Origin of the sequence: Pseudarthrobacter naphthalenicus (genome assembly GCF_029076445.1) — a bacterium.
Classification (GTDB): Bacteria; Actinomycetota; Actinomycetes; order Actinomycetales; family Micrococcaceae; genus Arthrobacter; species Arthrobacter naphthalenicus.
Window position 1 is genome coordinate 110,621 of the sequence record NZ_JARESG010000012.1, and the last position, 41,674, is coordinate 152,294.

The window sequence follows — 41,674 nt, forward strand, 5'->3', positions numbered from 1 at the left end:
CGTCAGCCTGGCTGAACTGGTGCAGCACGCTCCGGACTGGGCGAAACGGGTGCACCGCGCCTTGGCTTCGATCGACCACGAGCTTGTCGACTACAAGGGCTTCCACCGCTACCACGACGTTGCCGTCGAATGGCTCTCACACCACGACGACGGTGCACCCTTGGCCACGGGCTACCCCTGGATCGAGGGCGGGATCCAGCCCGGCGACAGCTAAGCCGGACTAAGGGAAGACCGCGGGGCGGCATCATCTAGCTGATAGGGATGATGCCGCCCTTGGGCGTTCTCGGCAGTTCTCCATGCCGCTGGCGCAGCTGGGGTCCATGGCCAGCCTGCTGCAGTCAGGGGTGGCGTCCGCGGAGCCGGATCGCTTCGTTGTCCTGATGGCGGAACCGGGGCAGACGGTGGCGATTGTGGGCCCATCGGGGCCGGGAAGACCACGCTTGTGAACCTATGATGCGGTTCTACGAGCTGAATTCCGGGCGGATAACGATCGACGACGTGAACATCACCTGGGTGCCGCGGCGCGCCCGATATTCCGACGGAAGCCCAAGACCTCCTCGCAAAACTCCGCCGCGAAGTCACTAAGCCACTTGGCACGAGTCAGGTCTGAATCCCCCCATCCGGTGACGCCGTGATCTGATATGTAGGGGTTTCTTGTCAAGAGGGCAAGGGTGAGCGGTCCGCGGCTGGCTTGTCGTGGACCGCTCGTTTGTGTCCGTTCGGGGTCCGTTGGGGGTGGCTGGCGCGTCTTGATCGACGGGGGCGCTGTCAGACTGATATGCGCGGGTTGGTTACCGCAGGACGAGGTGTTCGGCTGGAGGGGTGCCGCTGGTCTAGAAATGTCGGGCGTCGCCGGCTATGGCCGGTTGTCCATAGGTCAATCGCGGGTCTCCTCCACGCTGCCGAGCCATCGGGTCGGGGCCGGGAACGGCACACGTCTATTCATCCGTCCATGGCTGTTCCTGTTGGACCGCGGAGGCGAGGGACCAGCACCAGCCGGCCAGTTCACGGGCAATGGCGACGTTCGCGATGACCCTGCGCTTGTGGCGCGCTTCGAACTGGTCCCACTTGTGATGCAAGCGGTGATTACCTTGGTGACCGCGGACCCGAGAGTGCTCATCGGCTGCATCCCAGCGGGCACGCATCTCACGGCTGACGTTGCTGTAGGGCCGGCGGTGGTGCCAAGCGGCCTCGACCAACAGTCGGCGGGCGTGGGTGTTGCCTGTTTTGGTGATACCGCCCAAGGACCTTGAAGCTCCGGAGGAATGCTCCGAAGGCACCAGGCCCAGGTACGCGCCAATGGTGCTGCCAGTGAAACGGGTCCAGTCACCGATCTCCACTGCCAAGCCGAAAGCGGTGAGCACGGAGATTCCACGTAAACACATCAACGCCCGGACCACCGGGGCGTATCGGTCAGTCGCGGCCAGAGCGGTGATCTTAGCGTCCAGACGGTTCCTGCGGTCCAGGGTCAATTGCGCTGCTTCGAGGCTGGCCTCGAAGGCTGCCTGCAAGGCTGGGTTCTCGAAATGTTGCCGGTGCAGCCAGGTGTGGTGGGCTTCGGTCCATGCCTTGCCTCCGGAGTAGACCAGACCGTGGCGCAGCAGGAGCTTGGAGATCCTGTTTCTGGCCCGCATGAGATCCGCGCGGATGTCCTCTCGGGCGCGCACGAGGTCCCGGGCGGCTTCGTCCGCGCTGCCGGGGACCCGCACGGGTGTTATTTGTCCCAGCAGGGCCAACCGGGCCAGGTGCTCGGCATCGCGTGCATCGGTCTTCACCCTGTCCCCGGACGGCCGCTGAAGTTTCGAGGGTGCCGCGACCAGGCACTCGATGCCTGCACCGGTCAGTAGCCGGGCCAAGCCGAATCCCGTGGGACCGGCCTCATAAACAACCAGAACGGGGCCCGGCAGCCCGGTCACCCACTCGGCGATCCCGGCATCGTTGGCGGCCAGGCTTTGCCGAAAAATTTCGCCGGTTTCCCGGTCTATCGCGCAGCCTTTCACACTGCGTGCGTGGACATCCAAACCGACGTAAGTACGCTTATTCATGGCTGGAACCTCCAGACGTTCAAATGTGGCTCTGCCAGTCCACACCCCCCGCAGCTAAATGCGGAAAGACCCGGAGTTGGTAACCCACGAACCTCTTTGAACCCGAGGTTCCAGTCCTACGCCAGCGGCAAGCCCACGCTCATATCGTCTAGAAGCTTTCCACGGTTGATCCCTACCCGACCCGAGATGCCGCGTACGAACCCGTCTCCACTGGAACTGCTGCATTTTGAGACTGATTGGAGACCTCACGGTTACCGGGTTGTGGCCTGCGCGGATAGTCCAACCAATATTTCCGGTATTCCGACTCAAAACCCTCCAAGAAGCGAAGCATTTCATTCCGTGGAGCGAACACAGCCCCCTGCATCAAATAAACCGGACGGTCGAGACTTGGCAGTTGGTCCAGGCGAAGGCTGAGGGCGTTGAGAAACTTATGCTTCGCCCGTTAGACGTAAGCGTTGTTGTCGCACCGCCCCAAGCGTTGATGTGTGTGGAGGCGATGGAGTAGGTTCCTCTGACGCAACCCACCGATTCAAGCCGGTCCAATGCCGCCCTTGCCTTCTGTAACGCTTCTTCAACCTCCGCGACCGTGGGGACTCGAGTTTTTGCATGATGGAGCCCGTTTCGGGCAGTCATTATGCCCGAATTCTTGAGCTCACTCCCAATTTCAGCTAACGCATCCTTGAGCTTCACTTGCGACTCAGGCAAGAGGTCCAAGAATGGGTGTACGTGTGCAAAAGGAAACTGCTGCAAAGATGTGAGTTTTGCGAATTGAGGGAATCCGTCGCTATCGCGTCGATGGAGTTCGCTGCGCTCGCGGAGATTTCCTAACAGCTTCGAAAGTCGAATGTAGCCCTCAACAATTGAGCTGAGAACGGGTTCATCCGAAAGACCATATTTATCTTCGCTTTCATCGACGGTGGCATTTAGCGTGGATATGGTAAACGCCCGTGCTTGGGTCTCAAAGAACACAAACGGATCATTGCTCGAATAGTGGTCCTCCAACAAAGCCCAGGTCGCGAAGGACAATGAGTCAAAAAGAAATCGCTCTAGACAGACAAAGTAGTCTGAGGAAGCCGCACGGAGGCCTTCCGCCGTGCGGGTCAGCTCGACCGACGCCGTCTTGGCGAGACTCTCCAATCCGTGGTGGAGGCGCCAGTACTCATCACGCAGATCGCTAGAGCGGGGCAGCGGAAAGCCTAGTTTCCACAAAATGGAATCCCGAAGCGATCGATTATCTTGGTTTATAGGTATGCCCAGCGCAGTACAGACTTTGTTCGCATTGGCTCGGCGGGCGAGCACCAGTGTTTCGATCACCTGGATGGGCTCGGATGTGCGTAGAAACTCCTCCAATCGTTCGCGAGGGGTATTGCCGACTGTGCCTCGGAGTATCCAAGCCAGCTCCTCGATTTCATCTGGCGAATCTACGTCAAAAAGCGAACGTGCAAGTGAGGAGAGCCGAAGTAAGGGGAGGCTGCTGTCGACACTCACTGCGCGCGTACCGAGCCTACTGATTTGTGACCGGAGGTTCCAAGCGCCCGATCGTAGGCTGGCATTGGTTCTGGGTCTACGCACTTCGTCGCCCGGAATGGAGATGACAGAGTCCTGTACTGAAGAATCAAGGATTTCGACGAGCGATGCATCTGGCAGCATAAAGAGGAGTTGCAACAGTTGCGGACGATTCATTAATTCAAGATCTTGATCTTGACCCCCTAATCCGAGGCTAATCTTTGCTTCGTGCAACTCCGCACCGCGGATTTTTGTGGCTTGAATTACCAGGTTCCTGAGTTCATGATCACTGAAAGCGTCCCCAATGAGGTAGCAGATTGTCGAGTGACCTTCGACCGAATAGCCATTTATCCTCGATTCGGTGAAATCTGCAACAAAGGCATTCCACTCAGAGGGATCATCGCTAATTTGATCCAATAACTTGTTGAGGGACGGACGGCTCTTGTTCACGCCGGCTTCAATGCTCGTCGTTAGTTGCACTCTATGAACAAGCCCGCAGGCGTAGTCGGCGCAGTGCTGAAGGGGTACAGATGTTGTTGGGTTTAGGTGTCGTTCAAAGTCGCGTTTGCGTAATCCGTAAGGGCCGATCAGGTATCTACCCGCTTGAAATACGCCTTGGGGCATACCTTCCAGGAGCCGCAAGGTGTCCTCATGGTTGAGATAGTCGCGTTCTTCATTGAACAGCTCTGCGGCCCGGTCGTAAAGTGACCGGCCAAACACCAAGGGGAAGCGAAGTTCTCCGGCCACGATCTCGCCAGAAATGGCAGCGGCGAGCTGGTCAAGGTCGATGCGCTCGACGTCAACGAGTGGTTCAACGTGAACCAATCCCAATAGAGCCAGGACGTTGGCGTCCTTGGCGTTGACTTTCTCTTTGGTTGTTAGTTGGCTTCGGATACGTGTTCCAACGTCGCTTAGAAGTATTGCTGCATTGAGTTCTTCGGATGGCCTATATGAGTTATCAATAACGCAGCCGCGAAGGATAGCAACCAACGAGAGAAGATCGAGCAGTTTCTGGCGCCACTGCTCGTCGGGATATTTTGTAGCAAGTTCGGTACGATTGAGCCTCTTTACGGGCGTCATTGCTCCCCCAAGTCATAAATTCAATGGCTTACACCACGATAGCCAGTATTTGTGGAATATTCTGAATTCTGAGGGTGATTCTTCTAGATGTCAGTCGCGGCCGAGCAGCTGTGTGCAGATTGAAGGCAAGAGAGGTCCTGAGGATGCCCATCAATGCGCGCGGTTCTCCTTGCTCAACACGTAAGTGGGCGTCCTGTCAGTGACTGCTGCTACGGTTCGAGCATCGTTACTCGACTATTGGGGGAATCATGTCAGACGTGTCATCCGGGCCTGCGCCGGAGCCGGAGAAACCAAATAAGGCGCCCGCTCCATTTGCTAAGCACATCGCATGGGCCTGCGTAGCCCTTCTACTTACCGCGTTGCTTGCGGCTGCATTCTTTCCATTGAGACTCATACCGGCGTGCGGTGTGCTCTGGATTCTGCTCGACGTCCTGAAACAGTACAAGAAGGCCTTTGGTGCACCTGCCGAAGGCTTCGGGATCAGCGCTGAGAACACCTACCGAACTAGCCTCGGCGCTCCGCCACTCCCGGCCTTCGGGCTGAAGCAGTATGCAGATGAGGTGTACAAGGCGAACGCCCAAATGCTTGCTGACCTGCAGAGGCTCGGCGCACTGGACACTCTGGCCAAGGAACGCCACAACGCCGATCTGATGGCCAGCATCGCTTCCGCGCAGCGGGACTTGGCGGCGATCAACGCAGAGCTGGCCACCGTCCGTGGGGAGGTGCTGGACGTCCGGCAGGTCGCAGATCGCCACAATGTTGGATTCTACGACTACGAGCATCCGGCCGAGACATCAGTAAAGCTGGCCGATGAACTGGGCGCCGTGCGAGCACGCATCAAAGACAAGTTGCGGGAGAAGACTGCAGTGACTACTGTCTCCGGTTTCACCTTCAACGGCTCAACGAAGGAGGGCGCCAAGTTCGTCCGTGACCTCTCCGCGCTGCTTCTCCGCGCCTACAACGCCGAGGCCGAGAACTGCGTGAAAACGGTGAAAGCCGGGAACCTTCACACTGCGGCCGCCCGACTTGAGAAGGCCCGGGAGCAGATCGCGAAGCGAGGCACCATGATTGGACTCCAAATCACCAACGCATTCCACTCTTTGCGTGAGAAAGAACTCGAATTGGCTGCCCGGCACCTAGAAGCCGTAGCCATCCAAAAGCAAATGGAGGCCGAGGCCCGGGCCGAAGCCCGCGAGGCGGCCAAAGCGCAGCGCGAGTGGGAGGCGCTGAAAGCCAAACAGCAGAAGGAAGTGGACCACTACGCCACTGTGCTCGTTCAACTGCAGGCTGCGGGCGACCTGGAAGGTGTCCAGCGTATCCAGGAGCAGCTCGAGGAGGCAGAAGCAAAGCTGGCCGATGCCGAAGACAACGCGCTGAACATCCGCGCCGGCTACGTGTACGTTATCTCCAACCTCGGCGCATTCGGTGAGGGCGTTGTGAAGATCGGCATGACCCGTCGCCTCAATCCAATGGAACGCGTCCGCGAACTTGGCGATGCGTCGGTTCCGTTCCTTTTTGACGTCCACGCCCTGTTCTTTTCGAAGGATGCAGTCGGTATTGAGACCATGCTCCACCAGCATTTTGCTGGCCAGCGTGTGAATCTCGTGAACTTGCGGCGGGAGTACTTCTACGCGTCCCCTTCGGACGTGAAGAACGCTCTAGTGGAGCACCATGTGGAACTGGTCGAGTACAAGGAGAACGCGCCCGCAGAGGAATTCGCCGCATCCAAGGACCTGCGCGAGGCAATGTTGGTACCGGCCGCCGTTTAGCTTCACCTGACTGAAGCAGAGCGGGCGGCGGTGGGCACTCCGCCGTCGTCCGCTCTTTTGAATCGGATCACCCCCCGTAGTACACAGACACACAGCGCAACGTTCCGGCCCCCACACGTAACCTGTTTAGATGCCTCGTTTTGCGCTTGATATTGAGTCCGTGCCCCGCCCTGCCCGTTCGCAGGAGCTCCTGGACGCCGTGAACCACTCCGTGGTCATTGCCGACGGCGCAATGGGCACGATGCTGCAGGGCCGGGACCTCTCACTTGAGAAGGATTTCCTGGGCCTCGAAGGCTGCAACGAGATCCTCAACGACACCCGCCCCGACGTCCTTGCCGACATCCACGACGCCTACTTCGCCACCGGCATCGACGCAGTGGAAACCAACACCTTCGGCGCCAACTGGTCCAACCTCTCGGACTACGGCATCGACGACCGCATCGCGGAGCTCGCCCTCAAGGGCGCAAAGATCGCCCGCGAACGCGCCGAGGCTGCGGAAGAAACAGACGGCCGCATGCGCTGGGTCCTCGGCTCCATGGGCCCGGGCACCAAGCTCCCCAGCCTCGGCCACACCAGCTACGACTACCTCAAACAGACCTTCGCCCTCCAGGCCGAGGGCCTCATCGACGGCGGCGCGGACGCCTTCCTCATCGAAACCAGCCAGGACCTCCTGCAGACCAAAGCCGCTGTCAACGGCTGCAAGCAGGCCATCGTCACCCGCGGCATCCGCCTCCCCATCTTCGTCGAGGTCACCGTCGAAACCACCGGAACCATGCTCATGGGCTCCGAAATCGGCGCCGCGCTCACCGCCCTCGAGCCGCTCGGCGTCGACGCCATCGGCCTGAACTGCGCCACCGGCCCTGACGAGATGAGCGAGCACCTGCGCCACCTCTCCAAGCAGTCCTCCGTGGCCATCGCCTGCATGCCCAACGCCGGCCTGCCCATCCTCGGCGCCAACGGCGCCCACTACCCGCTCACCCCCACCGAACTCGCCACCGCGCACGAACAGTTCGTGCGCGAATTCGGCCTGGGCCTGGTGGGCGGCTGCTGCGGTACGACGCCGGAGCACATAGCCGCCGTCGTCGAACGTCTTGCGCCCTTCCGCACCCGCGAGACGAAAGCGAGCAGCGGCCCCGCCCGCGTCCCCACCGAGCGCGAGGCCGGCGTCGCCTCCCTCTACCAGCACGTGAACTTCGACCAGGACGCCTCCTACCTCGCCATCGGTGAGCGCACCAACGCCAACGGCTCCAAGGCGTTCCGCCAGGCGATGCTCGAAGAGCGCTGGGACGACTGCGTCGACATCGCCCGCGAGCAGATCCGCGTCGGCGCCCACCTGCTCGACGTCTGCATCGACTACGTGGGGCGCGACGGCGTCGCCGACATGAAGGAGATCGTCTCGCGTTTCGCGTCGGCCTCCACGCTCCCTCTGGTCATGGACTCCACCGAACCGGCCGTACTTCAGGCCGGGCTCGAACACATCGGCGGCCGCCCGGTGGTCAACTCCGTCAACTACGAGGACGGCGACGGCCCGGACAGCCGCTTCGCGCGCATCATGCCGCTGGTGAAGGAACACGGCACCGCCGTGATCGCCCTGACCATCGACGAACAGGGCCAGGCCCGCACCACCGAAGGCAAGGTGGCCATCGCCTCCCGCCTCGTCGGCGCCCTGGTGGGCGAATGGGGGATGCGCGTCGAGGACATCATCGTCGACGCCCTGACCTTCCCCGTCGCCACCGGCCAGGAAGAAACCCGCCGGGACGGCATCGAAACCATCGAGGCCATCCGCCAGATCACCGCGAAGTACCCCGGCATCAACACCACGCTGGGCGTCTCCAACGTGTCCTTCGGACTGAACCCGGCTGCGCGCGTCGTCCTGAACTCCGTGTTCCTGCACGAGGCCGTGCAGGCGGGCCTCACCAGCGGCATCATCGACGCCGCCAAGATCGTGCCGCTCGCCTCCCTCCCGGAGGAGCAGCGCAAGGTGGCCCTGGACCTCGTCTGGGACAAGCGCGAGTACGACGCCGAGGGCAACACCACCTACGACCCCCTGGCCATCATGCTGGACATGTTCGCCGGCGTCGACACCGCGGCGCTCAAGGACCAGCGCGCGGCCGAACTCGCCGCGCTGCCCACGGGCGCGCGCCTGGAACGGCGCATCATCGACGGCGAAGGCAAGGGCCTCGAAGAGGACCTCGACCTGGCGCGGAGTGAGGGCATGACCCCGCTCGGCATCATCAACGACCACCTGCTCGAGGGCATGAAGGTGGTGGGCGAGCGCTTCGGCGCCGGCGAAATGCAGCTGCCGTTCGTGCTGCAGTCCGCCGAGGTGATGAAGAACGCCGTCGCCCTGCTCGAGCCGCACATGGAGAAGTCCGATTCCTCCGGCAAGGGCACCATGGTGATCGCCACCGTGCGCGGGGACGTGCACGACATCGGCAAGAACCTGGTGGACATCATCCTCACCAACAATGGCTACAAAGTGGTCAACATCGGCATCAAGCAGGGCATCGCCGAGATCATGGCCGCCGCGGAGGAACACAACGCGGACGTAATCGGCATGTCCGGGCTGCTGGTGAAGTCCACCGTGGTGATGAAGGAGAACCTCGCCGAGCTGCAGTCCCGAGGCCTGGCGAAGAAGTGGCCCATCATCCTCGGCGGCGCAGCCCTCACCCGCGCCTACGTGGAGCAGGACCTGGCCGAGCAGTTCGACGGCGTGGTCCGGTACGCCAAGGACGCCTTCGAAGGCCTTTCCCTCATGGAGCCGCTGGTCCGCGTGGCCCGCGGCGAGTCGCCGGACGACGTCGGCCTTCCGCCGCTGAAGAAGCGCATCCACAAGGGCGGCGCTAAGTTCACGGTGACCGAGCCCGAGGCCATGCCCGGCCGGTCCGACGTCGCCGCCGACAACCCCGTGCCCGCCCCGCCGTTCTGGGGCACGCGCATTGTGCGCGGCGTCTCGCTTCACGACTACTCGGCGTTCCTCGACGAGCGCGCCACCTTCATGGGCCAGTGGGGGCTCAAGCCCGGCCGCGGCGAGGACGGCGCCTCCTACGAGGAACTGGTGGAACGCGAGGGCCGGCCGCGCCTGCGCTACTGGCTGGACCGCATCCTCGGCGAGGGCATGCTGGACGCGTCCGTCGCCTACGGCTACTTCCCCGTCGTCTCCGAGGGGGAGCAGGTGGTGGTGCTGCACCACGGGGAGGATCGCGACGGCGTCCTGGGCACCGCGGGGCTCCTCGCCCCGGACGGTGGTTCAGGCGGTCCGATCGGTACCGACCGGCTGAGCTTCAACTTCCCGCGCCAGCGCCGCGACCGGCACCTGTGCCTGGCGGACTTCGTGAAGTCCCGCGAATCCGGCCAGATCGACGTGCTGCCCGTCCAGCTGGTCACCGCCGGCTCGAAGATCGAGGAGTTCACCTCCAAGATGTTCGCCGCCAACCAATACCGCGACTACTACGAGCTCAACGGCCTGGTCATGCAGCTCACCGAGGCGCTGGCTGAGTTCTGGCACGCCCGCATCCGCAAGGAACTGGGCTTCGCCTCCGAGGAGCCGAAGGACACGGCAGGGTATTTCAAGCTCGACTACCGCGGTGCCCGGTTCTCACTCGGCTACCCCGCGTGCCCGGACATGGAGGACCGCCGCAAGGTGACGGAGCTGCTCAAGCCCGAGCGGATGGGCGTGGTCCTGAGCGACGAGCTGATGCTGCACCCCGAGCAGTCCACCGACGCGTTCGTGTTCCACCACCCGGAGGCCAAGTACTTCAAGGTGTGAGTGCCGTGCCGCTGTGAAAGGCTGCAGTTATGGACACCTCATCTCGGGAACATGACCTCGTTCTTTATGGAGCGACGGGTTTCGTTGGCAGGCTGATCGCCGCCTACCTCGCCGAGCATGCACCGGCCGGGATGCGGGTCGGGCTCGCGGGCCGGTCCACGTCCAGGCTCGAGGCGGTCCGGTCGGAGTTGCCGGCCGCGGCGCACGGGTGGGCCCTCATCGAAGCCGACTCGGGGGATGCGGACTCAATCGCCGCCCTGGCTGCGAGCACACGCGTGCTCTTCACCACCGTCGGTCCCTACGCGAAGCACGGACTGCCCGTCGTCGAGGCCTGCGCCCGGGCCGGTACCCACTACGCCGACCTCGCCGGTGAGGTGTCCTTCATCCGGGAGGCGATCGATCGCTGCGACACTCTGGCCAGGACGACCGGGGCCAGGATCGTTCACTCCTGCGGCTACGACTCTGTGCCGTCCGATCTCGCCGTACTGCTGCTGCATCAGGCCGCAGAAGCCGATGGCGCTGGCGGTCTGGCCGAGGTGCAACTCGTTGCGAGGGCCAAGGCCGGCATCAGCGGAGGCACGCTCGAATCGATGCGCGGGCAGCTCGATGCGATGCGATCGAGCACCGCCCTGCGGTCATTAGTCGCTGACCCCTACGCTTTGAGCCCCGACCGCACACGGGAGCCGACGACACCACAGCCTCCTGACGCCGGTCCTGTGCGCCGTTCCGCTGACGGCACCTGGACCGCGCCGTTCATCATGGCCCCGTTCAACACCCGGATAGTGCGCCGCAGCAACGCACTGCAGGGCTGGGCCTACGGCCGCTCCCTTCAGTACGGCGAGGTGATGGGGGTGGCCCCCGGACCGGCGGGAGCGGTCCTCGCCAGGGCGTTGACCCTGGGGCTCCGGGCATTCACGGGCGCGATGGCATTTCCACTGACCCGGAAGGTGCTCGACCGCTTTCTTCCGGTACCGGGTACGGGTCCGAGCACCAGCATGCAGCGCGCGGGCTGGTTCCACTCCCAGGTGACCGCCCGCACCGAGGACGGCCAGCGTTACCAGGCGATTGCTGCTGGCCCCGGTGATCCCGGCTATGCCGCCACCGCCGTGATGGCAGGGGAGACAGCACTCGCTCTTGCCCTCGACGGTGACCGGCTGCCGCCCGCGAAAGGGTCGCTGACACCGGCCACGGCACTCGGCAGCGTGCTCATAGAGCGACTCCGCGCGGCCGGCCACACGTACGCGGTAAGTAAACTCGCCTGAACCCGGATCTGCAGGTCACCTGTCAGGAGCGGGTGTCGAGGTAGTGCAGAATCGCCCGGGCTGTTTCCTCCGGGGCACTGACGTGGGGGCAGTGCCCGGTGGCCTGGAGCTGCACCAGGGTGCTGTGTTCCAGATTCTTGTGCAGGTAGGCACCCACTTCCGGCGGGGCAAGCCGATCGTTGGAGCACTGCAGTATCAGGCAGCTGGTGCGTACCTTTTTCAGTTCAGGGCGGGTGTCGGAGAAGAAAGTTACCCCCGCGAAGTGCCGTGCGATGGTCGGATTTGTCCGGCAGAAGCTAACGCGCAAGTCCTCCGCTAATTCGGGCTCCTGCGGGTTGCCCATCACCACGGGGGCCAAGGCCGCGGCCCAGGCGAAGTAGTCGCTGTCCAGGGATGCCAGCAGGCCCTCGATGTCTTCCCGCGAAAAGCCGCCCACGTAGCCGTCGTACGGGTCATCCGTATGACGGGGCGAAGGAGCAAGCAGGACCAGGTGGGAGAAGCGGCTGGGGTCCTGCACGGCGGCGATCACGGCGATCATGGTGCTGACACTGTGGCCCACCAGGATGACATCCTCAAGGTCAAGGGCGGCGCAAATCTCCAGCAGGTCCGCCGCGTACCCGTTCAGGGACCCGTACTTCTCCCAGTCGTAGGCGCTGGTGTCGGAGTGTCCCGCACCAACATGATCAAAGAGCACCAGCCGGTAATCGTCAGCGAAATAGGGCAGCAGCTTCCGCCACATGGCCTGGTCGCAGCCGAAGCCGTGGGCAAACATCATGACAGGCCCATCATCCCGGCCGGATATGGTGACGTTGTTCCGGCCGATGACGGCGGCAACTGCTTCCATCACGTTCTCACTGACCCTCCGTCGGGTGGCGTCCTGTCCCAGACTATCGACGGGAAATAGCGAATCCTAGCGATCCTCCCACTATGACCTTCAAGGCGACGTCCGTTCAGCCCCTTGCATGCGCCGCGGCTTACGCGGCTCCCCGACTCATCCGGCGCATGAGTACTTGGGATATAGCCTCGCTCGTTACTCGGCTACCAGGTCGGACGGCAACTGGGCTTCAGGTCCGGCCTCGCCACCCATTGCAGCGACCAGCCGTTCACGGGCGCGCCCCAAATGGACGTCGAGCAGGCCGGCGGCCTCGTCGCCCCGGCCTTCCTCAATCAGTTCCAGCAGCCTCTGGTGCTCCGCCTGGATCAGGGCGGTGTCGAGGAGGTGCAGCGACTGTACACGGGACATGCACAGGCGGACTTCCCCAACGAGCGACCGGTACATCTTGCTGATGCGCGTATTGCCCACAGCATCGATCAGGCTGGTGTGGAACCTCATGTCCGGTTCCACCACGTCCAGCGGCGCTCCGCTCTTCACTGCGGCAATGTCCTTGTTCGCCTGCACGGCTCCGGTCGGAACGGTCCGGCGGGAGGCAAGCCGGCGGAGCACTTCGCTTTCCAGGTAGGCCCTGGCCAGGTAGATGTCCCGGACCGACTCCGGTCCCAGATCCACCACGCGTGCCGTCTTGTGCGTTCCCCTGTCCAGCAGCCCTTCGGCCACGAGCTTTTCAATGGAGGCTTTGGCGGTGGGGCGGGCCACCTCGTAGGTGGAAGCGACGTCCGTCTCGGTGAGCGCCTCCCCGGAACCGAGCTCACCGGAGAAGACGCGGCTCCGCAGATCTGCGGCGATCGCCTCCACGATGGAGACTGCTGCAATGCGACCGGGCACGTGCGTTCCCTCCCAAGGTTCTTTCCGACGTACTTCATCTTGCCAGACAGAACAACATCGATACTTGACCAACATGTGTACTTGTTAGACAATCAAAGGGCGCCACGGTGTTGTGACGCCTAACACAATCTGGAGACACATGTTTCAGCAGATCCTCGACCCCCTCGCCGGGTCCCTCGTGATTTCAGCCCTTTGCGCGGCACTTCCCCTCGTCCTGCTTTTCGTCCTCCTTGGCGTCTTCAAGGTCAAAGCACCTTTCGCCGCCCTGGCCGGCCTGGCCCTGTCACTGGTGCTGGCTGTCGTCGGCTGGCAGATGCCGGTCAACCAGGCCCTGAGCGCCACGGCGGCCGGCATCTTCTACGGGCTGTTCCCCATCCTGTGGATCCTGGTGAACGCGCTCTGGATCTACCGGCTCACCGTGGCCACGCCGTGGTTCGAGGTTCTGGGGCGCACCATCCGTTCCATCTCCAACGACCTCCGGATCCTGGCCATCCTCATCGCCTTCTGCTTCGGTGCGCTGCTTGAGTCGCTGGCCGGCTTCGGCGCACCCGTGGCAATTTCCGCCGCCATGCTGATGGCCGCCGGCATGAAACCCCTGAAGTCCGCAATTGTCTCGCTGCTGGCCAACACCGCTCCCGTGGCGTTCGGCGCCATGGCCGCACCCATCATTGCCCTCAACGGCGTCACCGGCCTGCCCCTGAATGAGCTGTCCGCCATGGCCGGACGCCAGACGCCGTTCATCGCCCTGATCGTCCCGCTGCTGCTGGTGTTCATCGTGGACGGCCGCCGCGGCGTCAAGCAGACCTGGCCCGTGGCACTGGTGGCAGGCGCCGCCTTCGGCCTGGCCCAGTTCGTCACCTCCAACTACTTCGCCGTGGAACTCACAGACGTCGTCGCCGCCGTCGTCACCGTGGCCGCGGTCCTGCTCATGCTGAAGGTCTGGCAGCCGAAGGAAACCGTGGGCATGGGCGGTGCCGTGGAGGCTGCTGCGGTCCCCGCCGTCGTCAGCGCCGGCGGAACGGGCGGCTCCGCGGCACCGGAAGGTACGACGGCGGCACGCGGCAGCGGCGGCAGCGCCCTGTCTGCAGACCCCGCCATCCCCACGGACAACTCCCGTCCCGGGCCGCGCCAGATCTGGATGGCGATCGCGCCCTACCTGATCATCATTGCGGTGTTCTCCGTGGCCCAGATCCCTGCCGTCAAGGCCTGGCTGACCCAGGTTGGCAGCGTCACGTTCGCCTGGCCCGGCCTGGACATCACGGATTCGGCCGGCAAGCCGGTGGCGGCCACCAAGTTCAAGCTTGACCACCTCAAGGCCACCGGCACCCTGCTGCTGTTCTCCGGCCTGCTTACCATGCTGCTCTACAAAATCAGTGCATCCCAGGGCCTGCGCATCTACCGCGACACCGTGGTGCAGCTGCGCTGGACCATCGTCACCGTCACCGCCGTGCTGGGCCTCTCCTTCGTGATGAACCTGTCCGGCCAGACCACCACCCTGGGCTTCGCCCTGGCCTCCGCCGGCGGCTTCTTCGCCCTGCTCTCACCGCTGATCGGCTGGATCGGCGTGGCACTCACCGGCTCGGACACCTCCTCCAACTCCCTGTTCGGGCAGATGCAGGCCACCGCAGCGGAGCAGACCGGACTTTCACCCGTGCTGATGGCTGCGTCCAACTCCTCCGCCGGCGTGATGGGCAAGATGTTGTCCCTGCAGAACCTGGCCGTGGCCTCGGCTGCGGTGGGTCTTGACGGTGCCGAGGGAACCCTGTTCCGCAAGCTCATCGGCTGGAGCCTGGGCCTCCTGGCGCTCATCACCGTGCTGATCTTCCTGCAGTCAACCCCCGTCCTCGGCTGGATGGTTCCCTGATATGGCACCGCTGGACCTCGCAGCCCTCCGCTCCGCCGTCGCCGATCCCGCCCACGTCAAAACCCGAGCCATCGACCTGCACGCAAACGCCCACGACGCCTCCCACTTCCTGCTGATCCCGCAGGCCGTGGTCACCGCCGGAAGCGCAGCCGACGTGGGCGGGCTGCTCCGCGCGAGCGCCGCCCAGGGCGTCCCGCTCACGTTCCGCTCCGGCGGAACCAGCCTCAGCGGACAGGCCGTCACCGACGGCGTGCTGGTGGACGTGCGGCGCAATTTCCGGGACGTTGAAGTGCTCGACGGCGGTGCGCGCGTCCGGGTGCAGCCCGGCGTCACGGTGCGGGCGCTGAATGCCCGGCTGGCACCCTACGGCCGGAAGTTTGGGCCCGATCCGGCCAGCGAGGCCGCGTGCACCATCGGTGGTGTGGTGGCGAACAACTCGTCCGGCATGAACTGCGGCACCGTGGACAACGCCTACCGTACGCTCGAGTCCCTCACCGTAGTGCTCCCGTCCGGGACAGTCATCGACACCGGCGCCCCGGACGCGGACACCAAGCTGCGCGCGCTGGAGCCTGAGCTTTACCAGGGTTTGGCCCAACTGGCGGAGCGGGTGCGCGGAAACAGCGAGTCCGTGCGCAGGATCCGGCAGCAGTTCGCCATGAAGAACACCATGGGCTACGGCCTCAACACGCTGCTGGACTTCAGCAGCCCGGTGGACATCATGGCCCACCTGATCGTCGGCAGCGAGGGAACCCTGGGCTTCGTGGCCGAGGCCGTCTTCCGCACCATCCCGCGGCTGCAGCACGCCGCCACCGGGCTGCTCGTCTTCCCGAACCTGCGGGCGGCCAACGCCGCCCTGCCCGCGCTGGTGGAAACCGGCGCAGCCACGGTGGAGCTCATGGACGCGCTGTCCCTCAAGGTGGGCCAGACGCTGAAGGGGACTCCCGCCGTCGTGCGTGACCTGGTGGTGCGGGACCACGCTGCCCTGCTGGTTGAATACTCGGCCGAAGGGCAGGACCGTCTCGCGGAACTGCAGCAGGGCGGTGAAAGCATCCTCAAGGAGCTGAGCCTCTCCGCCGAAGCCCACTTCACGGGTGACGCCAAAGCACGTGCGGGGCTCTGGCACCTGCGCAAGGGCCTGTACGCCTCGGTGGCGGGAGCCCGGCCGCCGGGGACCACCGCTCTGCTGGAGGACATCGTGGTCCCGGTTCCCGTGCTCGGCCGCACCTGCCAGGAACTCATCGGGCTGTTCGACAAGTACAGCTACAGCAACAGCGTGATCTTCGGCCACGCCAAAGACGGGAACGTCCACTTCATGCTCACGGACGGGTTCAGCACCGCGGAGGAGCTGGACAGGTACAGCTCGTTCACCGAGGACATGGTGGACCTGGTGCTGGGGGAGGGCGGCTCACTCAAAGCCGAGCACGGCACCGGACGGGTGATGGCGCCCTATGTGCGGCGGCAGTACGGGAATGAGCTGTATGGCGTGATGCTCAGGATCAAGGAGCTATTCGATCCGCGCGGGATCCTCAACCCCGGCGTCATCCTGGACGACGATCCCGAGGCGCACCTCCGGCACATCAAAACGGCGCCACCCGTGGCCGAAGAGGTGGACCGTTGTGTCTCCTGCGGCTACTGCGAGCCGGTGTGCCCCAGCAAGGACCTCACCCTTACGCCGCGGCAGCGCATCGTCACCCTGCGTGCCATCGAGGCCGCGCGTCTGGCCGGGGACACGGCACTCGTGGAACAGCTGGAGAAGGACTACGACTACGAGTCCGTGCAGACCTGCGCGGTGGATGGCATGTGCCAGACGGCCTGTCCTGTGGACATCAACACGGGGCTCCTGGTCAAGCGGATCAGGCGATCCGACGCCGGGTCCGTGGCCAACGGCGCCTGGAACGCGGCTGCCAAGCACTGGGAAGGGGTGACCCGCGGCGCTTCGCTCGCGCTCACCGTGGTCAACAAGCTGCCGGCCGCCGCGCTGGTCCCGCCAAACAAGGCAGCCAGGGCGGTCCTGGGCACCGACACCGTCCCGCTGTACTCGGCCGACCTGCCGGGCGGCGGTTCCGCGCGGAAACGTCCGACGCCGGACCGGGCACCGGACGCCGTCTACTTCCCCGCGTGCGTGGGGACCATGTTCGGGCCCGCCGGTGCGGATCAGTCCGGCACGCCCGGTCCGGGAGTCCAGTACAGCTTCGAGCAGCTGTGCGAACGGGCCGGGATCACCCTGCTGGTGCCGCAGGGCATCGATGGCCTGTGCTGCGGCACGCCCTGGTCCTCGAAGGGCATGGTGGCCGGCCAGGCGACCATGCAGGAGAAGACCCTGGCCGCGCTGCGGGAAGCCACCCGGGACGGCGAACTGGCCATCATCTGCGACGCGTCGTCCTGCACGGAAGGCCTTCGCCAGGCCGTGGAATCGGATGTTCCCCTGGTGGGGCAGCGTCCGCTGCGGATTGTGGATGCGGTGGACTTCGCGGCCGAACGCATCCTGCCCATGCTCCCCGACCACAAGAAGCTGGATTCGCTGGCACTGCACCCCACCTGCTCGTCCACGCGTCTGGGGATCAACAGTTCCCTGGATGCTGTGGCCGGTGCTGTGGCCGAGAAGGTGGATGTCCCTGTGAACTGGGGCTGCTGTGCCTTCGCGGGGGACCGCGGCATGCTCCACCCCGAGCTCACCGAGTCCGCCACCCGGAAGCAGGGGGAGGAGGTCGCGGAGCTGGGCGCGTCAGCCCATGCGTCCTGCAACCGCACCTGTGAGCTGGGGATGACCAGGGCAACCGGGGCTGAGTACCGGCACGTGCTGGAGCTGCTGGAGCAAGTGACGCGGCCCGGGGAAGGCGTCGTAACGACCCCTGAATTTCGCAGCTCGACGGGTGCATAGGATGGCTTTCCTGGGCAGGAGAAACCGCCCCGACCTTGAGGTCCGCGAACAGCGCCCTGAGTTTCCCGCAGCGCGAGTGTGGGGCCCAGGCGGTGTGCTCAGACCCGAAGGTGCAGCCGGTCCCCGGCCGGGGTGGATGAAGCCTGCGCGGCGTGCCCGCCGGCGCCTCCACCCGCGCTGGAGACCGGCTTCACCCGCCGGAGCGCGGCGAGGATGGCCCGCCCCACCACGGCGATGCCGATGATGGTGGTGACGGCGCGCAGGGTGTCCCAGCCCGCCGTCGACGTCACCAGCGAATACAGCAGGAAGCTGCTCAGGTTAGTGCCCAGCGGCGCGCCGGGCACATAGGAGATGCCGGTTCCGGCGCCCACGGCGAACGGCCAGAACCAGAGGTTGGTCAGCAGGCCGAACAGGTAGGACGCCACAATGCCGTAGCCGCACAGCATCCAGAGTTCCGCCTTGCCGCGGATCCGGCGGGGGAGCAAACCGGCGCCGGCGCCCACCCACGCGCAGGCGAAGATCTGGAACGGGGTCCACGGCCCGATCCCGCCCCACAAGGCACTTGAAAGGGCGATGGTGGCGGCGCCGAGCAGCATGCCGAACCGGGCACCGAACGCCCGGCCGGCCAGGATCAGCAGGACAAACACAGCCTCCACGCCCCCGACGCCGGTGCTTGCCACCCGCACCGCCGATCCCACCGCTGCCAGGACGCCGAGGAGCGCCACGGTGTGCGCCGAGCGGACCGAGCCGTCCAGGGACACAATGATGGCGACGACGGCGAGCGGCGCGATGGCCAGCGCCGCGTAGGGGAGGGCGGCGGCTGCGTCCTGGGGAAGTGCCGCGGCGAGCAGCGGCCAGCAGAAGGCAGCAAGGGCCAGGAGGTTCGCTGCTGCGAGGACGGCGAGTTCGACGCCGCGCGGCATGCGGAGGCGGCGCTTTCGTTCCGCTGCGGGGGATCCTGGTTCGATGGTCTTCGGTTCCGGCCCGGTTGCTGCGTGCCGGGGGAGCGCGAGGAGCGGTTCGGGTTCTTCGGCCGGTGCCGCTTCGGAGGAGGGCGCGACGCCGTCACGCATCGGCAGGATCTGGGCGCCGAGGCTGTGGGCGAAGTCGTGGTCGTGGGTGGCGACCAGGACCGCCGCGCCGGAGTCCGCCGCGGCTGTCAAAGCCGCCGCGACGGCCGTCCGCGCCGCAGGGTCGAGTCCGCGGGTGGGCTCATCGATCAGGAGGACCTGGGGATCGTCCATGGTCTGCAGCGCGATGGCAAGGATCCGGCGCTCGCCGGCAGAGAGGTCCCGGGGGTGCTCATGTCCGATGGGGACCGTGGCGCTGCCCCACAGCCGGGCCAGGCGCGACGCCGCAAAGCCGGGCGCGGGCTGTCCGCTGTTCTTTCGGCGCGCAAGGCGACGTTCGGCCGCGCGTAGCTCGCCCGCCACCGTATCCCTGGTGAAGAGGTCGTCCGAGGCGTCCGGCACCAGGGCGACCCGGCCGCCGTCGAGCGTTGCCACCACGCCTCCGCTTTCGCCACCAGCCCGTAGACCGCCGCTGCCCTCACGCAGGGCCAGCGCCACCAGGAGGGATGACTTTCCGGCACCGTTCGGGCCCACCAGCGCCACCACCTCACCGCGGTGCAGGGTCAGGGATGCGTCACGCACCAGCATCGCGCCCTTGCGGTGCACCCCGAGGTTGGTCGCCGTCAGCACGGGCGTAGGATCTGCCAGCGCCGGCGTCGAATGCGCAACAGCCAGGGATGACGGGGCGGAGGGCGCGGCACCCGGTATCAGGGCGCCGTCGTCGATGGTCCACCACGAATCGGCCACGGGAACGAGCGCTTCGGCGCGGTGCTCCGCCACAATGACGCAGACGCCGGCGTCGCGGGCCAGAGCGTGGAGCACGGCGATGACGCGGGTACGTGCTGCGATATCAAGGTCGGCGAGGGGTTCATCCACCAGGAGCAGGGCCGGATGATCCACCACCGCGGCGGCGATGGCCACGAGCGTCGCCTCACCGGCCGAGAGGGTGCTGGTATTTCGGTCCAGCAGCGGCGAGACCCCGACGCGGTCCGCGACCTCGAGCACCCGTGCCTTCGCAGCAGCGGATGGCATGCCGCGCAGTTCAAGGGCAAGGCAGATTTCGTCCCGGACCCGGGTGCTGGCGAACGCGGCGCGGGGATTCTGCAGGACGACGCCGACATGGCGGGCGGTATCGCGCGGCGGCGTGGTGGCACGGGCCGCTCCGGCGACGCGGATGGTGCCGGATATTTCGCCGCCGTCAACGTGGGAGAGCAGGCCGGCGATGCCCCGCAGGACGGTGGACTTGCCGGAACCCGTCGGCCCGGTGACGACCGTGATGGACCCGATTGAGGGCTCGAATCCTGAAACGCGCACCGTCGCGTCGCCGATGCGGAACTGTGCGTCGCGCACCAGAAGCGGGCCGCCGTCATCGTTCCCGGGTTGGTGGGATGCCCGGCTCCCGAAGCCGCGCAGCTCCAGGGCCGCGGCAACCCGGCTCGCGTGTTCCAGGGTGCGTTCGAGCACGGGCACCAGGGCGCGCGGGCCGAAGCGTTCGCCCCGCAACCGGAACGCCAGGCGGACGGAGGTTACGGCGTCGGACAGCGCCGGAAGCGCCGCCCACGCCACCACCACGGTCCGGGCCACGCCCTGCATGGGACCGCGGCGGGCCAAAACCACAAAGCCGCGGGCCACATCCACCCAGGCGTTGAGCAGGCCGAAGGCGAGGAACATCCCGGCAATCGGCAGGGCGGACAGGACCGCCTGCCACAGGCCTTGCCCCGTGACCGGACCAAGAAATACCACATGGGCGTACGGGGCAGGCAGCCGCAGCGCCGGCAGGTCGAGCAGTACCGGCCCGCCAATGCCCGTCCCGTTGAAAAGGATGCGGTAAATGACCCGCGCCGCGACGAAGACGACGGCGAGAGCCGCCGCTGCACGTAACGGCGCGGGTCGGAAGGTCATGCTGCGGGGGCGGCCGGTTCGCCGTCGACCGTAAAGAGCAGTTCCAGGCTCTGGCCCGGGCTGACCTGCAGGGTGGTGAGGCCTTCCTGCGCGTAGGCCCAGTCACCGGAGACAGGTCTGACCCAGAGACCCCAGTAGGCGAAGGCTGCGGGCATCTTGCTGCAGTCCTCGCGGTAGGTGCCGTCCTTGTGCTTGATGTCGAAGTCCGCGGCAGGCACACCGTTCACACGGCAGACGACTTCCGTGGGGTATTGGGTGGTACCCTCGGTCTTCACCTTGGCTTGGTCGAGCACCTTCGACGCGGGAGTCGGCGCGTCCACGGGAACGCATACGGACCGGTCAGCAGCGGACTGCTTGATGGAGCCCGAATCGACGATGACCTTCACACCGGCGCAGGGCTCGGAGGCGCTGGCTGAAGCAGTTGCCGGAGAAGGCGCAGCCGTGGACGCCGGGGCAGAGGCACCTGGCTGGGTGGCCGGCGCGGAACAGCCGGCGAGGGCAAACAGGAGGCCGGCGGCGGCGAGGGAGCTCGCGGCGGTGCGGATCGTAGGCAAAGTCACCTGTCAAGGGTAGGGCGTGGGTGATCCGGATGCGGAGGAGGTCACGTTGTGTGACGTGAACGTTCCAGGCGATGACGACGCTGACATCCCTGGGGGATTTCCGAAGGTCTGGACACGGGCAGCCGCCGGACTTATCGTGCAGAGGTGGCGGCTGCCTGACTGGCAGGATGGCACACTCTGCCAGCCCGTTGTTGCGGCCGCCCGTCATGACAGGAGGAAGCAGATGGAACACGTTGAAGAGACCGTTGAGGTCGCAGTTCCGGTCCGGACCGCGTACAACCAGTGGACTCAGTTCGAATCATTTCCGCAGTTCATGTCCGGTGTGGAATCCGTAACCCAGCTGACTGACACCACCAATCACTGGGTGACCAAGGTGGGCGGCGTCCAGCGGGAATTCGACACCGAGATCGTTGACCAGGAGCCTGATGACCGGATCGCGTGGCGCAGCACTGACGGCAAATCCCATGCAGGCATCATCAGGTTCACCCCGTTGGATGCCAATCACACGAAGGTCAGAGTCCATTTCGAATGGGCGCCCGAAACCGCCACGGAAAAGGCGGGCGCGGCACTGAAGATTGACGAGATGCAGGTCAAGGCTGACATGCGGAAGTTCAAGGACTTCATCGAATCGCGCGGCGGCGAAACGGGCGGCTGGCGCGGTGAGGTCAAGGACAAAGGCCCCACCGGGCAGTTCTAAAACTGCAACGGACGGGGAACTGACCGAAGCCAAACGGCCGACGGCGGCACTCAAGGTGAGTGCCGCCGTCGGACTTTCCGCTGGGCGGCTAAGGCGAGGGTCAGGACGCCGACCGGGTGTCGAACCCGGCCGCTGCTTCCCGCAGGAGGCGCGCGACGGTGTCCACGGGCGTGCTGGCTGTCCGCCGCCGGTCGAACCGCCGCAGGACGATGCGCCGCGTGCCCAGTCCCGGGACGTCCAGGACATCCACCCCGTCGTGGCGGACGCCGCTCAACGCCAGAGTGGGCACGATCGCAACGCCCTCGCCCGCCGCAACGAGCGCCAGCGCGGTCAGCGTGTCATGGTACTGGTGCACCGTTTCCAGCCGGGCGCCCGTTGACTGACGGAGCCGGCCGAGCACGGATGCGTTGGCGGCCGAGGAGTCGACGCCGAGCCACGGAAGCGGCAGGTGGCCCAGATCAATGTTCTCCGTGGTGAGCAGGGCACCGGATGGCACCACCAGTTTCCACGGCTCGTCCAGCAGGGGCTCCTCGATCATTCCGGCGGACAGGGAGCCTTGGCCCGGCGTCGTCGAATCGAGCTCCACCACCACGGCGTCGAGCGCCCGCTGCCGGAGCAGCCGCAGCAGGGCCGGGAAATCGCCTTCAACCATCCGGATCTGCACTTGCGGGTACCGGAGGCGCCACTCGGGCAGGCGGGGGATCACCACGGTGCGGAGGAAACTGGTGAATCCGCCCACCCGCACCACGCCGGCCACTTGGGCGCCGCCCTGTATCCGGGCGCGGGCCACACTCAGTGCGCGCTCGATCTCCTCGCCGGCTTCAGCAACGGCCAGGCCGGCTGGTGTCAGGACTGAACCTTTGGGCGTGCGCAGCACCAGCGCATGCCCGGTTTCGTCCTCCAGTTTGTTGAGCTGCTGGGACACCGCCGAGGGCGTGATCCCCAGTTCGTCAGCCGCGGCGAGCACGCCGCCGGTGCGGGCAACGGCAAGGAGAACGCGCAGCCGGCGCGGGTCAATATCCATGTTAAGTATTTCTAAACCACATCTTCAGAAGAATGCAATTGATCTACAGTCCCGGCGTCCCCATAATTGCTGTTGAAAGCCAAATCCAGGGTGCCTGACTCACTCCGCAGCAGCCCCAGACACAAGACTCTTAGCCCGCCGTTCTGCGCGCCCCGCCGGGCGACGGCAACCGGGCATCACCCCCCGAAAGGACACCATGGAACTGCTCTGGGAAATCGCCGGGTGGACCGGCGCGGCCCTGATTCTGAGTGCGTACCTGTCGGTGTCCATGGGGTGGCAGGCCGCCGGCAAGGGCTTCCAGGCGGCGAACCTCATCGGTGCCTGCGCCTTTATTATCAATGGTGCGGTTCACGAGGCGTGGCCGTCCGTGGTCACGAACATCGCCTGGTTCCTCATCTCCGCAGTGGCACTTCTTCGCATGCGGTCCACACAGGCTTCGCCTGCGGCCGCTGCCGAAGCTCCCCAGGTCCAGTTTCCGGGAGTCCCTGACACCACCGGCCAACTGGCCATCGTGGACGCGTCCCGGGCACCCGCCTTTAGTTAGGCTGACGATTAGTTAAGCCGACGACGGCGGGACGTCCCGCCGTCGCGCGCTATCCGAACCGCACGGCATTCCACTCCAGGATTCTTGGCTCGGCGAGTCCCTCGATGACGAACGGGTCGTCGGCGATGAAACGCTCGGCGTCCTCGTGCGAAGTGAAGATCACGCCCGCGGTGCCACGCGTTGATGTGTCGGGATTTTCCGACATATACTGTTTCCGTGCTTCCTGATGTCTTCGGTGCCCTCTCCAACCCGGCCCGGCGCGTCATCCTCGATGAGCTCTGCCACGGGCCGAGGACGGCGGGCCAGCTAACCGGGCTGCTGGACCTGAGCCGCTCGGCGGCGTCCGAACATCTGGGCATTCTTCGCGAGGCCGGCCTGGTCCGGGAGGAGCGGCACGGCCGCAACCGGCTGTACCATCTCCAGCCTGCAGGGCTCGCCGAGGTCAGCGGCTGGGTCAAGCACATTGAGCAGTACTGGAACCGGCGCCTGGAGGCGCTGGGAGAACTTTTGGACGAGGAGAAACCTTCATGACCGAGAACGCCATCCGGCTTGAGCGCCGCTTCCCGCACCCGAGTGCCGCCGTCTGGGACGCGCTGACTACACCCGAACTGCTGGCCCGGTGGTGGGCCCCGGGCGACATCGCTCCGGTTGTCGGGCACCGCTTCACCATGGACATGGGATCCTGGGGCCAGCAGCAGTGCGAAGTGCTCACCGTGGACCCCGGCACATCGATCAGCTTCCTGTTCTCCGAGGGCATGCTGGACACCACCATCACCTGGCGGCTCGAATCCGACGGGGACGGCACCGTCCTTCACCACGAACACGCAGGTTTCCGCCTCGACACCCCCATGGGCAAGCAGGCCCTGGAAGGCATGGGCAACGGCTGGCCGGGCCTGCTGACGCGGATCGACGGCGTCCTCGCCGGGGCCTCCTGACACGTAGGTCAGCGGACGCGCAGATCAGCTCGGGGATCTAAATGGCGGACATGCCCCCAGCCACGGTGGACGTGAACGACGCCCTCGTGGGGCGGCTCCTCCGGAGTCAGCGGCCCGACCTTGCGGGCCATCCTTTGGTGCGGGTGGCGAACGGCTGGGACAACGCCACCTTCCGGCTCGGCGACGCCCTGGCCGTCCGGCTGCCGCGCCGCGCGGAAGCCGTCCCGCTGATTTTGCATGAGCAAGCGTACCTTCCCGCCCTGGCCCGCCGGTCCCCGGTGGCGGTTCCCGTCCCCGTCCACGCCGGCCGGCCGACGCCGGAGTTTCCGTGGCCGTGGAGCGTCGTGCGGTGGGTCCCCGGAACTGCTGCGGCCGACGTCGACCCCGCCCGCCGCGGCCCTGCCGCTGAAGCGCTGGCCGGCTTCCTCCGCGCCCTTCACGTGCCAGCCGAATTCGGCGTCCCGGTGAATCCGTTCCGCGGGGTGCCGCTGGCGGACCGCGACGCGGCGGTGGTGGCACGCCTCGGGGACCGCGGACGCTACCCGCAGACGGCAGCCCTGAAGGCAGCTTGGGTGGAGGCCCTAGCCGCCGAAGCCTGGGATGGTCCGCCGATGATGCTTCACGGTGACTTGCATCCCGGCAACATTCTGCTGGCCGACGACGGCGGGCTGGCCGGTGTGATCGATTTCGGCGACGTCGGGGCCGGGGACCCCGCCGTCGATCTTGCGCTGGGGTGGCTGATGTTCGACGCCGGGGGCCGCCGGCGCTTCAGGGGCGCCTTTGGCGGCGTGGTGGATGACGACACGTGGGCGAGGGCCCGCGGGTGGGCCCTCAACCTGTCCACCGCCAGGCTGAGCAACTCCGATGACAACCCGTGGATGTTCGCCGTCGGCGAGTTCGGGGTCCGGCAGGTCCTGGACGGCTGACTGTTGGGCTGCCGGTTATGGCTCCACAAGCGTCAGGACTGTGTCCGGACGGACGCCGTCGGATTTCATCGCCTCGGCTGCCGTTTCGGACTCCATGAATCGCTGGAATGTTTCCATGTCGGGGACCTCGGCGATCAGGCCTACCCGCTGGCTCTTTGCAGGGTCCACGAACGTTCGGACCGTGATGCCCAGAGGCCCGAAGACTTCTTCTCGCTTTGGTGAGTTGAGCCAGTGCTCAACGTCGTCGACCTCGTGGAAAATCAATAGAGTTGGCATCGTTGCCTTCCCTTTCAGGGGTTTGCGCCAGGAGCCGGGCTGGATTGGGGGGCCGTATGGGACATCCTGATCAGGCTGAAAGTACCACGGCGTTGCAGGCAGCGGTAGCAGGACCGGGTGACTGTTCCGCCGTCGCGATTTTCCCGCTCATGGTGTCGCGACTATTGAAGTCTTGGGAACGATTCGCAAGCATGAGTTATGGGATGGGCGGCCTCGCCAAGTCGATGGGGAAGGGGCGCGTCCACCCGGCTGAGGGCGGGCGTGAAACGGCGGATAACGACCTGGATTAGTGCGCTGGCCGTGTTGGGCGCATGGCTCCCCGGAGCAATACCAGTGATCCAGGTGGCTCGCCCTTGGCTGCTCCGTGTCTCCGGTGTCCGTGCTCAACTCCGCTGCAGGTACCTGGCTACGCCGTCGGGGTTTGCCAGCGCGAGGAGGTGACCGCCCGGCAGTACGTCAGGCTCGATGCCGAGGCGTTCACGCGCAATCCGTCGCTGGAAGTCCAGGGGAAAGAACCGGTCTCCCTCGCCGGAGAGTACGCGCGTCGGGATCCTGGGCCACGCGGCGAAGTTGCACACCGATTCGAAGGCTGCGTTTGCTTCAGGCCGCTGATGCGGCTCGCCTTCGGCGGCGATTTCCGGGGGAACGTCGTGCAGGAAGTAGGTTTCTGTGTCGAACTCCGTGCTGTAGCCGTGCGCCTTCGCGGCAGTTTGCTGGGCCGCACTCCATCCCGTGTTGTCCCACCACGCGCCCGGGGTCTCGCCCGGCACGGGGATCATCGCGTTCACCAGCACCAGTTCGCCGACGGAAGCTTTTTCACACACCAACGGCGCCGTGAAGCCGCCCAGCGACTGGGCCACCAGCACCACGCCCTCATGCTCGCCGATGGCGTCCATTACGAGGTCCGCATAGTCGGCGAGCCCGGCGCTTTCGTCGTCTCCGGGCAGATCGACGGCGATGGCGTGGTGGCCGGCCTCCTGCAGCAGCGGAACGACGCGGCTCCAGTACCAGGCGGTGCCGCCTGCTCCCGGGATCAGGACGAACGTGCTCACCGCAGCACCCGCTGCACGACCAGCCGCACGCCCGCGCCGCGGCTCCGGCCTCGGAGGGGTGGGCTTCCGGAACGGTTTCGAGTCGACGCTGAGCTCATGCCACCATTGTCGCCCCGATTGCCTACCAATGAATCTCCCTTGTCAGTTTTCGAAGTCGGCTGCCGTCTGCACAGCCCGCCCATTGAGTACGTGAGCCGTCTTGCATCGCTAGCGTTTCGAGGCACGGAGGTTTCGAGACACCGAAGTGGATTAGCAGAAGTGGGTGGCTGCCCTCGGACGGAACCCTAACCCTCTCCGGGAAGTGGTCGCCTACAGCATGGCCCCGTCATTGAGGCGACGCCTTGCGGAGCGGCGGGGGATGCCCCTGGCCCAGAAGGCGATCATCAGTCCGGCGGCAGCGGCGCCGCCGGCATGGGTGAGCGGTGAGGTCCACGACCCTTCCGGCGTAGGCAGCAGGAGGGCCAACACGACGGCGGCCACTGACAGAAGGACTTCCACACCCGTCTGCAGGCGATGAGCACGGAAGTCGGGGTGGGCAAGGCGTATCGGTACGAACGGAAGCAGGAATACCGCGAGGCTGAAAAAGCCGAGGATGAACCCGGTAAACGTGAAGATCACCAGGCCCAGAACCAGCATCGCCAGGAACTTCAGGACTTGGACGACTAGAAGCTTATTCTCCGGAGCCCATCGGCTGAGCAGGAGCCCCCAGGCAGGGAGTCCAAGGAGCCATGCTCCGCACCAGAAGCCGAGGTCCAGGAGGGCCAGCACTACGAGCAGGACACCGGGCAGCAGGAACGCCAGGGACTGGCGAAGCGACGGCATTCTCCCGATGGGGCCGAAGATGCAGACACCGATCAGGAGGTAGGCGGCAACGTAACCGGGCAGCAGCTGAATCGCCGGCATCTGGGTCAGGCCAGGGACAAGGAGCGTCGCAGTGATGACCATGACGCACACCGCAGCGAACGTCCAGGGATGACGGGTATCGGCAGGATTCACAGGTCAACCCTACTCACGGAACGTATCTTCCCAGCCGAACGGGGACCCCAACCGCAGCCGCTGACGGGCCGGACTCGTTTCGATGCCCCAAGGTGGTGGCGTCGTTGAACGTTGAGTACAAGATGCCTGTCAACTACGGGGATGAGCTCACGCTGGTGCTCGACATTTCCAGGGTGGGCAACGGGTCCTTCACCGTCCGGCATATGGGGAATCGGCAAGGCGCCACCGTCTTCACCGGCACCACGGTGGTGGTCCCGCTGGACCCTGAATCGAACCACCCGCGGAAGCTCACCGCAGAGGAAAGGGCCTACCTCTCGCGGTTCGCCGGGTAGGCGTCAGCTGCTGAGGTTCCAGTGCACCATGATTGCGTCGGCAATGGGACCGGTGGCGACGTCGACCCGGAAGGCGACGGGCGCGGTCCCCGTCTCTTCGATGACCGCGTCACGGTACACCCGTCCACACGCGGGGCACAGGGTGTAGAGGTCCTCATCCGCGGGCCATTCCGCCAGCTCCGGCGGGACCGGGGTGTCCTCGTCACTGTGAACGGGGATGCCTTCTGAGTTGGCCTGGATCAGCCCGTCCTTGCTCACGGTGTTCCCGCACACGCAGGTGATGGTGGTGACATCGTGACCGATCACGTCGGCAGTTTCAGCGTCCATGATGACCTCCCCGGCGCTGGCAGAGATGTGCTGGTATCAGCTTAGGCCTGCTGCTCCACCACGTCCCACCCTTTGTTAAATCTGCCGATTTCCCCTCATCCCAGCAGGTCATCCTCGTAGCACCAGCGCCAGTCCTCACCCGGCTCGATGCTCCGCATGACAGGGTGCCCGGTGGCGACAAAGTGCTTGGAAGCATGGGTGCCGGGCGAGGAATCGCAGCACCCCACTTTGCCGCAGCGCAGGCACATCCTCAGGTGCACCGACGTCGTACCCTCCCGGAGGCAGTCCGCGCAGTACGCATCGAGGGGCACCTCGGGGGAGCGGGCGGATTCAAGGTGACTGCACACCCCGCCCGGCCTGGCGATTCCTTCTCCGCCGCCTTCGCCGCTGGTGTCCACCTCGTCCAGCGAGACGTCCAGCATGGATTCCTCCACGTCCAAACGCTCCAGGACTTCGCTGAGAACCTCCTGCGCGTACTCCCCGCCGCGCCGCAACTCCAGCACCTTGGCGCGTTCCGCTTCCAGCATGGCAAGCCGCAGCCGGGCGTAGCGCTCGCTGGGCGTCGCCGTCTCCGCGGACGGCCGGCCCAACCGCTCCCAGGCGGCCAGCCCGCGCTCCTGGGTGCGCCGTTTCAGCATGGCCACCACCTCGGGCGGATCGTCATCCGTGCGCAGTTCCTGCAGCCGGGCCACGCCGGCTGCAGTGGCCTGCTGCATGAGCGCGGCCTGGTTCAGTGCGTCCTCGCGCTGGTCCGGGCCCGGGATGCGCAGGACCCTGACCAGGGCCGGAAGCGTGAATCCCTGGAGGGTGAGCGTGCCGCCCACCACCACCAGGGCAGCGAGAATCAGCACGGAACGGTGCTCCAGATCGGCGGGCAGGACCAGGACCGCGGCCAGGGTGACCACCCCTCGCATCCCGGCCCAGGAGACAATCGCCGGGAACTGCCACTGCGGGGCCGGATCGTTCCTCCGCACGGCCGGTATCAGCCGGGGCAGGTACGTCGCCGGGAACACCCACACCGGGCGGAGCACCAGCACCGCCAGCAGGATAATGGCGCAACCGGCCCAGATCCGGCCGGCACCGAGGGAATCGTCCTGGACGCCCTCGATGATGGACCGCACCTGCAGCCCGATCAGGAGAAACACGGAATTTTCCAGCAGGAACTGCACCGTGTTCCAGTTGCTGCGCTGGCTGAGCCGGGCAGCGCCGTTGGGCATGGACGGCGCCTTGGTGCCCATCACCAGCCCGGTAACGACGACGGCGAGGACTCCGGACGCGTGGATCGCCTCCGCGGGGAGGTACGCAACGAGCGGCGCTACCAGTGAGGTTGAGGTGTTGATGGCGACGTTCCGGATCCGCTTGCGGAGTTCGGTCAGGACATACGCGGCGGCCAGGCCCACCACCACCCCGCCCCCGGCAGCGAGCACGAAGTCCCCGGCGATCCCGGCGACGGAAACCGAGCCCGAGATGGCGGCGATGGCTGCGCGGAGGCAGATCAGGGCCGTGGCATCGTTCACCAGGGACTCGCCCTCCAGGATGGTGACGATCCGGCGCGGCATCCGCACCTTCCGGGCGATGGCCGTTGCCGCCACGGCGTCCGGCGGCGCCACCACCGCCCCGAGGGCGATCGCGGCGGCCAGTGGGATCTCCGGGAACAGCCACCACACCACCAGGCCCACCGTGATGGTCCCGAAAATGACGTAGCCCACCGAGAGCAGGGCTATGGCGCGGCGGTTGGAGCGGAAATCGAAGAGGGAAGTCCGCAGCGCAGCGGCGTACAGCAGCGGCGGCAACAGGCCCACCAGGACCACTTCCGGGTTCAGTTCAATGTGCGGGACGAAGGGGAGGAAAGAACCGGCAACGCCGGCCAGCACCAGCAGCAGCGGAACCGAAATGTTGAGTTTCCGGCCCAGGGCGCTGCCCGCGCAGACCACCGCGACGAGAACCAGAAGTCCCAGTGCGATTTCCATTGGGCCATTGTCTCAGGCCCGAAAGCCCGGCCGCAGCGTGGAATTCGAACGACGGCGGGTGGTCACGCCGTCGGGCGCTATTCCCGGTTCTGGAAGTACCGGACTTCGAACATTTTGGCACCGTGCTCGGAGACCCAGGGGCCGTGTTCCATGCCCGGGGGCCGCACTGCCCAATCGCCCGCGCTGAAGGTTCGGTTCAGCCGCTGATCGGTCACGGAACCCTCAATGATGAAGATTTCCTCCCAGAAATCATGTGTGAGCACACCGGCAGGGGAAGTGTCGGTCCCGGGTGCGAACTTCAGGATGCGCGTGACGGCGCCGTTCTCATCATCGCGTGCCAGGATTGCTTCCGAGAGCCCATCGACCGGCGGGATGCAGGGGCTGAACTCCACAGAGGAAGTGGCGGTGAATTCGATCTCCGGCTTTGCCATGGCAGGCTCCTGGTTTCATTCTTTCGGCGTACTTCTCCGCAGGATACGCCATGGCGCAGCGACGGCGGCCTCGAGCATCCCGTGACCCGTTCGGTGACCTCCAGCGCACGCCAGGGTGGCATCGGGCCGGACCTCACGGCACCTGAAGCACGCCTACTGCCGCCACCAGATACGGCGCCGGATCCGGATCGGTTCCGGCAGCCCACTGCATCCAGGCCTCAAAGGTCGCCCCGAGGTAGGCGGCGCAGAGATAGCCGGCAACGTCCTCGTCCACCCCGGCCGAAAGAAGGTATGCCCGGGCCCGCTCGCGCTGCGGCGCCAGGGATTCGTAGCTCCGGCCCGCAAGTTCGGGGTGCTCGGCAATCAGCCGCAGGCGCCCGCGGGTCACGGACAGATCCGGGATGGCGGACGCCCCCGCAACCGCCGCCGCCCGCAGACCGGCCAGCACGCCGGCGTCGTGCGTTCCGGCAGTGGGGGAGGCGTCCGGAGTGCGGGCGGAATCCAAAACCCGGCCGGAAGCCTGGACCGCCGGCTCCATGCCGCCCCAGATGAGTTCGGCTTTGCTGGAGAAGTACCGGTACAGGCTCTTTCGGCTGATTCCCGCCTCCCGCGCAATGTCCTCCATGGAGGTCTGCTCGTAGCCGTGCTCAGCAAACAGCCGCAGCCCGACGGCGGCCGCGGCGTCGGGATCGATTGTTGGCGGACGGCCGGGAGGGCGCGGAATCTCACTACTCACAGCGTCAGACGGCGTCTCAACAGAACTCACCCTTACATAATGACACAGCGTGTCATAAGGTGTAGTCCACCACACCAAGCAACGTCTGGAAGGACATCATGGGCAACGAAGCTTCATGGCAGGAAGTCACCACCAGCGGCCGGTTTGCCGGCAAAACGGTCATTGTCACCGGCGCGGGCTCGGGCATCGGCCAGGCAACCGCGCTGCGCATTGCAAAGGAAGGCGGCCGGGTCATCGCCGCGGACATCAGCAAGGAACGCCTCGACGCCCTTGTGGAAGAAAACGCCGGCCTGGATCTCGTTCCGGTAGCCGGCGACATCTCCACCGAGGAGACGGTGGCCGCTGTTGTCACTGCCGCCGGCGGGCGCGTGGATGCCCTGGCGAACGTGGCGGGCATCATGGACAGGTTTGCCCCGGTTCACGACGTGGACGACGAGACCTGGGACCGGGTCTTCCGGATCAATGTCACGGCCCTCATGCGCCTCACCCGCGCCGTGGTGCCGCTGATGCTCGACGCCGGCAGGGGCTCCGTGGTCAACGTCGCCTCCGAGGCGGGCCTGCGCGGATCCGCCGCCGGCGCCGCCTACACCGCGTCCAAGCATGCCGTGATTGGCCTGACGAAGAACTCGGCCGTGATGTACGGGCCGAAGGGCCTGCGGTTCAATGCCGTGGCTCCGGGCGCCACCATCACGAACATTGTGGCCGACTGGGGATCGCAGCTGGCCGCCGAACGCCTCGGCCCGCTGATGCAGGCCAACATCCCCGCACCCGCAACGGCCGCGCAGCTCGCCGCATCCATCACGTTCCTGCTCAGCGACGATGGCACCAACCTCAACGGCGCCGTCCTGGCCTCCGACGGCGGCTGGTCCGCCCTGTAAATCTGCCGTCTGGGAGCCTCTACTGCCGTCGCCTGATCCCCTCTATCATGAGGCACACGAGAGGGGGTGGCCGGCATGCGAATGCTCGTCGGATACGCCAGCGCACACGGATCTACGGCCGAGATCGCCCACCGGATCGCCGTTGCTTTGCAGCGGGCGGGCTGGACGGTCGACGTCAAGGCAGTGCGGGAGATTGCCGATCCCGGTGCCTATGATGCGGTGGTGTTGGGCAGCGCGATCCATAACCAAGCGTGGTTGCCCGAAGCCACGGAGTTTGTCCGCCGCCACCAAGACGTGCTGCGCGAGCGGCCGGTGTGGTTCTTCAGCGTGGGAATGTCCGGCGGCCTGCCCCGGCCCCTTCGTAAACCGGCGCGTGCGGCGCAGGACCGCACGCTGGCTGAAGCGTTGCGGGACGTGGTCCGGCCGCGGGGCCGCCGCGTGTTTTCCGGGGCTGCCTGGCAGGACCAGTTCCCGCGCTCGTCCCGGATGCTGGTCCGGGCGATGGGCATCCGCTTCGGTGACTACCGGGACTGGTCCGAAATCGACGCGTGGGCCGTGGACATCGCGGAGCAGTTGGCGCGGGGCACCAGCGAGGCCACCGGCCGCTCGTGACCCGGAAGCACTGAGGCGGGAGCGAAGGCAGGGGAGCGGCGCCAACGGTAGGCGGACGACGGCGGGGAGTCCCGCCGTCGTCCGCTTGCTCGTTTCGCTGCCGTGACCAGGCGGTCAGGGCTGCGTCACAGCCACTGAGATGCTGTGCGGGGGCAGACTGAAGGTGGCGGCATCATCCGCGTGGATGACCGTTGAGGACGGGGGTTGGCTGGGATTGGGATGACCGCCGTTCGCTTGGCCCGGGGACGGGTGCCAGGCGTACTGCTCGGACGAGTACTGGTTGAGTTTAAGGTGTCCGTCAACCACTTCATGGGCGCCGCTGGTTTTGTGCATCAGACGGACTTTGAAGGTCCGGTTCGGATCCTTATTGAACAAAAGCACGCCGAGGGTTCCGTCAGGCCGCCGCAGCGCGTAGGCCGTGACCAGCTGCTCGCCCTTGGCGTTGTGGATATCGCTGGTGGCGGTGTGGACAGTGTGGTTGCCCTCCCCTTCGAGCACCCAGTGTTCATTCACCAGCCTGGCGGCGTAGAAGGCGGCCAGCGGCCGGATCTTCCAGTTGTCATAGAACTGCAGCATCATCAGGTTGCCCCACGAATTGCACTTCTGGCCCTCTTTTTCCTGGAAGACCCAGTTAGGTTCCAGCCCGTAGTAGTAACTGGTCTCACCGCCGAGGGCCAGGAACATGGCCGCTGTTTCGGCGTTGATCATGGCTCCGGGCAGTTCCAGTTCCACCTGGCCCGCGAAGGAGGAATACCCGTATTCGGTGATTACTTTGGGGATGTCGGGTGGAAGGCCGGCCTGCTCCTCGCGGGCGAGAAGCTCCTTCAGGAGCTTGGGATGTTCCGCCAGCGGTGCGCTCGGATCCGCGCACACGTCGTCGAAGGGGTACCACTCGAAGGAGTAGAAGTCGAAGTCCTCCATTGCGTTGCGCGCCCGCAGATAGGACACAAAGCGGCCGGTCCAGGACCTCACGCCGTTGTCGTTGGGCCAGTGCACCCACGCGGGCAGGGTGGTCTGGTAGCCCGGACCGCCGAACTCCAGGGTGGGGTCGACCTTTTTCATGGCGCTGGCCATTTGCACGTAGAGTGCGCCGTAGTGTTCGGGCTGGGCGAGCTGGCCGTCCGGTTCTTCACCGATCTCCACGCGCTTCACGGGATAGCCGCGCTTCTTGAGGTAGCTCACCAGGGCTGCTGCATCCTCCGGCACGCCGTACAGGGCAGGTGCGGGGACCATCATGGGCTGGCCGTTGGTGATGCCGCTGCCGAAGAGCCGCTCGAAGCTTGCATGTTCGTAGTGCTTGTCGATGTCGGCCACACTGTGCCAGGGGTCGGTGGAGGAGGTCCACATTTCCGTCTGCCCCTGCGATGCCTCATGGATAATGTGATCAACAAACCCGTCGGCGGTGCTCTGGCCAATGGCCAGCTCGTTGAGGGCGAACCCCAGTTTGTCGCGTACATCGGTGGAGCCCGCCGGAGCCGTGTCCGAGTCCCGGGTGAGGACAATACGCACATACTGCACAGGCAGGGGTTCCGGGGCGATCCGCACGGTCTGGGAACCGCCGGCGCCCTCATGGGCGCTCTGCGGAAAGTCCACCCATTTTCCGTCGTCCACCGGGAAATGCGCGTCCTTGCCGGACCAGTACTGCACCTTGAACGCGGCGGCGTAGGGGGTGCCCCAGTCGAACTGGACGGTGTCTATGGGAACTGCCTGACGGAAGACCGCCATAATCCATTGCGGATTCCGGTCGTCAGCTTCCCCGGTGAAGTGCGAGTCCAGATACGGGTTGCTTTTCCAAAAGGTGGCGGGGTTCCCGTCGGTAAGCCGGGAGTAGCCATCGTTTTTGGCCTGATCAATGGTGTTTCCGCGGCGGGGAAGCCGGTAGCCCTGCGACGCCCGGTAATCGTCGAGTGGTTCATCTGATGACACCCAGTACCCCTGCTGGGCAGCTGCGTCACTCCATGTTCCGCGGGGATTCCAGTGCCAGGCCTTGACGCCGAGTTCCGTGCGGAGGCGGTAGCTGATCGGTCCGAAACCGGCCGTTTTCATCGCTTGAACGTTTTTGGGGGTCCAGACCCTGTCGATCTCGCCTTCCTCCAGGCCGTCCACGCCGGCGCCGAGGGCCAACGTTCCCGGGAACTGGTTGACCGCCGTGTCCAGGTCGATGCTGATGGTCGCGTCCACGGGCGGCAGGGGTTCGGGTTCGGCTACACCGGGTACCACGATGCCCAAAACCACTCCCGTGGTGATGACCCCCGCCAGGGCTACGAGGGCGATTTTCCCCCGGCGTTTCTTGGGTTGCGGCTCAGGCGCCGGGGCTGGGGGCGGATGTTCCGGAATCTGGTGATTCATTGGTTCTCCTCGCGATAGGCGGGAGGCGAGAACCAGCAGTCCCCGAAGCCCCCCTCGTCTCCTTTGACGCCCCAGACGCACTGTGATGCTACGGAAGGACGGTGGGCGGGCGCACGAGTAATCACTACCCAATTGATCTGCAGGGGGCTACTTGCGGGGGCGGCACCACGGAAAGCGGACGACGGCGGGACCTCCCGCCGTCGGCCGTTCAAGATTCCATTGTGGTCACCCACGAACAGGGCCACCATGATCCTATGAATGCTGAACCAGCTCAGACGACCGAACTCAACCTGCCCCAGGCCTTCCTCCTGCTTGCAACGAATGACACCACCGGCAAACCTGAAGTGCCGGTGTATGCCCTCAGAACCACTCTGGCTGGGGCCATCCTGGCCGAGCTGGACCTGATCGGTGCAGTCGAGCTGCAGGGGAAGCACGTCGTGGCGACCGACACCTCCCCGGCAACGTCCCTCCGGCGTGAGCTGGACATTATCCGGGGAAAGTCCCGGCCGCACAGTCCCAAGCGCTGGGTCTCCATGCTGGAGGGCCGTGCCGAGGTGCAGCGCGTCTATGAGGGTCTGGAATCACTGGGCATCGTGGAACAGGTAGGTGAAAAGCACCTCGGCGCGTTCCGGACCGTGCGGTACCCCGAGAAGGACCATGCGCCGGAGGCGGCGCTCCGGAAAAGGATCGAGGCCGCCCTCAGCGGCCCGCACTCCGATCTCGAGTTGCCGGACACCACGGTTCCGATCGACGCTTCCGTTACGGGAGCGCCCCAGCCAGGTACCCCCGTTGCTGCGGCCGGTCCGGGCGCCCCCGATGCCAGGACCATCGTGCTCATCGCGCTGCTTCAGGCGGCCGGACTGCTCGGAAAGCTTTTCCCCGCAGCAGATCTCACCAAGGCAGACGAGCTGGCCAAGGATTATTGGCCGGCCCGCGCCGTGGAGGACGAACTTAGGATGATCAGGCTGGCAGAACAGGAAGCAGCCACGTTGTGACGGCGCCGTCATGACACGGGGTGCGGTGGTGGATTACAGGTAGCCCTTGACGCTCGCGCGCAGGGCTTCGGTGTGCTCGTAGATTTCTTCCAGCGAGCTGATCGGCACGCGCGTTTCTTCCTTGTTGTCATCGAAAAGTCCGATGTACTTCTGGGTGCGGTTGAAATGCAGGCGAGCAATGGGTTTGCGGTTGTTGTCGTCCAGGAGCACCGCGAAGTAGGACTTGGCATCCCGCTGCGAGACGCGGGCCGGCTTGACCTCACTGCAGACGATGGCCCGGACGATCTGGTAGCCCTCGATTTCCTCCAGCGTTGTTTCCAGGCCGTCCGCCTCAGCGAGGTCGGCTTCGGCAACAGGTGCACTGGTGACAAGGGCGGCCACTGCTGCATCGTCATTTTGCGGAAAGCCGGGGGCACCCAGGGCCTTCTTCAGCCGTTCGTTCACCTGGTCGTTCAGGAACTGCTTTGACGCTTTGCCTACAAGGGCGGTGAACTGTTCCCTCACTTTCTGGGTATAGGGGCCCTGATAGACCCGTCCAGTCAGGAACTTGATCCATTCATCCTCCGGCTCCTTGAACTGCGCCGCCAGGCTCCTTTTGAGTTCCCCGATGTATTTCAGTTCACCGGCGGCACTGATGATGGAATCAAGGTCGAAGACGTCTTTGGATAGCTTCTGTAATTCCGGAATGAGTGACTCATCAATATCACTCAGATCAAGCACCAGGAACGGTTTGTCATCCATACGATTCGGTGCATTGAGGTCAGTGAAAAACTGGTATACCTCACCATTGGTGAGGATTGCGATCCTGGCGTTGGTGACGGCAAAGTACCGAAACAGCTGGGAAGCATGCTCGATCTTGACGGGCTCGGTGGATTTCTTGCACTCGATCAGGATCTGCACTTCGCCATCCTTGACGATTGCGTAGTCGATCTTCTCGCCCTTCTTCAGCCCCACGTCCGCGATGAACTCCGGAACGACTTCCAGCGGATTGAAGACGTCGTATCCGAGGATTGTGGAAATGAAGGGCATAACAAAGGCATTCTTTGTCGCTTCTTCGGTTTGGATCACATCCCGCTGTTGGCGCACCTTTGCTGCCAATGCCGAAAGTTTCTCTGAAAACTCCATTTATCCCCCTTGAAAAATGTTGGTGCTGCCAACGGTAGCGCAGGGCAATGACATCTTGACGTGCAGAGAGCATCGAATTCCTTGGTGATGCATGTTTTCCAACGCGCCGGCCGTCAGGATGACCGCGCGAAGGGGTCAAAAGACTCGGCTCCATGGGATCAGGAGCGAGCGGCCAGGCTCCACCGGGCCACATCACGGCGTTGTGAGCCAGCGGACCCACGCCGGGCTGGGGGCGGCCAGCAGCCGGTTCCCGCCGTCGGCCGTCCGCCTCGGCGCTGGGATTAGGGAGGCTTCCGGGGGCAACCTGACGGATAGAAAATTTGCACGTTCAAGGGGTCGGAAAAATAAAAGCGCATAGCCGCCCGAGACATCGAGCGAAAATTAGCCAAACCCCTGGTCGGGCTTCAGAAAATTCGCTTGGGACGACTTACGGGGCCTCCTGGCAGGTCCGCCCGGACGGTGCAGGAAAGACCTGACGGTCCGCGGCGGGCTTTTTCCCGAAACTGGCATAAAAAATATAAGTGTGTATGGTATCGGGTAGACACACAGGATAGAAAGGTGGAATTCCATTGTCAGGAAAATCGCCCAAGAGCGGCAGCGTCAAAAAAGCGGGAAAGTCAATTCTCGAAAAGCGCGCCGAAAAAAGAGCTAAAAGTGAAACCAGCGAAATTCAGTTCATAAAGCCGCGCAAAAACCAGCGCTGATCGACCGCGGGCAGCCGAATGTGAGACTCCTAGACCCACTCGGCTGCCCGCCACTCACTTCTCGCCGCCACTTGAGGCCGCAACTGAGATCCACGTTTCAGTCACAAGGACATGACCATGAAGACCACTTTTAACGCCCTGATCGTCCCTGCCCACCTGACGCAACCGGTGCGCATCGAAATTGTGGACACGGAAATGGAAGCACTGCAGAAGCTGGTCGAAGGAAACATTGAATCCCTCACCAGCAAGGACTGGCACGTTTACTTGAACGACGAGGGAAGCCGCCTGCCCCAGAACGTACGGGCCGAAGTCCTGGCCCGTGAAGCGGGCATCTCCCTGGACGACACCCTCAACGGGACCGCCGTGTTCCTCGGCCACGGGGGCCGCAGGAGCGAATCAGACGCCCCGGGTCACCTGATCCGGCTCGCCGAGCAGCTTTTCGACGCGCCGCTCGCGGCGTAGCTTCAGACTCCGCGGCGCCGGAAGCGTCAGAACGAACAGGCCGGCTGCGATCATCGCGGCGCCAAGCCAGCCCGGCGCCGGCAGGCGTTCGCCCACAATCACCACAGCGAGAACGGCCGCCACTACTGTCTCCGAAAGGGACAGGGTGGTGGCCGTGCTCGCGTGAACCCGGGCCAGGCCCCAGCCGAACAGAACATAGCCGGCGAACATGGGCACCAACGCCATGTAGGCACCCACCGCCAGGTTCTGCCAGGACGCAAGGAAGGGCATCCCGGTGATCGCCAGGACCGGCATCAGCAAGAGGCCCCCGGTCCCGAAGACGGCGCCCATCACCGCCCTTGATGGCACGCCTGTGTTAATGACGCGGTGCGCCGCCCATGAGTAGAGGGCATACGTCAGTCCAGCCAGCAGCCCCAGTGCAATCCCTGCCGGAGCCGACCAGGCCGGCACGGACTCCATTGCGGACCGGGGCATGCCCGCGCCGGCGATACAGAGGAGCCCCGCACCAACGACGCCGAGGATCGCACCCCCCACCCAGCGGCGCGTGAACGGCCTCCTGTCCGCCACCCGTTCAATCACAGCAGACGCCAGAGGCGCCGACCCGATGGACACCACCGTCCCCACGGCTACCCCGGCCAGGTGCATGGACGAGTAGAAGGCCAGGGGATAGGCGGCCACGGCCACCGCTCCCAGAGCCACGGTGCGCCACTGGCTCCTCAGGCTGAAGCCGAAAGCCTTCAGCAGACGCCCGGCGACCGCGGCCTGCAGCAGGCCGCCGAAACCCATGGCCGCCGCGCCGATCGCCAAGGGGCTCACATCCGGCGCGAAAGTGGCCGCGGTCCCGGTGGTTCCCCAGAGGACCGATGCGCCCAGAACGAACAGCGCGCCCCAGGCGGACCCGTGGAAACGAGCGGTCGTCACAGGCTGTCCAGCAGGCCGGCCGCGATGTCGCGGGCCTCCCGGACGCAGCGGTCATCACCTTCCAGGCCCGCGCGGACCATGGACCCTTCGAGGAGGAAGGCCAGATGCCGGGCAAGGTGGGCGGCCTGCCCGGCCGGGCCGGGAAGTTCCGCCAGGTGCTGGGCCAGCAACGCCTCCACCTCCTCCTTGTGCCGCCGCACCACAGCGCGTCCCGGGTCGCCGATGGGCAGCTCGGCGGCCGCGTTCAGCAGGCCGCAGCCGCGGAAGCCGTGCTCATACGCGAGGTCGGCGTGGTCGGCGTAGGCATCGAAGACCGCCAGCACGCGGCTCTTTGGGGTGGCCGCTTTTGCCAGCCTCGCCCGGTACAGGCCCAGCCATTCCTCATGCCGCGCGAACAGGTAAGCCGTCACCAGCTCCGCCTTCGATGCGAAGTTATTGTACAGGCTCTTCTTGGCCACGCCCGCCTCGGCTGTGATGGAATCAATGCCCGTCCCTGTGAGGCCGTGGGCGTAAAACCGTTTGGCCGCCGCCTCCAGCAGCGCCTCCCGGGCGGGCCGCCGGGAGGGGCGGGTTGTCGGCATCTCTTGTCTCGCTGTCACGGCCGGTCCTTGATCACTTGGTTAGTAGGTAGACCAGTATACCTACCAAGGTGCGGAAAGCGCACGACGGCGACCTCCCGCCGTCGCGCGTTTCAGGGAATATCGGCGGGCGCCTGCGGGACAAGCGGGGGCCGGGCTCGGGGGACAAGGGAGGCTGCACCTTCCCGGCACCGGAATACAGTGGGACGATTTCTGTATGAGCGAAGATTACGGTGCCAGCATCCATGACCATGGCCCCCACCAGCACGCGCATGTGGCGCCGACCACGCAGCAAATGCGGACCGTGGGTCAACGCCGCCGCGACGCGGAAGAAAAGCTGGAGCACCATCTCCAGGAGGCCCGGCACAAGGAACACCACGACGAAACCTCCGAGCCCGGGGCGGGGCCGGAAGGCAGACCGGTGGACAGCCAGGACGTCGCGGCCATTCAGGACGATGACACACTGACTGCCGCTGACCGGGTGGACCTGATCGCCAACCAGGCCGTGGCTGATGATCAAGGCTCGCCGGGCAATAGTTAGCTCTGCAGACAACAGTTAAATGAGCCAGGGCCGCCCTTCCAACGGAAGGCCGGCTCTGGCTTGTCCTAGCTGAGCCTAGGTGTTTTGGACGGTGTCCTTGGCGTCGGCGGCGCGGTCTTTGACGTCGGCTGCGGCGAGTTGGCTTTCGGCTTTGACGTTCTGGGTGGCGTCGGTGGCGGTGGCCTTGACGTTTTCCATGGCTTCGCGGGCTGGTTCCTTGAGGCCTTGGGCCATGTCTTTGGCGGCCTCGGTCAGCTCGGTGGTCATGGGCTCGGCGGCGGTCTTGAGGGCGTCGGCAGCTTCGCGTTCTTTCTCGCTGGCGGGGATCAGGGAGGAGAGCAGCATCCCGGCGCCGAACGCGATCAGGCCGGCGGCCAGGGGGTTGCCCTGGGTTTTGGCTTTGACCTGGTGCGGGGCGTCGCCGAGGGCTTCGCCGGCGTCGCTGAGCTTGGCCGAGACAGTGTCGGTGGCGTTGTGAACGGACCCTCCGGTGCTGTGCCCGGTCCCTTGGCCCACCGGCTGGCCGGTGTAGGCGTTGGTGTAAGCGGGTGTGGCGTCGGTGGTTCCCATGACTTTCTCCTTCACTCCGAACACGGCGTCACGGACTTTGTCGGTTTGGCGCTGGACGATGTTGGACGGGGTGACTTTGTCCGCGACGGCGTCCACGTTGGTGCCCAGGCGGGCGCGGGTTGCTTCTATGTCTGCACGGATTGCGTCCGGGTTCTCGCTCATCGTTTTACCTCACCGGGTTTCAGGGTTGGGGGGATTTCTGAGAGGGTCTGGCTGGTTTGGGGCAGGCCCTTGACCGCTTTGAGTTCCTTGCGGCCCACGG

38 protein-coding genes and 2 pseudogenes (1 of these 40 only partly in view) are annotated in these 41,674 nt (G+C 65.3%); 19 read left to right on the forward strand and 21 right to left on the reverse strand.

All coding sequences use genetic code 11. The features are described 5' to 3' along the window. On the forward strand, nucleotides 1–214 hold the 3' end of the coding sequence (locus tag PY310_RS13305) for a heme-dependent oxidative N-demethylase family protein (protein WP_275214900.1). It extends 878 nt beyond the left edge of the window; only the last 214 of its 1,092 coding nucleotides appear in the window; the start codon falls outside the window, past its left edge; the stop codon is at nucleotides 212–214. Nucleotides 215–281: 67 nt separating this feature from the next. Further along, nucleotides 282–525, forward strand: a pseudogene (locus PY310_RS13310) (ATP-binding cassette domain-containing protein); the annotation flags it as partial. A 413-nt stretch (nucleotides 526–938) separates the two neighbouring features. Here PY310_RS13310 and PY310_RS13315 read toward each other — a convergent pair. Both PY310_RS13315 and PY310_RS13320 read right to left on the reverse strand, forming a co-directional pair. Further along, nucleotides 939–2,045, reverse strand: coding sequence for an IS110 family RNA-guided transposase (locus PY310_RS13315; RefSeq protein WP_275214901.1), 1,107 nt, complete (start codon nucleotides 2,043–2,045; stop codon nucleotides 939–941). Nucleotides 2,046–2,408: 363 nt separating this feature from the next. Further along, the gene (locus PY310_RS13320; protein ID WP_275214902.1) at nucleotides 2,409–4,631 is read right to left on the reverse strand and encodes a hypothetical protein; all 2,223 of its coding nucleotides are present in this window, start codon (nucleotides 4,629–4,631) and stop codon (nucleotides 2,409–2,411) included. Nucleotides 4,632–5,014: 383 nt separating this feature from the next. Here PY310_RS13320 and PY310_RS13325 point away from each other — a divergent pair, with 383 nt between their 5' ends. The 3 genes from PY310_RS13325 to PY310_RS13335 all read left to right on the forward strand — a co-directional run bounded on the left by PY310_RS13325 (nucleotide 5,015) and on the right by PY310_RS13335 (nucleotide 11,431). Further along, complete coding sequence (locus tag PY310_RS13325) at nucleotides 5,015–6,400, forward strand: SNIPE associated domain-containing protein (protein ID WP_275214903.1); 1,386 nt, start codon at nucleotides 5,015–5,017, stop codon at nucleotides 6,398–6,400. A gap of 130 nt (nucleotides 6,401–6,530) precedes the next feature. Then, entirely contained in the window at nucleotides 6,531–10,169 is a 3,639-nt protein-coding gene (gene metH / locus PY310_RS13330) for a methionine synthase (RefSeq protein ID WP_275214904.1), read from the forward strand. A 29-nt stretch (nucleotides 10,170–10,198) separates the two neighbouring features. After that, nucleotides 10,199–11,431: a saccharopine dehydrogenase family protein gene (locus PY310_RS13335; RefSeq protein ID WP_275214905.1), complete on the forward strand. Its 1,233-nt coding sequence runs from the start codon at nucleotides 10,199–10,201 to the stop codon at nucleotides 11,429–11,431. A gap of 22 nt (nucleotides 11,432–11,453) precedes the next feature. On the opposite strand, the gene PY310_RS13340 is transcribed toward PY310_RS13335, so the two are convergent. Both PY310_RS13340 and PY310_RS13345 read right to left on the reverse strand, forming a co-directional pair. Continuing rightward, nucleotides 11,454–12,278, reverse strand: a complete 825-nt coding sequence (locus tag PY310_RS13340) for an alpha/beta fold hydrolase (RefSeq protein ID WP_275214906.1) — start codon at nucleotides 12,276–12,278, stop codon at nucleotides 11,454–11,456. Nucleotides 12,279–12,461: 183 nt separating this feature from the next. Then, complete coding sequence (locus PY310_RS13345; RefSeq protein ID WP_275214907.1) at nucleotides 12,462–13,154, reverse strand: GntR family transcriptional regulator; 693 nt, start codon at nucleotides 13,152–13,154, stop codon at nucleotides 12,462–12,464. Nucleotides 13,155–13,293: 139 nt separating this feature from the next. On the opposite strand from PY310_RS13345, the gene PY310_RS13350 reads away from it, so the two are divergent. Further along, nucleotides 13,294–15,018: an L-lactate permease gene (locus PY310_RS13350; protein WP_275214908.1), complete on the forward strand. Its 1,725-nt coding sequence runs from the start codon at nucleotides 13,294–13,296 to the stop codon at nucleotides 15,016–15,018. Nucleotide 15,019: 1 nt separating this feature from the next. Next, a complete protein-coding gene (locus tag PY310_RS13355) occupies nucleotides 15,020–17,899 on the forward strand; it encodes an FAD-binding and (Fe-S)-binding domain-containing protein (protein ID WP_275214909.1) in 2,880 nt (959 codons plus the stop codon). 98 nt (nucleotides 17,900–17,997) lie between these two features. Here the strand turns inward: PY310_RS13355 and PY310_RS13360 are convergent, their stop codons facing one another. Continuing rightward, the gene (locus PY310_RS13360; protein WP_275214910.1) at nucleotides 17,998–20,871 is read right to left on the reverse strand and encodes an ATP-binding cassette domain-containing protein; all 2,874 of its coding nucleotides are present in this window, start codon (nucleotides 20,869–20,871) and stop codon (nucleotides 17,998–18,000) included. Further along, complete coding sequence (locus PY310_RS13365; RefSeq protein ID WP_275214911.1) at nucleotides 20,868–21,431, reverse strand: hypothetical protein; 564 nt, start codon at nucleotides 21,429–21,431, stop codon at nucleotides 20,868–20,870. The genes PY310_RS13360 and PY310_RS13365 overlap by 4 nt, the downstream gene beginning before the upstream one ends. A 223-nt stretch (nucleotides 21,432–21,654) precedes the next feature. Between PY310_RS13365 and PY310_RS13370 the strand changes: the two genes are divergently transcribed. Beyond that, a complete protein-coding gene (locus PY310_RS13370) occupies nucleotides 21,655–22,128 on the forward strand; it encodes an SRPBCC family protein (RefSeq protein ID WP_275214912.1) in 474 nt (157 codons plus the stop codon). Nucleotides 22,129–22,228: 100 nt separating this feature from the next. On the opposite strand, the gene PY310_RS13375 is transcribed toward PY310_RS13370, so the two are convergent. Further along, complete coding sequence (locus PY310_RS13375; protein WP_275214913.1) at nucleotides 22,229–23,152, reverse strand: LysR family transcriptional regulator; 924 nt, start codon at nucleotides 23,150–23,152, stop codon at nucleotides 22,229–22,231. Between the two features lie 196 nt (nucleotides 23,153–23,348). Between PY310_RS13375 and PY310_RS13380 the strand changes: the two genes are divergently transcribed. Then, complete coding sequence (locus PY310_RS13380; protein WP_275214914.1) at nucleotides 23,349–23,696, forward strand: CBU_0592 family membrane protein; 348 nt, start codon at nucleotides 23,349–23,351, stop codon at nucleotides 23,694–23,696. A 49-nt stretch (nucleotides 23,697–23,745) separates the two neighbouring features. On the opposite strand, the gene PY310_RS13385 is transcribed toward PY310_RS13380, so the two are convergent. Further along, on the reverse strand, nucleotides 23,746–23,901 hold the full coding sequence (locus tag PY310_RS13385) for a YciI family protein (RefSeq protein ID WP_275214916.1): 156 nt from the start codon (nucleotides 23,899–23,901) through the stop codon (nucleotides 23,746–23,748). Between the two features lie 11 nt (nucleotides 23,902–23,912). Between PY310_RS13385 and PY310_RS13390 the strand changes: the two genes are divergently transcribed. From PY310_RS13390 to PY310_RS13400, 3 genes are read left to right on the forward strand one after another with little or no spacing between them, the layout of a single operon-like run. Then, nucleotides 23,913–24,227: an ArsR/SmtB family transcription factor gene (locus PY310_RS13390; protein WP_275214917.1), complete on the forward strand. Its 315-nt coding sequence runs from the start codon at nucleotides 23,913–23,915 to the stop codon at nucleotides 24,225–24,227. Then, a complete protein-coding gene (locus tag PY310_RS13395) occupies nucleotides 24,224–24,631 on the forward strand; it encodes an SRPBCC family protein (RefSeq protein WP_275214918.1) in 408 nt (135 codons plus the stop codon). The genes PY310_RS13390 and PY310_RS13395 overlap by 4 nt, the downstream gene beginning before the upstream one ends. 41 nt (nucleotides 24,632–24,672) lie before the next feature. Next, nucleotides 24,673–25,557 (forward strand): aminoglycoside phosphotransferase family protein, encoded by an 885-nt coding sequence (locus tag PY310_RS13400; protein ID WP_275214919.1) that lies wholly within the window; start codon nucleotides 24,673–24,675, stop codon nucleotides 25,555–25,557. Between the two features lie 15 nt (nucleotides 25,558–25,572). On the opposite strand, the gene PY310_RS13405 is transcribed toward PY310_RS13400, so the two are convergent. The 3 genes from PY310_RS13405 to PY310_RS13415 form a co-directional block, all read right to left on the reverse strand. After that, complete coding sequence (locus PY310_RS13405) at nucleotides 25,573–25,833, reverse strand: hypothetical protein (protein WP_275214920.1); 261 nt, start codon at nucleotides 25,831–25,833, stop codon at nucleotides 25,573–25,575. Nucleotides 25,834–26,216: 383 nt separating this feature from the next. After that, a complete protein-coding gene (locus tag PY310_RS13410; RefSeq protein ID WP_275214921.1) occupies nucleotides 26,217–26,885 on the reverse strand; it encodes an alpha/beta fold hydrolase in 669 nt (222 codons plus the stop codon). A gap of 309 nt (nucleotides 26,886–27,194) precedes the next feature. Continuing rightward, nucleotides 27,195–27,881 carry a hypothetical protein gene (locus PY310_RS13415; RefSeq protein WP_275214922.1) on the reverse strand — a complete coding sequence of 229 codons (687 nt, stop codon included), beginning with the start codon at nucleotides 27,879–27,881 and terminating at the stop codon, nucleotides 27,195–27,197. Between the two features lie 95 nt (nucleotides 27,882–27,976). Here PY310_RS13415 and PY310_RS13420 point away from each other — a divergent pair, with 95 nt between their 5' ends. Further along, nucleotides 27,977–28,213, forward strand: coding sequence for an acyl-CoA thioesterase family protein (locus PY310_RS13420; protein WP_342755748.1), 237 nt, complete (start codon nucleotides 27,977–27,979; stop codon nucleotides 28,211–28,213). Nucleotides 28,214–28,216: 3 nt separating this feature from the next. Here PY310_RS13420 and PY310_RS13425 read toward each other — a convergent pair whose 3' ends face one another. From PY310_RS13425 to PY310_RS13440, 4 genes are all read right to left on the reverse strand, one after another. Continuing rightward, the gene (locus tag PY310_RS13425) at nucleotides 28,217–28,540 is read right to left on the reverse strand and encodes a hypothetical protein (protein WP_275214924.1); all 324 of its coding nucleotides are present in this window, start codon (nucleotides 28,538–28,540) and stop codon (nucleotides 28,217–28,219) included. Between the two features lie 95 nt (nucleotides 28,541–28,635). Beyond that, on the reverse strand, nucleotides 28,636–30,510 hold the full coding sequence (locus PY310_RS13430; protein ID WP_275214925.1) for a Na+/H+ antiporter: 1,875 nt from the start codon (nucleotides 30,508–30,510) through the stop codon (nucleotides 28,636–28,638). Between the two features lie 77 nt (nucleotides 30,511–30,587). Continuing rightward, on the reverse strand, nucleotides 30,588–30,941 hold the full coding sequence (locus PY310_RS13435; RefSeq protein WP_275214926.1) for a cupin domain-containing protein: 354 nt from the start codon (nucleotides 30,939–30,941) through the stop codon (nucleotides 30,588–30,590). 133 nt (nucleotides 30,942–31,074) lie between these two features. Continuing rightward, nucleotides 31,075–31,677, reverse strand: a complete 603-nt coding sequence (locus PY310_RS13440) for a TetR/AcrR family transcriptional regulator (protein WP_275214927.1) — start codon at nucleotides 31,675–31,677, stop codon at nucleotides 31,075–31,077. A gap of 98 nt (nucleotides 31,678–31,775) precedes the next feature. Here PY310_RS13440 and PY310_RS13445 point away from each other — a divergent pair, with 98 nt between their 5' ends. Together PY310_RS13445 and PY310_RS13450 are read left to right on the forward strand one after the other, a co-directional pair. Beyond that, nucleotides 31,776–32,555, forward strand: a complete 780-nt coding sequence (locus PY310_RS13445) for an SDR family NAD(P)-dependent oxidoreductase (RefSeq protein ID WP_275214928.1) — start codon at nucleotides 31,776–31,778, stop codon at nucleotides 32,553–32,555. Between the two features lie 75 nt (nucleotides 32,556–32,630). Then, a complete protein-coding gene (locus PY310_RS13450; RefSeq protein ID WP_275214929.1) occupies nucleotides 32,631–33,167 on the forward strand; it encodes a flavodoxin domain-containing protein in 537 nt (178 codons plus the stop codon). A 114-nt stretch (nucleotides 33,168–33,281) separates the two neighbouring features. Here PY310_RS13450 and PY310_RS13455 read toward each other — a convergent pair whose 3' ends face one another. Further along, on the reverse strand, nucleotides 33,282–35,516 hold the full coding sequence (locus tag PY310_RS13455; protein WP_275214930.1) for a discoidin domain-containing protein: 2,235 nt from the start codon (nucleotides 35,514–35,516) through the stop codon (nucleotides 33,282–33,284). 254 nt (nucleotides 35,517–35,770) lie between these two features. Between PY310_RS13455 and PY310_RS13460 the strand changes: the two genes are divergently transcribed. Beyond that, nucleotides 35,771–36,511 carry a GOLPH3/VPS74 family protein gene (locus PY310_RS13460; protein WP_275214931.1) on the forward strand — a complete coding sequence of 247 codons (741 nt, stop codon included), beginning with the start codon at nucleotides 35,771–35,773 and terminating at the stop codon, nucleotides 36,509–36,511. Nucleotides 36,512–36,544: 33 nt separating this feature from the next. Here PY310_RS13460 and PY310_RS13465 read toward each other — a convergent pair whose 3' ends face one another. Further along, entirely contained in the window at nucleotides 36,545–37,636 is a 1,092-nt protein-coding gene (locus tag PY310_RS13465) for a type I restriction endonuclease (protein ID WP_275214933.1), read from the reverse strand. 569 nt (nucleotides 37,637–38,205) lie between these two features. Here PY310_RS13465 and PY310_RS13470 point away from each other — a divergent pair. Then, a complete protein-coding gene (locus PY310_RS13470) occupies nucleotides 38,206–38,340 on the forward strand; it encodes a hypothetical protein (RefSeq protein WP_275214934.1) in 135 nt (44 codons plus the stop codon). Between the two features lie 117 nt (nucleotides 38,341–38,457). Beyond that, entirely contained in the window at nucleotides 38,458–38,802 is a 345-nt protein-coding gene (locus tag PY310_RS13475; protein ID WP_275214936.1) for a DUF3846 domain-containing protein, read from the forward strand. On the opposite strand, the gene PY310_RS13480 is transcribed toward PY310_RS13475, so the two are convergent. Next, on the reverse strand, nucleotides 38,737–39,723 hold the full coding sequence (locus PY310_RS13480; RefSeq protein ID WP_275214937.1) for a DMT family transporter: 987 nt from the start codon (nucleotides 39,721–39,723) through the stop codon (nucleotides 38,737–38,739). The two genes, PY310_RS13475 and PY310_RS13480, sit on opposite strands and share 66 nt — an antisense overlap. Then, a complete protein-coding gene (locus PY310_RS13485) occupies nucleotides 39,720–40,304 on the reverse strand; it encodes a TetR/AcrR family transcriptional regulator (RefSeq protein ID WP_275214950.1) in 585 nt (194 codons plus the stop codon). The genes PY310_RS13480 and PY310_RS13485 overlap by 4 nt, the downstream gene beginning before the upstream one ends. Before the next feature lie 214 nt (nucleotides 40,305–40,518). Between PY310_RS13485 and PY310_RS13490 the strand changes: the two genes are divergently transcribed. After that, nucleotides 40,519–40,842 carry a hypothetical protein gene (locus tag PY310_RS13490; RefSeq protein ID WP_275214939.1) on the forward strand — a complete coding sequence of 108 codons (324 nt, stop codon included), beginning with the start codon at nucleotides 40,519–40,521 and terminating at the stop codon, nucleotides 40,840–40,842. Between the two features lie 75 nt (nucleotides 40,843–40,917). Here the strand turns inward: PY310_RS13490 and PY310_RS13495 are convergent, their stop codons facing one another. Then, nucleotides 40,918–41,574, reverse strand: a complete 657-nt coding sequence (locus PY310_RS13495) for a DUF3618 domain-containing protein (RefSeq protein WP_275214941.1) — start codon at nucleotides 41,572–41,574, stop codon at nucleotides 40,918–40,920. Next, nucleotides 41,571–41,674 (reverse strand): annotated as a pseudogene (locus tag PY310_RS13500) (phage holin family protein); the annotation flags it as partial. The pseudogene PY310_RS13500 and the gene PY310_RS13495, both read right to left, overlap by 4 nt.

Coding starts and splice junctions, on each gene's coding strand:
- PY310_RS13315 (WP_275214901.1), bottom strand. CDS start 2,045: ATGAATAAGCGTACTTACGTCGGTTTGGATGTCCACGCACGCAGTGTG.
- PY310_RS13320 (WP_275214902.1), bottom strand. CDS start 4,631: ATGACGCCCGTAAAGAGGCTCAATCGTACCGAACTTGCTACAAAATAT.
- metH (WP_275214904.1), top strand. CDS start 6,531: ATGCCTCGTTTTGCGCTTGATATTGAGTCCGTGCCCCGCCCTGCCCGT.
- PY310_RS13335 (WP_275214905.1), top strand. CDS start 10,199: ATGGACACCTCATCTCGGGAACATGACCTCGTTCTTTATGGAGCGACG.
- PY310_RS13350 (WP_275214908.1), top strand. CDS start 13,294: ATGTTTCAGCAGATCCTCGACCCCCTCGCCGGGTCCCTCGTGATTTCA.
- PY310_RS13355 (WP_275214909.1), top strand. CDS start 15,020: ATGGCACCGCTGGACCTCGCAGCCCTCCGCTCCGCCGTCGCCGATCCC.
- PY310_RS13360 (WP_275214910.1), bottom strand. CDS start 20,871: ATGACCTTCCGACCCGCGCCGTTACGTGCAGCGGCGGCTCTCGCCGTC.
- PY310_RS13370 (WP_275214912.1), top strand. CDS start 21,655: ATGGAACACGTTGAAGAGACCGTTGAGGTCGCAGTTCCGGTCCGGACC.
- PY310_RS13375 (WP_275214913.1), bottom strand. CDS start 23,152: ATGGATATTGACCCGCGCCGGCTGCGCGTTCTCCTTGCCGTTGCCCGC.
- PY310_RS13380 (WP_275214914.1), top strand. CDS start 23,349: ATGGAACTGCTCTGGGAAATCGCCGGGTGGACCGGCGCGGCCCTGATT.
- PY310_RS13385 (WP_275214916.1), bottom strand. CDS start 23,901: ATGTCGGAAAATCCCGACACATCAACGCGTGGCACCGCGGGCGTGATC.
- PY310_RS13395 (WP_275214918.1), top strand. CDS start 24,224: ATGACCGAGAACGCCATCCGGCTTGAGCGCCGCTTCCCGCACCCGAGT.
- PY310_RS13400 (WP_275214919.1), top strand. CDS start 24,673: ATGGCGGACATGCCCCCAGCCACGGTGGACGTGAACGACGCCCTCGTG.
- PY310_RS13405 (WP_275214920.1), bottom strand. CDS start 25,833: ATGCCAACTCTATTGATTTTCCACGAGGTCGACGACGTTGAGCACTGG.
- PY310_RS13425 (WP_275214924.1), bottom strand. CDS start 28,540: ATGGACGCTGAAACTGCCGACGTGATCGGTCACGATGTCACCACCATC.
- PY310_RS13430 (WP_275214925.1), bottom strand. CDS start 30,510: ATGGAAATCGCACTGGGACTTCTGGTTCTCGTCGCGGTGGTCTGCGCG.
- PY310_RS13435 (WP_275214926.1), bottom strand. CDS start 30,941: ATGGCAAAGCCGGAGATCGAATTCACCGCCACTTCCTCTGTGGAGTTC.
- PY310_RS13445 (WP_275214928.1), top strand. CDS start 31,776: ATGGGCAACGAAGCTTCATGGCAGGAAGTCACCACCAGCGGCCGGTTT.
- PY310_RS13450 (WP_275214929.1), top strand. CDS start 32,631: ATGCGAATGCTCGTCGGATACGCCAGCGCACACGGATCTACGGCCGAG.
- PY310_RS13455 (WP_275214930.1), bottom strand. CDS start 35,516: ATGAATCACCAGATTCCGGAACATCCGCCCCCAGCCCCGGCGCCTGAG.
- PY310_RS13460 (WP_275214931.1), top strand. CDS start 35,771: ATGAATGCTGAACCAGCTCAGACGACCGAACTCAACCTGCCCCAGGCC.
- PY310_RS13465 (WP_275214933.1), bottom strand. CDS start 37,636: ATGGAGTTTTCAGAGAAACTTTCGGCATTGGCAGCAAAGGTGCGCCAA.
- PY310_RS13475 (WP_275214936.1), top strand. CDS start 38,458: ATGAAGACCACTTTTAACGCCCTGATCGTCCCTGCCCACCTGACGCAA.
- PY310_RS13485 (WP_275214950.1), bottom strand. CDS start 40,304: ATGCCGACAACCCGCCCCTCCCGGCGGCCCGCCCGGGAGGCGCTGCTG.
- PY310_RS13490 (WP_275214939.1), top strand. CDS start 40,519: ATGAGCGAAGATTACGGTGCCAGCATCCATGACCATGGCCCCCACCAG.
- PY310_RS13495 (WP_275214941.1), bottom strand. CDS start 41,574: ATGAGCGAGAACCCGGACGCAATCCGTGCAGACATAGAAGCAACCCGC.